The sequence below is a fragment of the Winogradskyella aurantiaca genome (genome assembly GCF_003362725.1).
GTDB classification, from domain to species: domain Bacteria; phylum Bacteroidota; class Bacteroidia; order Flavobacteriales; family Flavobacteriaceae; genus Winogradskyella_A; species Winogradskyella_A aurantiaca.
The window spans coordinates 1-57671 of sequence record NZ_QKTV01000002.1 but is presented as its reverse complement, the minus strand read 5'-3'; the positions used below and the strand labels follow the sequence as shown (position 1 = coordinate 57671).

The 57671-nt window shown below is 37.7% G+C and carries 55 protein-coding genes and 1 riboswitch (1 of these 56 running past the window's edge); of the genes, 36 read left to right on the top strand and 19 right to left on the bottom strand.

Annotated elements, in window-relative coordinates:
* A protein-coding gene (mtaB, locus tag DN064_RS04450; RefSeq protein ID WP_115461431.1) for a tRNA (N(6)-L-threonylcarbamoyladenosine(37)-C(2))-methylthiotransferase MtaB crosses the window boundary here: on the top strand, positions 1-230 show its 3' portion. The gene continues 1120 nt to the left of window position 1, outside the view; 230 of the gene's 1350 nt are visible here — the last part of the coding sequence; its start codon lies beyond the left edge, outside the window; the stop codon is at positions 228-230.
* A gap of 43 nt (positions 231-273) precedes the next feature.
* Entirely contained in the window at positions 274-804 is a 531-nt protein-coding gene (locus tag DN064_RS04445) for a hypothetical protein (RefSeq protein WP_115461430.1), read from the top strand.
* A gap of 54 nt (positions 805-858) precedes the next feature.
* Here DN064_RS04445 and DN064_RS04440 read toward each other — a convergent pair whose 3' ends face one another.
* On the bottom strand, positions 859-1155 hold the full coding sequence (locus tag DN064_RS04440) for an N-acetyltransferase (protein ID WP_115461429.1): 297 nt from the start codon (positions 1153-1155) through the stop codon (positions 859-861).
* A 156-nt stretch (positions 1156-1311) separates the two neighbouring features.
* On the opposite strand from DN064_RS04440, the gene DN064_RS04435 reads away from it, so the two are divergent.
* Genes DN064_RS04435 through cls form a run of 3 tightly spaced genes read left to right on the top strand, consistent with a single transcriptional unit; the run spans position 1312 to position 4407 of the window.
* Entirely contained in the window at positions 1312-1971 is a 660-nt protein-coding gene (locus DN064_RS04435) for an alpha/beta hydrolase family protein (protein WP_115461428.1), read from the top strand.
* Between the two features lie 48 nt (positions 1972-2019).
* Positions 2020-2952 carry a lytic transglycosylase domain-containing protein gene (locus DN064_RS04430; RefSeq protein ID WP_115461427.1) on the top strand — a complete coding sequence of 311 codons (933 nt, stop codon included), beginning with the start codon at positions 2020-2022 and terminating at the stop codon, positions 2950-2952.
* A 3-nt stretch (positions 2953-2955) separates the two neighbouring features.
* Positions 2956-4407 (top strand): cardiolipin synthase, encoded by a 1452-nt coding sequence (gene cls, locus DN064_RS04425; RefSeq protein ID WP_115461426.1) that lies wholly within the window; start codon positions 2956-2958, stop codon positions 4405-4407.
* Here the strand turns inward: cls and DN064_RS04420 are convergent, their stop codons facing one another.
* Positions 4408-4974 (bottom strand): tetratricopeptide repeat protein, encoded by a 567-nt coding sequence (locus tag DN064_RS04420; RefSeq protein ID WP_115461425.1) that lies wholly within the window; start codon positions 4972-4974, stop codon positions 4408-4410. It lies immediately after the preceding gene.
* Between the two features lie 153 nt (positions 4975-5127).
* Between DN064_RS04420 and rpmH the strand changes: the two genes are divergently transcribed.
* The 3 genes from rpmH to DN064_RS04405 all read left to right on the top strand — a co-directional run bounded on the left by rpmH (position 5128) and on the right by DN064_RS04405 (position 8979).
* The gene (rpmH, locus tag DN064_RS04415; RefSeq protein WP_115461424.1) at positions 5128-5289 is read left to right on the top strand and encodes a 50S ribosomal protein L34; all 162 of its coding nucleotides are present in this window, start codon (positions 5128-5130) and stop codon (positions 5287-5289) included.
* Positions 5290-5390: 101 nt separating this feature from the next.
* Positions 5391-8243, top strand: coding sequence for a carbamoyl-phosphate synthase large subunit (carB, locus tag DN064_RS04410; protein WP_115461423.1), 2853 nt, complete (start codon positions 5391-5393; stop codon positions 8241-8243).
* 112 nt (positions 8244-8355) lie between these two features.
* Positions 8356-8979, top strand: a complete 624-nt coding sequence (locus tag DN064_RS04405) for a T9SS type A sorting domain-containing protein (protein ID WP_115461422.1) — start codon at positions 8356-8358, stop codon at positions 8977-8979.
* A gap of 4 nt (positions 8980-8983) precedes the next feature.
* Here the strand turns inward: DN064_RS04405 and DN064_RS04400 are convergent, their stop codons facing one another.
* The 5 genes from DN064_RS04400 to DN064_RS04380 are packed head-to-tail and all read right to left on the bottom strand — an operon-like array spanning position 8984 to position 13850.
* Positions 8984-9478: an acyl-CoA thioesterase gene (locus DN064_RS04400; protein WP_115461741.1), complete on the bottom strand. Its 495-nt coding sequence runs from the start codon at positions 9476-9478 to the stop codon at positions 8984-8986.
* A 49-nt stretch (positions 9479-9527) separates the two neighbouring features.
* Positions 9528-10850 carry a DNA recombination protein RmuC gene (locus DN064_RS04395; protein ID WP_115461421.1) on the bottom strand — a complete coding sequence of 441 codons (1323 nt, stop codon included), beginning with the start codon at positions 10848-10850 and terminating at the stop codon, positions 9528-9530.
* A 37-nt stretch (positions 10851-10887) separates the two neighbouring features.
* A complete protein-coding gene (locus DN064_RS04390) occupies positions 10888-11682 on the bottom strand; it encodes an ABC transporter ATP-binding protein (RefSeq protein ID WP_115461420.1) in 795 nt (264 codons plus the stop codon).
* A 1-nt stretch (position 11683) separates the two neighbouring features.
* Positions 11684-12715: a FecCD family ABC transporter permease gene (locus tag DN064_RS04385; protein ID WP_115461419.1), complete on the bottom strand. Its 1032-nt coding sequence runs from the start codon at positions 12713-12715 to the stop codon at positions 11684-11686.
* Between the two features lies 1 nt (position 12716).
* On the bottom strand, positions 12717-13850 hold the full coding sequence (locus DN064_RS04380; protein WP_115461740.1) for an ABC transporter substrate-binding protein: 1134 nt from the start codon (positions 13848-13850) through the stop codon (positions 12717-12719).
* A 66-nt stretch (positions 13851-13916) separates the two neighbouring features.
* A riboswitch (cobalamin riboswitch) is annotated at positions 13917-14116 on the top strand.
* A 63-nt stretch (positions 14117-14179) separates the two neighbouring features.
* On the opposite strand from DN064_RS04380, the gene DN064_RS04375 reads away from it, so the two are divergent.
* Positions 14180-16108: a TonB-dependent receptor plug domain-containing protein gene (locus tag DN064_RS04375; RefSeq protein WP_115461418.1), complete on the top strand. Its 1929-nt coding sequence runs from the start codon at positions 14180-14182 to the stop codon at positions 16106-16108.
* A gap of 36 nt (positions 16109-16144) precedes the next feature.
* Here the strand turns inward: DN064_RS04375 and DN064_RS04370 are convergent, their stop codons facing one another.
* Complete coding sequence (locus tag DN064_RS04370) at positions 16145-17665, bottom strand: S41 family peptidase (protein ID WP_115461417.1); 1521 nt, start codon at positions 17663-17665, stop codon at positions 16145-16147.
* 261 nt (positions 17666-17926) lie between these two features.
* On the opposite strand from DN064_RS04370, the gene DN064_RS04365 reads away from it, so the two are divergent.
* From DN064_RS04365 to DN064_RS04350, 4 genes are read left to right on the top strand one after another with little or no spacing between them, the layout of a single operon-like run.
* Positions 17927-18436: an RNA polymerase sigma factor gene (locus DN064_RS04365; protein WP_115461416.1), complete on the top strand. Its 510-nt coding sequence runs from the start codon at positions 17927-17929 to the stop codon at positions 18434-18436.
* Positions 18423-18911, top strand: a complete 489-nt coding sequence (locus DN064_RS04360; protein WP_115461415.1) for a hypothetical protein — start codon at positions 18423-18425, stop codon at positions 18909-18911. Before DN064_RS04365 ends, DN064_RS04360 begins: the two co-directional genes overlap by 14 nt.
* Before the next feature lie 11 nt (positions 18912-18922).
* The gene (locus tag DN064_RS04355; RefSeq protein ID WP_232827381.1) at positions 18923-19531 is read left to right on the top strand and encodes a DUF4252 domain-containing protein; all 609 of its coding nucleotides are present in this window, start codon (positions 18923-18925) and stop codon (positions 19529-19531) included.
* Between the two features lie 14 nt (positions 19532-19545).
* Positions 19546-20097, top strand: coding sequence for a DUF4252 domain-containing protein (locus DN064_RS04350; RefSeq protein WP_115461414.1), 552 nt, complete (start codon positions 19546-19548; stop codon positions 20095-20097).
* A gap of 221 nt (positions 20098-20318) precedes the next feature.
* On the opposite strand, the gene purB is transcribed toward DN064_RS04350, so the two are convergent.
* On the bottom strand, positions 20319-21662 hold the full coding sequence (gene purB / locus DN064_RS04345) for an adenylosuccinate lyase (protein ID WP_115461413.1): 1344 nt from the start codon (positions 21660-21662) through the stop codon (positions 20319-20321).
* Positions 21663-21750: 88 nt separating this feature from the next.
* Between purB and DN064_RS04340 the strand changes: the two genes are divergently transcribed.
* On the top strand, positions 21751-22734 hold the full coding sequence (locus tag DN064_RS04340) for a DUF1028 domain-containing protein (RefSeq protein WP_115461412.1): 984 nt from the start codon (positions 21751-21753) through the stop codon (positions 22732-22734).
* Here DN064_RS04340 and DN064_RS04335 read toward each other — a convergent pair.
* Positions 22721-23287 carry an adenylosuccinate lyase gene (locus DN064_RS04335; protein WP_115461411.1) on the bottom strand — a complete coding sequence of 189 codons (567 nt, stop codon included), beginning with the start codon at positions 23285-23287 and terminating at the stop codon, positions 22721-22723. The genes DN064_RS04340 and DN064_RS04335 overlap by 14 nt on opposite strands.
* Before the next feature lie 35 nt (positions 23288-23322).
* Between DN064_RS04335 and DN064_RS04330 the strand changes: the two genes are divergently transcribed.
* From DN064_RS04330 to DN064_RS04315, 4 genes are all read left to right on the top strand, one after another.
* Positions 23323-23802: a heme-binding domain-containing protein gene (locus DN064_RS04330; RefSeq protein ID WP_115461410.1), complete on the top strand. Its 480-nt coding sequence runs from the start codon at positions 23323-23325 to the stop codon at positions 23800-23802.
* 28 nt (positions 23803-23830) lie between these two features.
* Positions 23831-25066: a glycosyltransferase family 4 protein gene (locus DN064_RS04325; protein ID WP_232827380.1), complete on the top strand. Its 1236-nt coding sequence runs from the start codon at positions 23831-23833 to the stop codon at positions 25064-25066.
* 81 nt (positions 25067-25147) lie between these two features.
* Positions 25148-25588, top strand: a complete 441-nt coding sequence (locus DN064_RS04320) for a hypothetical protein (RefSeq protein ID WP_115461409.1) — start codon at positions 25148-25150, stop codon at positions 25586-25588.
* The gene (locus DN064_RS04315; RefSeq protein ID WP_115461408.1) at positions 25588-25788 is read left to right on the top strand and encodes a helix-turn-helix transcriptional regulator; all 201 of its coding nucleotides are present in this window, start codon (positions 25588-25590) and stop codon (positions 25786-25788) included. Before DN064_RS04320 ends, DN064_RS04315 begins: the two co-directional genes overlap by 1 nt.
* Before the next feature lie 29 nt (positions 25789-25817).
* On the opposite strand, the gene DN064_RS04310 is transcribed toward DN064_RS04315, so the two are convergent.
* Positions 25818-26498: an SIR2 family NAD-dependent protein deacylase gene (locus DN064_RS04310; protein WP_115461407.1), complete on the bottom strand. Its 681-nt coding sequence runs from the start codon at positions 26496-26498 to the stop codon at positions 25818-25820.
* 62 nt (positions 26499-26560) lie between these two features.
* Here DN064_RS04310 and DN064_RS04305 point away from each other — a divergent pair, with 62 nt between their 5' ends.
* The 3 genes from DN064_RS04305 to DN064_RS04295 are packed head-to-tail and all read left to right on the top strand — an operon-like array spanning position 26561 to position 28151.
* Positions 26561-27217: a TrmH family RNA methyltransferase gene (locus DN064_RS04305; RefSeq protein WP_115461406.1), complete on the top strand. Its 657-nt coding sequence runs from the start codon at positions 26561-26563 to the stop codon at positions 27215-27217.
* 38 nt (positions 27218-27255) lie between these two features.
* Positions 27256-27783: an SRPBCC family protein gene (locus DN064_RS04300; RefSeq protein ID WP_115461405.1), complete on the top strand. Its 528-nt coding sequence runs from the start codon at positions 27256-27258 to the stop codon at positions 27781-27783.
* Positions 27783-28151 (top strand): VOC family protein, encoded by a 369-nt coding sequence (locus DN064_RS04295; RefSeq protein WP_115461404.1) that lies wholly within the window; start codon positions 27783-27785, stop codon positions 28149-28151. The genes DN064_RS04300 and DN064_RS04295 overlap by 1 nt, the downstream gene beginning before the upstream one ends.
* A 2-nt stretch (positions 28152-28153) precedes the next feature.
* Here DN064_RS04295 and DN064_RS04290 read toward each other — a convergent pair whose 3' ends face one another.
* From DN064_RS04290 to DN064_RS04280, 3 genes are all read right to left on the bottom strand, one after another.
* Positions 28154-28966 (bottom strand): carboxypeptidase-like regulatory domain-containing protein, encoded by an 813-nt coding sequence (locus tag DN064_RS04290; RefSeq protein WP_115461737.1) that lies wholly within the window; start codon positions 28964-28966, stop codon positions 28154-28156.
* 105 nt (positions 28967-29071) lie between these two features.
* Entirely contained in the window at positions 29072-30778 is a 1707-nt protein-coding gene (locus DN064_RS04285; protein ID WP_115461403.1) for a DEAD/DEAH box helicase, read from the bottom strand.
* 180 nt (positions 30779-30958) lie between these two features.
* Positions 30959-31528, bottom strand: a complete 570-nt coding sequence (locus tag DN064_RS04280) for a non-canonical purine NTP diphosphatase (RefSeq protein ID WP_115461402.1) — start codon at positions 31526-31528, stop codon at positions 30959-30961.
* Between the two features lie 93 nt (positions 31529-31621).
* On the opposite strand from DN064_RS04280, the gene DN064_RS04275 reads away from it, so the two are divergent.
* Complete coding sequence (locus DN064_RS04275) at positions 31622-31996, top strand: hypothetical protein (protein ID WP_115461401.1); 375 nt, start codon at positions 31622-31624, stop codon at positions 31994-31996.
* Here the strand turns inward: DN064_RS04275 and DN064_RS04270 are convergent, their stop codons facing one another.
* Positions 31997-32770: a DUF481 domain-containing protein gene (locus DN064_RS04270; protein ID WP_115461400.1), complete on the bottom strand. Its 774-nt coding sequence runs from the start codon at positions 32768-32770 to the stop codon at positions 31997-31999. It lies immediately after the preceding gene.
* Between the two features lie 138 nt (positions 32771-32908).
* Between DN064_RS04270 and DN064_RS04265 the strand changes: the two genes are divergently transcribed.
* From DN064_RS04265 to DN064_RS04250, 4 genes are all read left to right on the top strand, one after another.
* Entirely contained in the window at positions 32909-33259 is a 351-nt protein-coding gene (locus DN064_RS04265) for a hypothetical protein (RefSeq protein WP_115461399.1), read from the top strand.
* Positions 33256-33765, top strand: coding sequence for a lactoylglutathione lyase family protein (locus tag DN064_RS04260; RefSeq protein WP_115461398.1), 510 nt, complete (start codon positions 33256-33258; stop codon positions 33763-33765). The genes DN064_RS04265 and DN064_RS04260 overlap by 4 nt, the downstream gene beginning before the upstream one ends.
* A gap of 6 nt (positions 33766-33771) precedes the next feature.
* Entirely contained in the window at positions 33772-34476 is a 705-nt protein-coding gene (locus DN064_RS04255; protein WP_157962230.1) for a hypothetical protein, read from the top strand.
* A 139-nt stretch (positions 34477-34615) separates the two neighbouring features.
* On the top strand, positions 34616-34915 hold the full coding sequence (locus DN064_RS04250) for an HPF/RaiA family ribosome-associated protein (RefSeq protein ID WP_115461396.1): 300 nt from the start codon (positions 34616-34618) through the stop codon (positions 34913-34915).
* Positions 34916-34949: 34 nt separating this feature from the next.
* Here DN064_RS04250 and rlmH read toward each other — a convergent pair whose 3' ends face one another.
* Positions 34950-35423 (bottom strand): 23S rRNA (pseudouridine(1915)-N(3))-methyltransferase RlmH, encoded by a 474-nt coding sequence (rlmH, locus tag DN064_RS04245; RefSeq protein ID WP_115461395.1) that lies wholly within the window; start codon positions 35421-35423, stop codon positions 34950-34952.
* Between the two features lie 100 nt (positions 35424-35523).
* On the opposite strand from rlmH, the gene nadC reads away from it, so the two are divergent.
* From nadC to priA, 4 genes are read left to right on the top strand one after another with little or no spacing between them, the layout of a single operon-like run.
* Entirely contained in the window at positions 35524-36381 is an 858-nt protein-coding gene (nadC, locus tag DN064_RS04240) for a carboxylating nicotinate-nucleotide diphosphorylase (RefSeq protein ID WP_115461394.1), read from the top strand.
* 3 nt (positions 36382-36384) lie between these two features.
* On the top strand, positions 36385-37335 hold the full coding sequence (locus tag DN064_RS04235) for a YihY/virulence factor BrkB family protein (RefSeq protein ID WP_115461393.1): 951 nt from the start codon (positions 36385-36387) through the stop codon (positions 37333-37335).
* Complete coding sequence (locus DN064_RS04230) at positions 37328-37747, top strand: DUF2147 domain-containing protein (protein WP_115461392.1); 420 nt, start codon at positions 37328-37330, stop codon at positions 37745-37747. The genes DN064_RS04235 and DN064_RS04230 overlap by 8 nt, the downstream gene beginning before the upstream one ends.
* A complete protein-coding gene (gene priA / locus DN064_RS04225) occupies positions 37747-40194 on the top strand; it encodes a replication restart helicase PriA (protein ID WP_115461391.1) in 2448 nt (815 codons plus the stop codon). Before DN064_RS04230 ends, priA begins: the two co-directional genes overlap by 1 nt.
* A 2-nt stretch (positions 40195-40196) precedes the next feature.
* On the opposite strand, the gene DN064_RS04220 is transcribed toward priA, so the two are convergent.
* The gene (locus tag DN064_RS04220; protein WP_115461390.1) at positions 40197-40892 is read right to left on the bottom strand and encodes a LytR/AlgR family response regulator transcription factor; all 696 of its coding nucleotides are present in this window, start codon (positions 40890-40892) and stop codon (positions 40197-40199) included.
* A 221-nt stretch (positions 40893-41113) separates the two neighbouring features.
* Between DN064_RS04220 and rpsF the strand changes: the two genes are divergently transcribed.
* The 5 genes from rpsF to DN064_RS04195 all read left to right on the top strand — a co-directional run bounded on the left by rpsF (position 41114) and on the right by DN064_RS04195 (position 43617).
* Positions 41114-41452 carry a 30S ribosomal protein S6 gene (gene rpsF, locus DN064_RS04215; protein ID WP_115461389.1) on the top strand — a complete coding sequence of 113 codons (339 nt, stop codon included), beginning with the start codon at positions 41114-41116 and terminating at the stop codon, positions 41450-41452.
* Positions 41452-41751, top strand: a complete 300-nt coding sequence (rpsR, locus tag DN064_RS04210; RefSeq protein ID WP_198659407.1) for a 30S ribosomal protein S18 — start codon at positions 41452-41454, stop codon at positions 41749-41751. Before rpsF ends, rpsR begins: the two co-directional genes overlap by 1 nt.
* Before the next feature lie 12 nt (positions 41752-41763).
* The gene (gene rplI, locus DN064_RS04205; RefSeq protein ID WP_115461387.1) at positions 41764-42216 is read left to right on the top strand and encodes a 50S ribosomal protein L9; all 453 of its coding nucleotides are present in this window, start codon (positions 41764-41766) and stop codon (positions 42214-42216) included.
* A gap of 125 nt (positions 42217-42341) precedes the next feature.
* Positions 42342-43121 carry a DUF2490 domain-containing protein gene (locus tag DN064_RS04200; RefSeq protein WP_115461386.1) on the top strand — a complete coding sequence of 260 codons (780 nt, stop codon included), beginning with the start codon at positions 42342-42344 and terminating at the stop codon, positions 43119-43121.
* A gap of 25 nt (positions 43122-43146) precedes the next feature.
* Positions 43147-43617: a DUF6495 family protein gene (locus tag DN064_RS04195; protein ID WP_115461385.1), complete on the top strand. Its 471-nt coding sequence runs from the start codon at positions 43147-43149 to the stop codon at positions 43615-43617.
* Here the strand turns inward: DN064_RS04195 and DN064_RS04190 are convergent, their stop codons facing one another.
* Positions 43618-44871 carry an ABC transporter permease gene (locus DN064_RS04190; RefSeq protein WP_115461384.1) on the bottom strand — a complete coding sequence of 418 codons (1254 nt, stop codon included), beginning with the start codon at positions 44869-44871 and terminating at the stop codon, positions 43618-43620.
* A 150-nt stretch (positions 44872-45021) separates the two neighbouring features.
* Between DN064_RS04190 and hisS the strand changes: the two genes are divergently transcribed.
* Positions 45022-46392, top strand: coding sequence for a histidine--tRNA ligase (hisS, locus tag DN064_RS04185; protein ID WP_115461736.1), 1371 nt, complete (start codon positions 45022-45024; stop codon positions 46390-46392).
* Position 46393: 1 nt separating this feature from the next.
* On the opposite strand, the gene DN064_RS04180 is transcribed toward hisS, so the two are convergent.
* Positions 46394-57671: HYR domain-containing protein (locus DN064_RS04180; RefSeq protein WP_115461383.1), on the bottom strand; the 11278-nt coding region annotated here is incomplete at its 5' end.

Below are 57671 nucleotides of genomic sequence, written 5' to 3'. Positions count from 1 at the left end.
TAAAAAAACGACGCGCCTTTTACGAGTCACAGATGGGACTTCAAAAAACCGTTCTTTTTGAGGGAGAAAATAAGGAGGGTTATATTCACGGTTTCACAGAAAATTATGTCAAAGTAAAAGCACCATGGAATCCTAACTTGGTCAATACGCTACATCAAGTAGATTTAAAACATATCGATGATGATGGTCTGGTACGATTTGACTTTGCGAGTTCACCGGAGTTAGTGTAATTATTTCAGCTATATTTGGGTTATTCTTAAACCCAAATTTATTATGAAAAAAATTCTATTACTTGGCTGCCTTTCAATAATTTTAATATCATGTTCATCAGATGATTCTGTTCCTTTAAGCGAGACTGATGACTTATTAGGTCTTTGGAAATTAACAGAATGGAATACAGAAACAGCTTTTGACATTAACAATGATGGTATTGCTAATACCAATCTGTTAGAGGAAATAGATTGTCTAGATAATGAGACAATTACCTTTAATTCTTCAAATACTGCTTTTGTGGATACATCCTCGTCCATAGATATTGAAGTTTTTGTAGAAACTGGCACTACAGATAGTTTTGTATTTGATGTGGATTGCGATTTTGAAACGGATTCGTTTGTATTGAATTGGAATAGAACCGAAAATCAGGTTTTTTTAATTGAAGAAGATTTTGAAGATGAACCATTGATTGCTCAAATCGATGGAAATACTTTAACCTTCACCTTGAATGATGCACTAGTTGTTTATGATGATAACTTTGAGGTTGAATTCACAGAGGATTTTACCATTGTTTATACCAAACAGGAATAAATATAAATAAAAAAACCGAAGTATAAACTTCGGTTTTTTTATTTGTATTAGGTCTTAGATGCGGATGCCCACTGGTAACATTCGCTTATACTTTCTGTTGCTTCTGACAAATTTAGCGATCTCTGGACTTGTTGGAACTACGCTGATATTTCGCTCTTTAATATTATTAAAAACCAGTTCTAGAAAATCTTTCTGAAAATCCTCTGAATGTATTTCTTCAGGGATTACCATTTTAGTTAAGAAGATTTTGCGTTCTTGAAGAGAGTATTCGATTACGGCCATACTATCTTCCACCTTCAATTCATATTGACGCAAGAAATCATTGTCAATCAGTTCAACAGCTTCTGTCATATTTCTTTAATTTAAATTCTAGGTTGGTCGAGTAGGAACTATAATTTTCTATAGTTTTGTGGATGCAAAGGTACAAAAAATCCCTTAACTATTGAATTTAAGGGTCTTAAACCCTGTGTATCCCACGTCAGCTCTAAGATTAAAAGAAATTCGAAGATGGCTTCAAATCTAACTCACGTCTACATGATGCCTGGAATGGCTGCTAACCCCAGCATTTTTGAATATATAAAGCTGCCAGAAGAGGACTATCAAATCCATTGGCTAGAATGGATTCTTCCTTTAAGTGAAGAATCATTGTTTTCTTATGCGAAACGTATGTGTTCATATGTAAGCCACGATAATCCGGTTTTAATTGGAGTATCTTTTGGTGGTATGTTAGTGCAGGAAATGGCCAAAGTCCTTCATTGCAAAAAAGTGATTGTTATTTCCAGTGTCAAATCGCATCATGAGTTGCCAGTTCATTTGAAATTTTTAAGAAAAACTAAGACTTATAAAATACTGCCAACCCAATTAGTCACCAATATTGAGGTCCTTCTCAAATACGCTTTTGGTGAGACGGCCAAGAAACGTGTGGAGTTATATGAAAAGTATCTAAGCGTTAGGGATAAGGATTATTTGGACTGGGCCATTAAGCAAATTGTTTGTTGGGCTCAGGAAGCACCAGATGAACAAACTATTTTTATACATGGTGATAGTGATTTGGTATTTCCAAATTCATGTAATGGAAAAACCATTGTTATAAAAGGTGGCACCCATATTATGATTATCAATAAGTATAAGTGGTTTAACGAAAATTTACCTAAACTGATGGCCTAGGATCTTTGCCAGCAGAGAATTAATAAATAACTTTAAACAAAAAAGAAGATGAAAGCTTTAAAATCCCTCCTTTCGGTAATTGGTTTAATGTGTGTGTGCTGTTTGTTTATTTACGCTGTTCAAAAGGCACCTGCAGATACCAATGTGAGTAATGAAAAGCCAATGGTAAATGACTATAATGTTTACGCTCTAACGGTACCAAGTGATTTAAATTTTGCAGGTGAGGCCTTGCCACTTGAAAATCCAGATGTTTTTGAAAAAATGGACAGAGAGCTCTTGGTAAACACCTACTGGCAGTCTAATGGTTTGTTAATGTTTAAACGTTCTGCTAAGTATTTTCCAATTATTGAACCAATTCTCAAAAAGAATGGGGTTCCAGATGATTTTAAGTACTTGGCGGTGATTGAAAGTGGACTTTTGAATGTGGTTTCACCGGCTGGTGCCCGCGGGTTTTGGCAAATTATGAAGACTACGGGACGTGAGAATGGTCTTGAGATCAATGATAATGTTGACGAGCGATACCATTTAGAGAAGGCAACAGAAGTGGCCTGTAAATACCTTTTGGAAGCCAAAGAGCAATTTGGTACATGGACATTAGCAGCTGCATCATACAATGCTGGTAAAAAAGGAATTGCCAGAAGATTGGAAAATCAAGGAGTTAAGGATTATTATGATCTACTATTGGGTGAAGAGACAGGACGCTATCTATATAGAATTGTAGCACTCAAGGAAATTTTATCCCATCCATCGAAGTATGGATTTAACTTTAAGGAGGACCACTTGTATTCTAATGTACCAACCTATGAGGTTAAAGTAGATACCGCAGTAGCTGATTTTGCTGCTTTTGCCATGGACTTTGGGATTAATTATAAGATTTTGAAAATTCACAATCCCTGGTTGCGAGAACCACACTTAAATAACAAGTCCCGAAAAGTATATTACATAGATATTCCTGAAGACGGTCATTATTCTAATCCTTAATTATTGGAATACATAAAGGAGAATATCTGGACTATTCTAGTGACAATTAATTTTGTCCTGGCTGTAGCTTTAATTTTTGTTATTCTCTTTAAACAAATAAACCCAAGTAAAACAGTAAGTTATATTCTGGTCTTACTGATGGTTCCTTTTCTTGGCTTATTTGTTTATGTCCTCTTTGGGCAAGACTACAGGAAATCCAAAATTTTTAACAGAAAGAACATCCTAGATCAAAAGGTGGTTCGTCAAATCCTTGACAAATTAAAGCTCAAGAAATATCAGGAAGAATTTGTTGAGGAGGTTCTCGATGATAAGTCGAAACTTTTCAAACTTATTTATAATAATGAAAAGTCTAAACTCACCATTTTTAATGATGTACAGATTTTAGTTAATGGGGAAGAGAAATTTGCGGAACTATTTAAAGATATCATTGCCGCCCAACACCATATTCATTTAGAATATTATATCATTCGGGATGATAGTATTGGAACAGAACTCATCGAGTTGTTGTGCCAAAAGGCTAGGGCAGGAGTCAAGGTACGTTTGATATATGACGATGTGGGAAGCAAAATATCCCAACGTTCTAAGGCTCTTATGTCAAAAGCAGGAATAAAACATTTTCCTTTCATGCCGGTACTATTTAAGGGTTTTACAAGTAAGATGAATTACCGTGATCACCGTAAAATTGTTGTGATTGATGGCAAAATCGGTTATATAGGTGGTATCAACGTTTCGGATTACTATGTTAATGATGATGAGACGAATCCATATTGGCGTGATACCCATTTACGTCTTGAAGGGGAATCTGTTAAACCACTTCAGATTTTATTTTTTACAACCTGGGATTTTGTAAAGAATGGGGAAATTGAAGTAGTGGAAGACTATTTTCCAGATGTTGAAACACGTAATGTTTCAGGCATACAAATAGTGGACAGCGGACCAGACACTGATTGGCCGAGTATTATGCAGGCTATATTGGCGAGTATTTTTGCAGCCAAGAATTACATTTACATCACGACTCCTTATTTTATTCCAAATAATGAGATTATTACTGCCTTGCAGACAGCCGCTAGGAGTGGAATAGAGGTTAAATTATTGATTCCAAAAAACTCTGATTCCTGGATTTCCGGGTCTGCAACCAATTCTTATTTGCAGCCAATGCTAGAGGCTGGGGTGGAGGTCTATCGGTACTCCAAAGGATTTGTTCACGCTAAAACCATAGTTCTAGATGATCAGGTGTGTTCAATTGGCACAGCCAATATGGATTATAGAAGTTTTGAAATTAATTTTGAGGTCAATGCCTTCATTTACCACAGAGAGACAAGTAAGATTCTAAAGACTCAATTTTTAAATGATCTGAAAGATTCGGAAAAACTACAATTGGATACCTGGATCAAACGTCCCATTGCACATAAACTACTTGAGGCCCTATCAAAACTTTTAGCCCCACTCCTGTAATCAACGTCTACGACCCATTTGTTGTCTGTTGCCGTAATGCTGATTAGGAATTGAAGCTTTTTTCATTTGTTGTTTCATCATTTTTATCTGATCCCCAAGCATGTTACGTTTGTCGAGTTTTTGAGCCTCGGTTAACAATTTCTGAGCCTCCATTTTTCGACGTTTACTAAAAGCAATACCGGCAAGATTTAATTTGGCCATCGCTAAATCATGGTCCATAGATAGACCTAATGAAATCGCTTTTTTAAAATATTTCTCAGCGGCATTCATGTTAGTTTGGGATTCCATGATCCCAAATAAGAAGTTTAAATAGCCTTGCTGCTTCTTAACAAGATTAGCTTCTGGATTTTTAATTTTTACCAACCACTTTTTGGCACCGTCAAAATCCTGTTTACGTAGCCTAAGAAAAGCAAGTAAAATTAATTCGTTTTTGAAATACAGAAATATGAAAATAGACGAAAGTAAAATGAACATTATGCCGTTACCAATATATCCTTCGTAAAATTGATATCCCGCATATGCAATGATGACTGCCGCAAGAACTAATTTTATATTTTTATTGAACATGTACCTGTATTTTAAATGGGCTGCAAAGTTAATAAAACAATTAAAAATAATTTTATAAATGCTTCTTGTTAAAGTAAAAACTTGTTGTATATTTGCACGCAGTTTTGAAAAAAGCTAATCATTTAGATTCAACATATATAAAGACACAAGGCAATGAGTAAAAGAACGTTTCAGCCATCTAAAAGAAAGAGAAGAAACAAACATGGGTTTAGAGAGCGCATGGCAAGTGCTAATGGAAGAAAAGTATTAGCTAGAAGACGTGCTAAAGGAAGAAAGAAATTGTCTGTGTCATCTGAATCAAGACATAAAAGATAATGATTAACAATTGTTAATATTTAAAGGTGTTGCTTAAGTGTAACGCCTTTTTTTGTACCCAACCAATACCTATTTTTACACACCGAAAAAAAACCTAAAAAATGCCTAAAAACAAAGACATTAAATCTATTCTGCTAATTGGGTCAGGACCTATTATTATTGGACAAGCCTGTGAGTTTGACTATTCTGGTTCTCAAGCGTTAAGATCACTGAGAGAGGACGGAATTGAAACGATTCTTATCAATTCGAATCCAGCCACTATCATGACCGATCCAACAATGGCAGATCATGTGTATTTGTTACCACTCAATACCAAGTCAATTGTAAAAATATTAAAAGAACATCCTCAAATTGATGCTGTACTACCAACAATGGGAGGACAAACAGCTTTAAATTTATGTATTGAAGCTGATGAAAAAGGTATTTGGGATGACTTTGGTGTGAAAATTATTGGGGTTGATATTGATGCCATTAATATAACGGAGGATAGAGAGAAGTTTAGAGAGCTAATGACTGAAATAGGAGTGGGTATGGCGCCTCAAGCAACTGCAACATCCTTTCTTAAAGGAAAAGAAATTGCGCAGGAATTTGGTTTTCCATTATGTATTAGAGCTTCCTTTACACTAGGTGGTGCTGGTGCATCAATAGTATATGATGAAAAGGAATTTGACAAGTCACTAACGAGAGGATTGGAGATATCGCCAATTCATGAAGTTATGATTGATAAGGCCATGATGGGCTGGAAGGAGTATGAGCTGGAGTTATTACGAGATAAGAATGATAATGTTGTTATCATCTGTACCATTGAAAATATGGACCCAATGGGTATTCATACAGGCGATTCTATTACTGTGGCACCTGCGATGACTTTGTCTGATAGGACCTTCCAGAAAATGCGTGATATGGCCATTCATATGATGCGTAGTATTGGGGATTTTGCGGGAGGATGTAATGTGCAGTTTGCAGTGAGCCCCGATGATGATGAAGAAATTATAGCTATTGAGATTAATCCAAGGGTGTCAAGATCTTCAGCTTTAGCTAGTAAGGCTACGGGATACCCAATTGCAAAAATTGCAGCTAAGTTGGCTTTAGGCTACACGCTTGATGAATTGAATAATCAAATTACCAAATCAACATCTGCCTTATTTGAACCGACTCTTGACTATGTAATTGTTAAAATTCCAAGATGGAATTTCGACAAGTTTGAAGGATCAGACAGAACCTTAGGGCTTCAAATGAAAGCAGTAGGTGAGGTAATGGCTATTGGACGTTCATTTCAGGAAGCGCTTCACAAAGCAACCCAGTCCTTAGAAATAAAACGAAATGGTTTAGGTGCTGACGGAAAAGGGTATAAGGATTACGATCAAATTATTGATAAGCTGAAACATGCAAGTTGGGATCGAGTATTTGTGCTATATGATGCCATTCAAATAGGAATTCCTTTAAGCCGTATACATGAGATCACTAAAATTGATATGTGGTATCTCAAGCAATATGAAGAGTTATTTCACTTAGAACAAGAGATTTCTACTTACAACATTGATTCCATTGAGAAAGAACTGCTCTTGGAGGCGAAGCAAAAGGGCTATGGAGACCGACAGATTGCTCATATGCTCGGCTGTCTTGAAAGCGAAGTTCACAATAAGCGTCGTGAGTTTAATATTAATCGCGTTTACAAGCTCGTTGACACTTGTGCGGCTGAATTTAGAGCTCAAACACCTTACTACTACTCAACCTTTGAGAGTGAGATGGAGACAGAAGATGGTGTGGTGTCTGTTGATAATGAAAGCGTTGTATCCGACCGAAAAAAAATCATTGTTCTAGGTTCTGGACCAAATCGAATTGGACAAGGTATCGAGTTTGACTACTGCTGTGTTCATGGTGTATTGGCCGCTTCAGAATGCGATTATGAGACTATTATGATTAACTGTAATCCAGAGACGGTTTCAACAGATTTTGATATTGCCGACAAGCTTTATTTTGAACCCGTTTTCTGGGAACATATTTATGATATCATCCAGCATGAAAAGCCAGAGGGGGTTATTGTTCAATTAGGTGGTCAAACCGCATTAAAATTGGCTGAGAAACTGGATAGATACGGTATTAAAATCATGGGGACTAGTTTCCAATCTCTTGATTTAGCTGAGGATCGCGGAAACTTTTCAACCTTATTAAAAGAAAACAATATTCCATATCCAGAATTTGATACAGCTGAAACTGCTGAACAAGCCTTGGAAGTGGCCGATCGTTTGAATTTCCCAATACTGGTACGTCCGTCCTATGTGTTAGGTGGTCAAGGCATGAAGATTGTGATTAATAAACAGGAGTTAGAAGAACATGTTATTGATCTTTTAAAATCTATTCCAGGAAATAAGTTACTTCTGGATCATTACTTAGATGGCGCTATTGAGGCTGAGGCTGACGCCATTTGCGATGGTGAAAACGTTTACATCATAGGTATCATGGAGCATATAGAGCCATGTGGTATTCATTCTGGTGATAGTAATGCCACTTTGCCTCCATTTAACTTAGGTGAGTTTGTTATGCAGCAAATCAAGGATCACACAAAAAAGATTGCCCTTGCATTGAACACCGTTGGTTTAATCAATATTCAATTTGCTATCAAAGATGATATGGTTTATATCATTGAAGCGAATCCTAGAGCTTCAAGAACGGTGCCCTTCATAGCAAAAGCTTATGGTGAGCCTTATGTAAATTATGCTACCAAGATTATGTTAGGGCATAATAAGGTGACTGACTTTAACTTTAAACCTGAATTAAATGGTTATGCCATTAAACAACCTGTATTCTCATTTAATAAGTTTCCTAATGTAAACAAGAAGCTAGGTCCAGAGATGAAAAGTACAGGAGAAAGTATCTTGTTTATAGATAGCTTAAAGGACGATGAATTCTATGATTTGTACTCTAGAAGAAAAATGTATTTGAGCAAGTAATAACTGAATCATTAATGATTAAGCTCTAATCTACTGCTTAACAATCTGTTAAAGCTTTTGGTTAGAGCTAATTTTATTTTGAAATTCCTATCTTTGAAATAATACTTGGCCTATGTTTAAAAAACTACTCTTTATTTTAAGCTTTATTTTGAGCCTGAATATCAGTGCTCAAAACACTTATGTTATCGAATGGACCTTTGGGTCCAATTCCAATGTTGATCCAGCTGATTCCCCAAGAAATGCTGATAGAACCATCGAAGTAGGTGATACCGTACGGTGGGAGTTTGTAGATAACGGATCCCACAATGTTGTTAGCCAAGCTGGGGCTACCGAATCCTTTGATAGCGGAACAGTTCAAGCTGCTGGGTTTACTTTTGAACATACTTTTAATCAGATTGGTACCAACCCTTATATTTGTGAACCACATCCAGGGTCAATGTTTGGTACCATTGAAGTTGTTGCACAGGGTACCTTGAGCCTTACTCAAGCTTTTCAGGACTTGAAGTTTTCAATAAAACCAAATCCTTCATCAAACTTTTTAAACATCAATCTAGAATCTGTCCAATTGAATGACTATCAATTGGAGGTTTATGATGTTTTAGGTAAACGTGTTTATCAACGTTTATTATCGCGGGTACAGTCCTCTGTTGATGTTAGTAATTGGAAATCGGGGGTTTATTTGGTCAAGGTATTTAATGATCAACAAAGTCAAACGAAACGCTTTTTAAAACAATAAAAACCTAATCTTTCAAGTCCAGGTTAACCCTAAATTGTTGTAATTCCGGTAGAAAATTATCAAGATTCTTGTATAAAGCTGCTAGAGCCTCCTCTTTGTGGGTTTCAAAATCTTTGCGTTTAACGGCCCTCAGAAATCGTTTTGCTTCAAGACGTGATCTGATTATAAGGCCAGGTACTTTAACAGTTCCATTTTTATTTCGTGCCACCATTGTAAAATAGGAGGAGTTACAATGCTTTACTTCTCCGGTCATTATGTTTTCGGATTCAACACGAATACCAACCACCATGGATGACGTTCCAATATAATTAATGGAGGCCTTCATAGTTACTAACTCCCCAACCTCAATTGGATTTAGAAAATTGACTTTATCTACTGATGCCGTTACACAGTAACTACCAGAATGTTTAGAAGCACATGCAAATGCAATTTGATCCATTAATCCTAAAATATAGCCACCGTGAATTTTACCACCGAAATTTTTGTACGATGGCAACATTAATTCGGAGATTTCGATTTGAGACTCCTTAACAGATTTGTAACTATTTTTACTCAAGTGATTCTTCAGATCGTTTAAGAATGTTTTCTGGTAAGGACTTTTTGGCTTTTGCGCCCATTTTTTTGAGTTTTTCAACCCGGCTGATTAGGTTGCCTTTGCCTTCTACCAGCTTGTTCATGGCATTTGAGTAGTCGTTCTTGGCGGCATCTATTTTCTTACCAACTCCTGTTAAATCCTGAACCAATCCTTCAAATTTATCATATAATCCACCGGCCTGTCTAGCAATTTCAATGGCATTTTGTTGCTGCTTTTCATTATTCCACATGGTATCGATAGTTCTAAGGGTCGCCAAGAGGGTAGAAGGTGTTACAATAACAATATTCTTCTCAAATGCTTTACTATAAAGCGACGGGTCATTGTTTAAAGCGATGGCAAAAGCAGGTTCAATTGGAATAAACATCAAAACAAAGTCTGGTGATTCAATATCATACAAATCCTGATAATTTTTTGCTGATAATTGATCTACGTGCTTTTTTATGGAGTTGACGTGGGCAGTCAGGTATTGAGATTGTTCTTCTTGAGTTGCATTAACATACCTTTCGTAATCGGTCAGTGATACCTTAGAATCAATGATCATTTTTTTAGAGTCAGGTAAATAAAGCACCACATCTGGCATTACTCTGGAACCATCTTCTCTTTGGAAATTTTGTTGGACAAAATATTCGCGATCCTTTTCTAGTCCTGATTTTTCCAGAACACGCTCTAAAACCAATTCACCCCAATTCCCTTGAGCTTTACTATCTCCTTTTAATGCCCGGGTTAAATTGGTGGCTTCCTTGGTCATTTGTAGATTGAGTTCCTTTAAACCTTTTAGTTGTTCCTTAAAGGAGGAATGCATAGAGATACGTTCTTTTTGATTGTCTTCAACTCGCTTTTCAAAGTCTTTTATCTTTTCCTGAAGGGGTTCCAGAATATTTTTAATGGTATCCTTATTCTCTTTGGCAAACTGCTCAGAGTTTGATTTTAATATACGATCAGCAAGGACTTTAAATTTATTCTCTAATAATTCTTGCTGTTTAACTAGTGATTCCTCACGTTCTTTTTGTTTTTGAAGCAGATTTTCAATCTCAGTTGATTTTTTAGATACTTCAGCATTTAAAAATTCTTTTTCTTTTCTAATAAGCTCCCTGTCTTCTGATATATGGGCATTTTGTTCTTTGAGGCTTTCTATATTTTGATTGAGAATGGACTCACGCTCTCTAAGTCCAATCTGTTCAGATTTACTTTTTAATGATCCATACTTTAGACCTAAAAACAGACCTAGACCAGTTGAAATGAGTATGGATATGAAAAGGATTAACGTGTCGCCCATGAAGAGAATTGCTTTATCTCAAATATAACAGATTCTCTTATTTATTAATCTTAAAACGCCCCGATTCTTTATCAAAAGAGATTAGATCCTTGGGAAATAGGCTGTCAAATACTCCATCTTCAATGAGAACGCAGGGTTCGTTGCAATGGACTTGGTCCTCAGTCATAACAATCATTGTGTTGCATAATTGAATTGCCAGATCAATTTCATGCGACGAAAACAAAATTGTTTTACCCGTCTCTTTGGTGAGGTCCTGAAGAAGCTTAAGTATATATGCTTTGTGGTACATATCTAAATGAGTGGTGGGTTCATCCAAGATGATCAACTTAGTATCCTGAGCAAGTGCCCGGGCAATCATAGCCTTTTGAAGTTGCCCATCACTCAATTCAAAGCATCTATAGTCTTTTAAATCTGTTATACCAATGAGATCTAGAGCTTTATTAATTTGGAAGGTGTCTTCCTTAGTCAAAGAGCCTATCCAATTTGTATAAGGATGCCGACCTAGTGCTACTAATTCAAAAACACTTAAGTTTTTGGTCTGTAAGGGCTCTGTTAAAACCAAGCTTAATTCCTGAGAAAGTTCTTTTAATGATATATTGTTTATGGAACTGTTGTTAATGAAAACCTGTCCAGATAACGCAGTTTGCATTTTAGTGATTGTTCTCAAAAGGGTAGATTTTCCTATACCGTTCGCTCCAACAAGTCCAACAAGCTCCCCAGATGTTATTTCGATGTTTAAATCTCGAGCAATAGTATTTGTGCCATTTTTAGTGTGATAACCGATATTAAGGTTTTGAGTTTTTAAGATGGTATGTTGTTTACTCGATTTCAAATTAGAACATCATTTTTCGTTGTTTTACTAATATCCATATCACAACAGGGGCCCCAACTAAGGCTGTTATGGCATTAATCGGTAGCGTAAGTTCTGAAGACGGTACTTGAGCAACTAAATCGCATAACAACATAACTATAGCCCCCATCAATATTACTGCCGGTAAGAGAATCTTGTGATTTGAAGTCTTAAAAAGTTGTCTAGTTAAATGTGGAATGGCAAGTCCTACAAAGGCGATAGGGCCGGCAAAGGCCGTGATACCACCAGCAAGAAGACTCGTTGCCAAAATGATAATAAGTCGACTTTGCTTTAAACTAATTCCAAGACTTCTAGCATAACGATCTCCTAAGAGAAGAGTGTTTAGGTTCTTTATAGATATAATACTTAACATGAGCCCAGTCAGGTAGATGACCAGAAAAATTAGAATTTCATTCCATGATAGATTACTCAAATTGCCAAATCCCCAAAATATGTATTGTTGTAATTGTTCTGCAGAACTAAAGTAGGACAGTACACTGACTAGAGCTGCTGTTATACTTCCAAACATTAACCCAATTATTAAAATAGCCATTGTATCACGTACCCGACTTGAAATGGCCAAAACAGCAAGAAGGACTAAAAAGCTTCCCAGACTTGCAGCAATAATAATCCCCCATTTAGATACAAGAACCGTCGCTAATGATATACTAAAAAGCCCTGAGCCCAGTACTATTATTGCTACCCCTAGACTAGCACCTGAACTAATACCTAATACAAAGGGGCCTGCAAGTGGGTTTCTAAATAAGGTTTGCATAAGTAAACCAGAAATTCCTAAGCCGGAACCTACCAGAATTGCTGTTATAGCTTTGGGTAGGCGATAATCCATTACAATAACATTCCAAACCTCAACTTCTGAGGAACCTGTGAAGGTTGAAATTGTTTGACTTAGAGGAATGTATACAGATCCAAAACTTATATTGACGAGAAAGCAAACCACAGTTAAAATACTGAGAATCATAAACGGCAGTTTAAAAACTGTATTTGTCTGCTCCATATTATAATGGTTTAAAAAATGTAGTTTGATAGTCCTCTAATAAATTTGGATGGCAAATTTTAATTATGTCCTTTAATACCAAATCTGGCCGCGCAGAACCTAGTTCATAGTATAAAACACCTCCGGTGTCCCCTTTTGTTAAGGACATACTATAAATAGACTTGGTCTCAAAGGCCTTAAACTTGGTGTATAATTCATTGTTCGATTTTAACTGATCGTAGCTGGTAAAATAGGAGGGATTAATCCAAATATCAGCATTCTGAGCTGTGACAAATACAGTTTCAAAACTTAAGGCAAGACTGCCATTTCCAGTGCTATCTTTCCACAAATAATTAACATTTGCGTCTTTCAAGAACTGTCCTTCAGGGCTAGTGCCCTGTGGTAAGTACCAAATATCCTTGTGCATGGCCCCACTTAAAACTGTTGGAATAGAAGTGGCATTTTTAGCAATGTCTTTTGCCTCTAGATAGTCCGATTCAATTTTTGAAAATAATTGACTAGCCTTAGCTTCTTTATCAAATAGCACACCAAAGAACTTAAGCCACTCTGCCTTAGCTAAGGGTGAGTCTTCTGCCCAATCACCATTGTAAATTATGGGGATTCCTCCATTGGAAATGGTCTCAAAGGCTTTATTGACCCCATCAATTCCAAAACCGATAAGAACATCGGGGTCAAGGGTGAGAATTACTTCTGTATTTAGAGCTTCGTTTTGCCCTAGTTCTTTTATTAATCCTTGATCAATGTGATTTCTTATTAATGGTGAGGAAATATAATCACAGCCAGGGAATCCTACCAGACTATTGCTTTCTCCCAATAATTCTAATCCCGGTATATGGGTGGTCGACGTAACAACAACAGTTTTTATGGGAATTGTGATAATTCCATCGTATAGAGCCTTATCTAATTTTTCTGTGGCTGTGGTATTCTTAATTAAAGCATAGGTAAATGACCTAGACGCATTGGGCCAAGGAGTCGTAATGGTTAACTCTGAGTAATCATTGAAATGAGTAACCTTGAAACCTTTGGCGTAATTAAGTACTAATTCTGAAGATGCTACCGGTTTTGTGTAAGAAACTTTGTCAGACTTGCAAGAGACAAAAAAGAGTACGAGGATTAAAACAATGAGACGTTTCAAGAAATAGGATGTTTTTTCAAAAATAATATTAATTAGGTTTTTGGCTTTACAGGCAGTCAATTTGTTTATTTTTGTGCCGACTTTGGTTTACGGATGATCATAATCATCTTGTAATTAAAAGGGAATCTGGTGAAACTCCAGAACTGTTCCCGCAACTGTAAGCTAGAAAGCTTGTTGAAAACTTCGATGTCACTGTCTTTTTAAATGGATGGGAAGACCTTCAACAAGACGCAAGTCAGGAGACCTGCCTAAGTCGACAATGAAGTCAAACTTTCGGGATAAAAGTTTACATACAATATCTGTGTGTTCTCTCGAACAAATAATTTAAAATGAACAAAACCTTACAGTTTTGTGGTGCGCTTTTGCTAGGTGCATTCACTATGGGTAATTCTCAAACCCAAACAGATTCTGTTAAAGTTGAGACGTTAGATGAAATTGTCCTTACGGACTCCAGATTTGAATTAAAACGTGAAAACTCTGGAAAAGTCATTACTAAAATTACCTCTAAAGAGTTAGATCAGCTCCAAGGGCAAAGTATTGCACAAATCATTAACAGAACCGCAGGGATAGAAATTAATGGTGTACGCAGTAATGCTGGTCAAAATCTTGCCTACTATGTTCGTGGTGGACGAAATCGCCAGGTCCTAATTATGATTGATGGAATTCAGGTGACGGATCCTTCTCAGATAGCAAATGACTACGATCTTAGATTACTTAATGCAGATCAGGTGGAATCAATTGAAATTCTTAAAGGGGCATCCAGTACTCTATATGGATCAGGTGCAGCTACTGCTGTTATTAACATAAAACTTAAGGAATCTAATAGAGAGGGTTTCAACATTAACTTACGAAGTACACTAGGTAGTAATCAGTCAGCAGAAGAAAGTAGCTACGATATCAGAGATTTTAGAAATTCAGTGTCTTTAAATGGAAGGTCCAATAACTTCAGTTATTTGGCAAGTTTTGGTCAACAATACACGGATGGTTTATCGGCTATTGAGGGAGGAACCGAAAAAGACCCCTTCAGCGCTTATAATGGATTATTAAAACTGGGGTATGAATTTAATCAATTTAAAATTAAGGCTTATAGTAGCTTTGACAATGCCGATGTAGCCTTTGACGATAGTTTTGCTTATGCAGATGCCGATTTTGTATCACGGTCTGAACAATACAGATTCGGTATTTCGCCTGAGTTTAATTATACCAATGGATCGTTAATTATTAATGCCGCATTAAACAATATTGATAGGGCATTTGAATCCTCCTTTCCATCAATGTCAAATGGTCGAAGTCTAATTATAGATGCTTTTAATAGGTATAATTTTAATGACAAGTTTTACACGGTATTAGGGGTGAATTACCAAAAGAATGAAATGGAAAGTTTCAATATTCCATTTGGATCTGATGATTTTGTTCAAGCTATTAGTCCTGACATTGCTAACTTTAACATTGTAGACCCTTATGCAAATGCTGTTTATGTATCCGATTTTGGATTAAATGTCAATACTGGTTTAAGAGTTAATAATCACAGCGAATATGGGACTAATGTTGTTTACAACATTAATCCGTCTTACAGATATAATTTTAGTTCAGGTTATGTAAAAGGTATTGCTAGTTATAGTACGGCGTACATAACACCCTCTTTATTTCAATTGTTTGATCCTAGTTTCGGAAATACTGAGCTTCAACCAGAAGAGAATCAAACTTTTGAGTTGGGAGCGGAAGTTTCTTTAAATAAGGTAGGAGTAATTAGCTTGGTGTATTTCAATAGAATTGAAGAGAACTTTATTGACTTTGTGAATACTGGGGACTTTGTATTCCAGTATCAGAACGTCGCGGATAAGTTTACTGCCAGTGGATTGGAGTTGGTGGCGCAGCTTCAAATAATAGAGGAATTAGGATTCAATGGCAATTTCACCTATACGAAGGTGGAAGAAGAATTGAACTTAAGAATTCCTGAAATAATGGCTAATGCCAGATTAGACTTCTCGCCGTTCACCAATACTGTATTGAGTCTAAACTATCAGTTTAATGGTGAACGAACAGATTCGTTCTTTAACAATGACACATTTGAAAATGAGATTGTTAACCTGAGTTCGTTTGGCTTATTAGATTTTTATGTATCTCAAAAAATATTAAAGGGTAAAATGACGGTTTTCGCCAATGTCACTAATATCTTTAATGAGAAGTATCAAGAGATATTCGGTTTTACAACACGAGGTCGAAATGTAAACATTGGTTTTAACTTGATGCTCTAGGGTTGATGGTAATCTAAATAAAACCACCTAATTCATTTAAAATCCGGATCCAAGAAGCTCAGCAGCACTTTTAAGTTTGTTGGGCCTGGAATCTAATAGAATATTATATCCCTCACTGTCTGGAACAGTTTTTAAGTCTTCGCGGCTTGATTCTATATTCAATCGTCCGTTTCCTGTAATATCTTGAATGGCTCTTGCAAATAGAGGTTCTTCAGGGTTGCCTAAAACACCCATATTCGCATAGTTTTCAGATTGTTCAAATCCGGCGGTAGGTGGTAAGCCATTGTAATAACTCGAAAAGCCAGATGCATTTTCAGCTTCGTATATAAGTGGTTGCATCGCATAAGTATGGCTGGGATTCGCACCATCTCTCAAAAAGTTAGGACTATCATAGAGTGTAATCGAGGCCTGTGGTTTTCCCTGCGTTGAGGTACCTATTTGAATCACATCAATGTAAGGGCGTAAACCATTAATAACAAGCTCGCTTGCGGAAGCTGTAGATGCTGTAGTGAGAACATAGACACGATTTAGATTTAGGCTATTAATGCCTTGTTGAAAAGTCACGTCTCCATCTTGATTTCTTATAAGCATCTCATCAACAAACGGATTGTCTAAGGATCCGGGTGCTTGCGATTCTAAAATGGCTTCAGCCTCACTGTTCCAATTCTCTTTAAAGAAAAGATTCCCTGTGAATTGACCAGTAATCATACAAGATAACCATACCGCTGCGTTCACATTGCCGCCACCATTATACCTTAAGTCAAGTACTAGATCATTAATACCCTGGCTTCCAAAGAAGTCCATCAAGGCATTTAATTGTGTAAGACTTAAATTAGAACTTCTAAAGGCGTTGTACATTAAATAACCAATCTTTTTGTCCCCAACTTCGGTGATGTTGGCTCTGTAAATTGGATTTGCATTGAAATTAATCTTGGCCAGTAAAATATCATCATCTGTTGAAATAACACTATCGTCACTATTATCTTGGGGTGTTCCATTATCATTATACTCAGCCAGATTTATATTAAAGACTAAATTTTCACCTAATAACAGTTCTCTAAAATTTGAAGCTGTCAACTGTTCACCATCAACACCATTAAAAATCATACCGCGCTGAACACCTTGAGATTCAGCAGGTGTGCCTTGAAGAACATAGCGCACATAACCAAATACACGCTCACTTTCACCTGGATAAAAACGAAGGCCGAAAACCATACCAGTTGTTCTACTTTGACCTTGTAACGTTTGTTCTAACTCGATGTAATTAGGAACTATCAAACTAAATCTATCAACATTATTTCTGTCGTAAATCAGGCTTTCAAAAAGATCTTCCGGTGCAGAAAATTGATTAATAAACTCAGAATACTCTGCTCTGGTATTAAATCGTGAATTGGCCAGGTCGGGTACTTGGTCCTTATAAACATAAAAACCATTAAGGCCTGTCCATACAAAGTCGTTGATTTCGCTGACCTCAGCAAAGTTGTCATCTATATCCTCAAAACAGGAAGAAAGACTGGTCAACAGGAACGCTCCCAGTAAAAATTTAGAAATTCTCATCATTGCTTTTTTTATCTCACGCCTACAATTTTGACGCGTGCGAAGCAAGATACTGACAATATTTAAAAATAAAAAGTGAGGTAATCAGATGATGGTCCTCATGTGGTAAATTAATTTATTTTATAACCATCACAATATCAGGCATATACAATCTTTAAGCGAAATAAATGAGAATTATTATTTTTTCGTGTAACAAATATTATTGAAGCTCGTCGTAAGCATGTAGACCGATAACAAGGTCTTATCAATCAATCAAACCAAATGACACAGTCAGATTTTGTCAACATAGTAATGCCTTTTAAGGATAAGGTATTTAGATTAGCCAAACGCCTCTTGGTTTCTGAACAGGAAGCTGAGGACGCTACTCAGGAAATACTTTTAAAACTATGGAGACACAAAGAAAATATTGAGAACTATAAGAATGTTGAAGCATTCTCTATGACAATGACCAAAAACTTTTGCCTGGATCGTTTAAAATCAAAACAGGCTCAAAATTTGAAAATTGTTCATAGCAATTATCAAGATCACAATGTTGGTCTGCAAAAAGAAGTTGAGGTTAGAGATAGCCTAAGCTGGGTTGAAAAAATAATGGAGACCCTACCTGAACAACAAAAAATGATAGTTCAGTTACGAGATATCGAACAATACGACTTTGAAGAGATAGCAAAAATGCTCGATATGAAAGAAACTGCTATTAGAGTGGCACTTTCAAGAGCTAGAAAAACAATAAGAGAAAAACTCACTAATACACATCGTTATGGTATTAAATAGAATAGAAGAGTTACTAGAGAAGTACGACAATGCAGAAACAACTCTGCAAGAAGAGCAAGAATTACGCGATTACTTTTTAAGCAATCAAGTAGCACCGCATCTAGAGCATTACAAACCAATGTTCCAGTACTTCTCAATAAGTCAAAAAGAAGAGTTTACCAAAGACGTTCCATTAAAAACTACAAAGAGATATTTCTACCAATGGATTTCAGTCGCAGCTGTAAGCATTCTAATGCTGGGTATTTTCCTTCCCAGAACCTTACTAGGTCCGTCTGCTGAAGAAGAAAGACAGGCAATGGAAACCTATGAGCAAACCATGGAAGCATTGAGCTTAGTGTCTGCCGGGATGAATAAGGGAAAACAAGAGTTAACCTCTTTAGCAATGGTTTCAGACAATCTAAATGATGGTATGTCTAAAGCTGGAAGACTTGGAGAGTTCTCAAAAGCGACAAACAAAATTTTTAAAAACAACTAATTTTTGAAACAATGAAAACAATAAGTCAGAATAATAAATCAACAACAATGATTAAAAAAGTAACAATAGCCCTTGCCTTAATTATGGCACCGGTTGTAACCTTCGCACAAAGTATTTTTGATAAATATGAGGATCACCCTGATGTAGCCTCTGTAGTAGTCAATCAAAAAATGTTTAGTATGCTAGCAAGTATTGATGTAGATCTTGACGATCCAGAAGCGCAAAAGACAATGGATATGGTAAAGAAAATTTCAGGTCTTAAAGTGTTTACAACAGATAACGCTGAGGTTTCTGCAGACATGAATGCCACTGTTAACAAGTATTTGAAGTCTTCACAATTAGAAGAATTAATGCGAATTAAGGATGGTGACCAAACTGTGAAATTCTATGTAAAAGAAGGTAAAGATGAAAACCATGTGAAAGAATTATTAATGTTTGTAAACGGGCTTAAAGAAATGACCAAGGGTCAGGATATTACTATTAATGGTGAGAAAAGAGAATTTGAATCTGTTCTTTTAACTATTACTGGTGACATCGATTTAAGAGAGATTTCTAAATTGACCAATAGCATGGATTTACCTGGTGGAGATCAGTTAAAGAAAGTCGAAGATAAAAACTAAGAAAACCTTTTACCATGGGTACCTATCAATCAATCAAAAGAATAGCATTGGTATTAATCTTGATTACAACTTTCACGAGTTGTAATCAAGGTTTAACATTGCAAACGTATTATGTAGATAACGAGTTAAAACCAGGATTTACTTCTCTTGACATTCCAACTAGTTTTCTGGAATTGGACGAGGATGATCTGACGGCAGAACAACTTGAAGCTTACGAGTCCATTGATAAACTCAATATGCTAGCCTTTGTAGTGGATGAGAATAATGCTGAGCAGTTTACGACGGAAGTGGAACATGTAAAAACCATTTTAAAAGATCCTAAGTATGAAGAACTAATGCGAGGGGGTAGCACTAAAGATGGTAAATTCATGGTGAAATTCCTGGGTGATCCTGATAGTTTGGACGAACTCATTTTATTTGGTCATCGCCCTGATCAAGGATTTGCAATAGTAAGAGTTTTAGGAGACGATATGAATGCTAATCAGATTGTGAAGTTGGTTAATTCAATTCAAATGTCTGATTTAGACAGTGATGAGATATCCCAGTTTATGGATTTCTTACAATAAGTAAAAACTAAATCATCAATCAATATAAAGCCACTAGATTAGTGGCTTTTTTCATTATAACTTTTAAAAAGTTTCCAAATTACAGCAATAAAAAGGGCTGCTAGATAGGAGTACAAAAATAATTTGACTATAAAGAAGTCTAAGATATCAAATATATATCCTAGAAGGAATACAGCGTAGAGCAGTATTGTTGAAATTATTAAAGCTCGATTACTCAAAACTTATATCCCTGTGTAGTTATTTGGACTTATGGCCTTAAGTTCAGTTTTAATACTATCAGACACATCTAAACTATCAATAAAAGCAGAAATTGAGGCCTTATTAATCGTGTCATTGGTTCGGGTTAATCCTTTTAGTGCCTCGTAGGGATTTGGATAATTTTCTCGTCTTAAGATGGTTTGAATGGCTTCAGCAGCAACAGCCCAATTATTTTCAAGATCTTCTTGTAGCTTGCTTTCGTTTAACAATAGTTTGCTTAAGCCTTTAAGTGTTGATTTAAAGCCAATTATGGTATGTGCAAATGGTACCCCAACATTTCTTAAAACCGTACTATCGGTAAGGTCACGCTGTAATCTGGAAATTGGCAGTTTGGACGACAAGTATTCAAATAATGCATTGGCAATTCCAAGGTTACCTTCACTATTTTCAAAATCAATAGGATTGACCTTATGTGGCATGGCCGAACTACCAACTTCACCTTTTTTAATCTTTTGTTTAAAATAGTCCATGGAAACATAGGTCCAGATGTCTCTATCCAGATCAATAAGAATTGTGTTTATACGCTTAAGGGCATCAAATTGTGCTGCCATATGGTCATAGTGTTCAATTTGAGTGGTTGGGAAGGAATGGTTTAACCCTAAATTGCCTTCAACGAAGTTAGTGCCAAAAACCTTCCAATCTATGTTTGGATATGCTACAAAATGAGCATTATAATTGCCTGTAGCACCACCAAACTTAGCGGCATTAGGAATGGTTTTTAAAACTTCAAATTGTTCTTTTATTCGGGTAATAAATACCTGAATCTCCTTGCCAAGTCTTGTTGGTGAAGCTGGCTGACCATGCGTTCTTGCGAGCATCGGGATGTTTCCCCATTCTTCTGCTAAGGCTTCAAGACTGGATAGTAAGCTATTTAATTGCGGGATATAAACCTCTGCAATAGCCTCTTTAATGCTTAAGGGAACAGCAGTATTGTTGATGTCCTGAGATGTTAATCCAAAATGAATAAACTCTTTATAACCCGACAATCCTAGAGTGTCAAATTTTTCTTTTATAAAGTATTCAACTGCTTTAACATCATGGTTGGTTACCTTTTCAATGTCTTTTATAGCCGAGGCATCTATAGCAGAAAAATTGCGATAGATTGCTCTTAATTGCTCAAATAAATCTGAACTGACGCCACTTAATTGTGGAAGCGGAATTTCGCAAAGCGCAATAAAATACTCTACTTCAACTAAAACACGATATTTAATTAATGCTTCTTCTGAAAAGTAATTTTCAAGGTCCGTTACTTTGGATCGGTACCTCCCATCAACAGGGGAGATGGCTTTGAGCGAATTGAGCGTCATTATCTAAAAATTAAGAAGTGGCAAAGATAGTTTTTTTAGCTCAAAATACTGGTTCGAAATTGTGTATCTTCGATAAAAAGACCTGGTTATGAAACAATTTATTCTTTCATTATTTCTTATTATTTCACTGCCATTGATGGCCCAATTACACATCAATAATGAGCCTATGGTCAATACCTATTCCATAGTAGCCAGAGACTCAGTGACAGGTGATATAGGGGTGGCAGTTCAATCACATTGGTTTAATGTTGGTGGCTTGGTTATATACGCTAAACCTGGTGTTGGGGTTGTAGCTACCCAATCGCTTGTTAAACAAAGCTATGGTCCACAAGGTTTGGATTTAATGTCAATGGATATATCTCCTGAAAAGGCATTAGCACAACTAATTAAAGAGGATCCTGCAGCCATGTACCGCCAGGTAGCCTTTTTAGATGAACAAGGGCGTACCGCCAGTCATACAGGATCATTATGTATTGGTGAAGCGGGTCATAAACAAGGTCCAAACTATGCTGTACAGGCCAATATGATGTTGAATAATACGGTATGGGAGGCTATGGCTAATGCTTTTGAAAACACAACAGGAACTTTAGCAGATCGAATAATAGCTAGCCTAAAAGCTGCGCAGAACGTTGGTGGTGATATTCGCGGGAAACAATCTGCTGCTATTCTAATTGTAAAGGGTACCAATGTCACTGGTAATAGTTGGGAGGACACTTTAATGGATTTAAGAGTAGAAGATCATCCAGACCCCGTTAATGAATTAGAACGACTTATTCAGATCCATAAGGCTTATGACTTTATGAATAAAGGAGATTTAGCAATGGAGGAAGGTGATACTCCAAAGGCGGAATCTTTGTATTTGGCTGCTCAACAGATGTTTCCTGAGAATTTGGAAATGCAATATTGGTATGCTATTAATTTGCTTAATAATGGTGATTTTGAAAAGGCGAAAACCATGTTAGTCTCAATCTTTAAAAAAGATAAAAATTGGCAGACATTGCTTCCACGTCTAAAGAAAAGCGATCTTTTAGCAATTTCAGACGAACAGATGGAAACGCTTATGAAGCTTTAAGCTTACTAAGAATATGTCTTGCTCTCGCCCTAAACGCTGCACTTTGTACAGAAAAGTCTTTTTTTAGTAAAGACACCAATTCTGGGTGAATCCAATCGTAATCAGTCCCAAATAAGTACAGAGCGTTCATGGAATAGGCTTTTACAGCAACTTTTTCATTTTGGATCATCCAATCAAAACAGGCTTCAATAATTCGTTCTTTAAGTTGAGGTGTTAAGACTTTTATAAGTAATTGATTGTTGTGTTTGTAATAATCCAATGCAATACGTTCACAAATTTTGGCCATTGGCCGTTTAGAAGAGTCGAATTTTACATAAGTCAAATGCTTGGTAAAAAAATCAAGGTGCGGTGCTATGTTCTTAATATTGGAACTGCACAAAAACTCGAGTACCCATGCCGCCTTATAAGATGTCTTTATTTTTGAATCAAAGGCAACCTCCAAAAGCACCGGGACGGCTTCGGGGTGATTTATAAAGTAATTGGAATAATGAGTCCGCTTTTCTTTTGAGTGATTCACATGATCCAATTCCGAAATTAATTCTGCTTTTGTCAATTCCTTTAGTAAATTTAATTTCTAAATTAATCAAAATGCTTAAACGAATTATAAAGGTTGCAGGCCTGGTAATACTGGTTGTATTTATTCTTGCTCAGTTTTTTGGTCCCGAGAAGAACCAAGGGGACGTGGCCAGTGTTGAGCCCTTTTTTGCTGAAACGGCACCTCCTGAGGAGGTTAAACTAATTTTAAAAACAGCCTGTTTTGATTGCCACAGTGATGTGACACGCTATCCCTGGTACAGCAATATTACACCGGTTAACTACTGGATGAATGACCATGTAGAGCATGGGAAAGGCGATTTTAATGTATCTAGATGGATTGACTATTCTGCAAAGCGAAAAGATCATAAATTGGAAGAAATGGCAGAAGAGGTAAAGGGGCGTCATATGCCCTTGCCAAGTTACACCTTGATTCACAAAGATGCCATCTTAACTGAAGCCCAAATTCACAGTGTTTTGGACTGGGTAGAGCAAGCCAGAATGCCCTATGTTTTTAAGGCAAAGCCAGAGTAATATTTAAGTAAATTAATGTATTTCCAAGTTGAGATCTCTTAAACTTTTAATCATTGGTTTAGTGTGGCCTGAACCGACAAGTTCTGCGGCAGGTTGGCGTATGTTGCAACTCATTGATTTGTTCAAGGATTTGGACTATGATATTACGTTTGTAAGCACAGCACAACAAACTGACCGTTCATTTGATCTTAGTTCTATTGGTGTATCTACCCATGCCATAGAATTAAATAATTCCTCATTTGATGAATTCATCAATCATTTAAAACCCGATGTGGTAATGTTCGACCGCTTTGTTAGCGAAGAACAATTTGGTTGGCGAGTTGCAGAACAATTACCGAATACCATTAGAATATTGGATGGAGAAGATTTCCATGGCCTCAGAAGGGCGAGAGAGATGGCTTATAAAAAGGATGAGGAGCTAAGCAATGGGCATCTTCAAAACCAAGTCACCAAACGCGAACTAGTGTCCATGTACCGCTGTGATCTTACTTTGGTGATTTCGGAAGCCGAGAAAGAAATCGTTTGTCAGCAGTTGGGTTTTCCAGAAAGTCAATTGCTATATCTCCCCTTTGTTTTTAAACATAAGGAACTAAAAGCGTTAGATGAATTTCCCTCATTTGAGCAACGAAAGCATTTTTTAATGGTTGGTAATTATTTGCATGCTCCAAACGCGAATGCTATTCAATTTTTAAAAGGTTACATCTGGCCCCTTATAAGAAAGTCACTTCCTAAAGCTGAACTCCATGTTTATGGTGCTTATCAATCACACAAAGTGCAACAACTGCATAACGAGAAGCAAGGATTTTATGTGATGGGGCCTGCTGAAGATATTGGATCTACCATGTCTAATTATAGGGTCTGCCTGGCACCTTTGCGCTTTGGTGCGGGATTAAAAGGAAAGTTGTTTGATGCCATGAAAACAGGTACTCCTGCTGTTATGACTGGAGTAGCAGCTGAGGGTATTTTTGCGAAAATGGAAACTAATGGATTCATTGTAGATGATTACGAAGAATTTGCCAATAGAGCCATCGAACTTTATTCTGAGGTTGAACAATGGAACCACTTTCAACAAAATGGTACTCAAGTATTACAAGGTCGATTCTTAAAATCAACTTTCTTGGAGGCACTTGAAAATGTCCTCAAGACTATCTCAAATGACCTTAATCTTCACAGACAAAAGCATTTTACTGGTCAATTATTTCTTCAAGAGACTGTTAAGGCTAGTAAGTATTTAAGCAAATGGATTGAAGCTAAGAATAAATAATTTTATTTTTTATTGTAACAATTGTAAAGTATATTTGTCATATAGTAAATCATACTTTACTTAATATAAAATTATTTTGTCATGGGATTAAAGAATATTCAAGAATGCGAACGCAATAAAATCGAACGCTGGGCCGCGTTTCAATTGGAACACAAATGGAAGCGATTTGGAATTTTATTAAGTGTACTTTGTCTAGTGTTATTAATGTTGCTGAAGCTTATGGATTTAAACACTCTAGAGTCCAGCTTTGTTTTAAAGCGGGTGTTGCTAATAGGATTATTAGTAATCTCATTGTCAAAAGATAAGGAAGAGGATGAAATGATCGTCTCCTTAAGAGCTAAATCCTTTACTCTGGCATTTGTTCTAGCCGTGGTGTATTCCCTTGTTCAACCCTTGGTAAATGTGTTAGTTTTTTATCTAATTAAAGGAGATATGACAGATAGCTTCAGCTATTTTCAGGTGTTGTCTTTTATGCTCATGTTGCAGATTATGTTTTTTGAGGTTTTAAAACGCAACCGATAATGGAAAATACCATAAAAGTAGAGCGTGCTATTCTCAACCTCACTCAGGATGAGTTAGCCAAAAAAATTGGCGTTTCCAGGCAGACCATCAATTCTATTGAGGCTAATAGATATGTGCCATCCACTGTATTGGCATTGAAGTTGTCAGAATTATTCCAGAAACCGGTAAATGACTTTTTTAAACTAAGTTCAGATGATTAACCTCGCCTTATTATTAGTAGGATTATTAATCAGATGGATTTGAGTAAATTCTTAAAATCTTCAATACCCTCAGAAGCAACTTTTGGAATGACCGTTAAATTGCCCTGACTTTCAAGATGGGGTCTTGGATCGATGTAAAATATGGGAATGCCTGAAGGTACGTAGTGCATTAAACTGGCAGCGGGGTACACTTGTAAGCTGGTGCCAATAATCAGTAAAATTTCTGCAGTGTTGCATATGTCTATAGCGGGGTCTATCATGGGTACGGCTTCACCAAACCAGACAATGTGAGGCCGTAATTGATGGCCTCTTTCACAAAGATCCCCTAAAAAAAGGTCTTCAGTCCAATCTTTAACATCCTGAGGATTTCCGGTACTCCTAACTTTGGTTAGCTCTCCATGAAGATGCAAAATATTAGTACTTCCCGCCCGTTCATGTAAATTATCGACATTTTGTGTAATGATACTTACGTCATAGCTGTCCTCTAATTGAGCAATGGCTAGATGTGCAGCATTAGGCTCCGTTTCTTTTAACTGACGTCGTCTTTGGTTATAAAAATCAAGAACCAACTCTGGATTTTCTCTAAATCCTACTGGTGAGGCTACTTTGGTGACATCATGCCCTTCCCATAAACCGTTTTCGTCTCTAAAGGTCTTTAAACCACTTTCGGCGCTCATACCTGCACCGGTAAGCACTACCAACTGCTTCATATTCTTCTTATTATTCTTTTGTCAAAAATATTCAATTACTACTAGTTTCTTACATTTGATTAATGACGCATATACCACTCTTAGAATTTCTAGAATCGTATCTCACAGAGAATCGCAGAAACCGATTTACTAAAGTTTTATCACAGCGGACTAGGCACTTTACTGTGGCTGTTGAAGACGTGTATCAACTTCACAATACTAGTGCTGTTATAAGATCTTGTGATGTTTTTGGTATTCAGGATGTGCATATCATCGAAGAAGTCAACGTCAAGAAGATTGATCGAGAAATTGCCATGGGTGCTCAAAAATGGGTGGATGTGCATCGGTATAAAACCACTAAAGCTTGCATTAAGAACTTAAAAGCCCAAGGGTACCAAATTGTTGCAACTAGTCCTCATGCCGAGGATACTAACTTAAGTGATTTTGATGTTACAAAAGCCTCTTGTTTCTTTTTTGGTCGTGAGACCGAAGGCTTGTCCGATGCCGTATTAGACAGTGCAGATATACAAATTAAGATTCCTATGGTTGGCTTTACAGAAAGCCTCAATATATCGGTATCTGCCGCCATAATCTTACAGCAGTTGACATCAAAACTGAGGCAATCAGATGTTTACTGGCAATTAAGTCCAGAAGAACAATTGGCCAAGCGCATGGATTGGACCACAAAGACTTTGAAGGATCATGAAGCGTTAATAAGGCGGTTCGAGGCGGGTCAATAAATTTTGTAACTTACAGTCACTAACTAAATTATAGAGCCATGACCGTTTTTCTTTATGTGCTACTAGGAATAGTAGTGCTCATTATTTTCTTGATTGCCATTGCCCCCAAAACATATCATGTACATAGAAGTATTAATATTGATCGTCCAGTAGAAGACGTGTTTCAGTATTTAAAGTTCTTAAAAAACCATGATGATTGGTCTCCCTGGAAGAAGAAAGATCCCAATATGACGCAGACCTATACGGGTACCGACGGTGAAGTTGGTTTTGTGGCGCACTGGGAAGGGAATAAAGATGTTGGAGTAGGAGAGCAAGAAATTAAGAAGATTATTGAAAATGAGCGTATCGATTCGCAATTACGGTTCTTTAAACCCTGGGAATCTGAGTCTGATGCCTATATTAATGTTGAGCAAGAAAACAAGGCCACTACTCGAGTAACATGGGGGTTTTCAGGTGTTAATAAAATACCATTTAATGTATTTTTCTTGTTTTTTAGTATGGATAAGACTGTAGGTAAAGACTTTGAAGAAGGCCTATCTAACTTAAAAGTAATTCTCGAGAAATAATGGCAACGGTAGGATGGTTTGAGATCCCAGTAAACGATATGGCTCGCGCTAAATCCTTTTATGAGACTGTTTTCTCTATTCAAATAAAAGAAGTTGACCTAGGTGGATTAAAAATGGGATGGTTTCCTGACAATAACGGTGCTTATGGTGCTACCGGAACCTTGATCAAGCAGGAATCCTATATCCCAAGTCAGGAAGGTACCTTGGTGTATTTTATGTCAGATGATGTACAGATTGAACTAGATCGCATAGAAGCCGAAGGAGGCCAAATCTACCAGACTAAAACTCAAATATCAGAGGAACATGGGTACATGGGTGTTTTTATTGATTCTGAAGGGAATCGAGTCGCCTTGCATTCGAACAAATAGGCTTAGGCCTTATTCTTTGCTGTTTTATTCCTAGGGTTATTCCTGTTAAGAATACGGTATTCTTCGTAGCATTCGCTAATGGCATCAAGCACTTGTAGATCGTTAGCAGAATTAATGAAGTCTAAAGAGTAATTGCACTGGTTGACAATTTCATCAAGATCAAATTTATCAACCTGAAGCAGTACCATGAGCATTTCTCTATCATAACGTTTGGCAAGTTGATTCCTAATGGCGTCGTCTTCCTTCATTTTCTGAAGTTTTTTCATAGCCTTAGGTTTCTTTCCAAACATTTTATAGAGAAAATCAGCAGGATTAAAGATGGAGCTTAGGACCTTATTGACCCCACTTTTTTGACCACCAGCTTCATACCCCTGGTTGGGTAAACCTGAAATTCTGTATCTATTATTTGAGGTCTCTGGTACGTTTCTTATGTCTACTTCAAGATAGCCCGTAAGCCGTAATTGATTCACAACCACTTCTTCTAACGCCAAGGCCAACTCGGTCATTTCAATTTCTGTATTTCCAAACTTGATCCAGTCATTAGTAACGCGCACCTTAATGGATTTATAGCCTAGATAGGAAAGGTGTAGTGTGTCGTTGACTTTTGCTCTAATGTCAAACTGCCCATCATCGTCAGTGGTGGTTCCAATCACCTGATTTAAGTTGACGATATTGACATCAACCAACGGGCCATTGGTGGTTGTACTCATAATTCGTCCGTAAACACGGGTAGGTTCCTGAGTGCTTGTAGAATCAATCTGGGCAAAACCACACAATGAAATGAATAAAAAGAAGAAAAATATATAGTTTTTCATTTCCATACAATTCCTTGTAAAGGTACTAAACTATCTCTAGTAATAGCGTGTACAATATAGTAATTGGCGTATTATTAACAAGTCAAATACTGTTAATTAGGCAAATTACCTCCTTCTAGAACGTCGTGGACGCTGACTGAGTGATTTAGAGCGGTTACTCTTTCTATCTCTCGGATTTACCTTTGTTCCTCTGCTGGATTTTCTTCTTTTTTTTCTGCTTTCGGGATTTTCGCTGATTTCAACATTAACAAACCTTCCGTTGTATTTAAAGTCCTGAAAGAACTCTAGGACTTTAGTGGCGAATTTTTCATCCGTATTAAAAAATGAGAAACTGTCTTTGACATCAACTTTAAATACATCGTCTTTTCCAAGTTCTAGTATAGCTTTTAAAAAGTCTTTTAAAGACATCCAATCATAACCATCCTTCTTACCCACATTGATAAAGAACCTAACGGACTTTTCGTTTCCAGTGCTTTCTGGCCCTGAGGAAACGTTGTTGAGGTCCTTAGCGTTCTTGTAGTAGTTGCTGAATCGAGTGAACTCTACAGAAAATATCTTTTTAATGAGTTCCTCCTTAGAGGTATCTTCGTATAAGGCGTTTAGATCATTTAAATAATTGTCAATATCATGATTGATTTCTGTATCGTGAATTTTGTTAGCTAAAGACATTAATTGTACTCTACAAATCTCATCTCCGTCGGGGAAACGTTTTTTGGTAAATGACTTTTGTATTATTCGTTCTATAGCTTTAATTTTTCGCTGTTCGCTTTTGGTAATAATTACCATTGAGATACCAGTTTTTCCAGCACGCCCGGTTCTTCCAGAACGGTGGGTATAGGTTTCAATTTCGTCAGGAAGTTGGTAATTGATAACGTGTGTTATATCATCCACATCAATCCCTCTTGCAGCTACATCCGTTGCAACAAGCATTTGGATCTGCTTATTTCTAAAGGATTTCATTACCATGTCACGCTGATTTTGACTAAGGTCACCATGAAGCGCACCAGCGTTATACCCGTCCTCAATCAGCTTTTCAGCAATCTTCTGCGTATCTCTTTTAGTTCTACAAAAAATCACAGAAAATATATCTGGATTAGCATCGGCCAAACGCTTTAGAGCCAGGTAACGATCACGACTTCCAACCAAATAGTATTCATGACTCACCTGTTCGCTACCAACATTTTTGTGCCCTACTGTAATTTCGTTGGGTTGGTACATAAATTTTTTGGCAATGGTAGCCACCTCTTTTGGCATCGTGGCTGAAAATAACCAGGTGCTTTTATCCTGCGGAGTATAGGATAGGATGTCATTGATATCTTCATAAAAACCCATGTTTAACATTTCATCCGCCTCATCAAGGACTGCATATTCAATTTTTGAAATGTCTACCATTTTTCGGTTGATCATGTCTTTCATTCTCCCTGGTGTGGCCACAATGATTTGCGCCCCCTTTTTCACCTTACTAGCCTGATCGGTTATGCTAGCTCCACCATAAATGGCGGTGACATTCAAACCTTTCAAGTACTTCCCATACAAACCAAGTTCATTTGTGATTTGAAGGCATAACTCACGCGTAGGCGAGAGGATAAGTCCTTGAGTGGTACGACTATTTACATCAATATTTTGTAGCATAGGGAAACCAAAAGCGGCCGTTTTTCCCGTCCCTGTCTGTGCAAGGGCTACAAGGTCTTCACTGGAATTTAAAAGTAAAGGGATGGCCTTTTCCTGAACCTCACTGGGTTGGGTAAAGCCTAAATCGTTTATGGCATTAATAAATGGAATATCAAGGCCTAAAGCTTCAAATGCATTCATCTTGTTTTAGTATATCGATCTAGTTTGAAAAGTGCCCGAAGAAGCGTATCGACATAACTAACTAAAACTTCCTGAAGCACGGCCTCACCCTGAGGCATATAACTGAAAAACCGTCTGATTTTCAGGCTGCAAAGGTAGTCATTCCTTTTAATATGTAGTGGTGTTTTTAGATTTTCTGTTTTAGCTCAGAAATGCAATCAGTAGTTTTATTGCTTTCCCACGATGGCCAATCTCATTTTTAAGATCCAGATCCATTTCGGCAAAGGTCTGTTGGTAGCCTTCTGGCTTAAATATGGGATCATACCCAAATCCCTTATTTCCTGATTTTGATGTGGTGATGTCGCCTTTACAAATTCCTGTAAAAGTGTGTTGTTCGCCATTTAATATTAAAGCAATCACCGTTTTAAATTGCGCTGATCTATCATCTTTAGATTCAAGATTGTTGAGTAATTTATTCATGTTATCCTCCGCATTGCGTTGCGGACCTGCGTATCGCGCTGAAAACACCCCAGGTTCGCCATTAAGTGCCTTCACTTCAAGCCCAGTGTCATCGGCAAAACAATCATAGCCGTAATGCGTTTTTAGGTAGTCTGCCTTTTGGATGGCATTGCCTTCAATGGTATCCTGATTCTCAGGAATATCCTCATGACAACCAATATCCTTTAGACTTAATAATTCAATACGCTCTGGTAAGATGCTCTGAACTTCTTTTAGTTTGTTCAGGTTGTTTGTGGCAAAGACGAGTTTCATAATTCGAAAATACATCATTAGGTACAATTTTTAGATCAGAAGTATGTTCTTATATCAGACCTATAATCAATATTAATTCATTTATTGTTTACCGTGAAGCCCTTTTTATCATTTATTCCGGAAATCTATTTTCTCACCATCATCCTTTTGGCTGGCTACACTCCACCATTTTCCTATAATCCTACATTATTCGTGTTGGCTTTATTGGTGGCTGCCCAATTAGTGCTTAGAAACCGAGTTTATGGCATACTTATGGCCTCAGCTTTTTTTCTAACCAACATTTTGTTTTTAGCTGCGGTATTGTCCGAGTTCAACGAGTTTATATCCATAAATAAAAATGCGTATCAACTGATAATAATCGGGTCGATTATTTTTCTTTTGAATCTGTTGATGTCATTGGCTATGTTTTTTAAGTATGTGAGGATGACACGTATTAAGAAATTTGAAAAGACTGAGTCAATACGCTAATTATTTGTTCTTATCTGGGAAGCTTGTTAGTGTAAACCCAAGTGTTAAAAACTGATCATCTTGTTTTTGACCTGCTATAACTATGCGTTCGGAGGTATGGAGGTAATTAATTTTAAAGCTTAGATACTTCCATATGGGAAAGTTTAAACTTAAATCTGCACTCCACCTAAAGTTATTGCGATCCAGGACAGATGGTTGAAAATACATTTCATGTGCAAGGATCATGGCTTTTTTAAAAAAGTAGTATTTCCCATTAATCCAAATAGTGGCACGCCAGGTGTCGATGGTTCTATCACCGTTGTATTGCTCGTAGTTAAACTCAGCACTTTTATAATTGGTAAACTCAAATTCCGATGTTAGAGAAAACTTTAGGAAATTCTGTTTCTTTTTATAAACTTCAAACGAAGCACCACCACCCACAATGTATCTAACGTCAATCTGTCTTCTAAAATTAGAACTAACAAATCCTAAGGCTAACGGGTAAATCTTTCTTTTCGGGTTGAAATAAAGGAAATTAAGCGACAGTATATCCTCATCCGCTTTTTCTTTTCCGAATTCCTGATAGATATATGAATTCTGAGTTTTAAAAACGGTTTTACCCCAAAGTTCCGTACTAAAGTCGGCACGTGCTCTAAATATGAGTGTTTGAACATTACCACCCTGCCAAAGACCGGTCAAAGATAGACTGGCTTTAGTCTTTAAAGAGTCGCTCTCGTTTAACTGAGCGGAGGCTAGAAATGGGAAACAAAGAAGAATATAACAAAGGGCCTTCATAAGCTCTTAGTTTAAACCAGCAATTTTTTCAATCGCGAAAATAAATAATTATACCCTATTAAAACGATGTTATAACTTAATAAATTAGGTGTGGTTGTTAGCATTTAATTGTAATTTAAGCGTTTAAAAATCAATGTAATGAAGAAGATTTTAAACATTATATGTGTTGTTTTAATGATTCAAACTGGTTTGTATGCCCAACAGATAATTGAGTTAGGCTCGAGGCAAAGTATGGGCATTACCGGCAAGGGGCCAGGTCAAGATGGGGCTATTAATCCTTATACGGATGATCTAAGTATGGGTATTATCAAAAACTTAGGAGATAACCCGTTTTTTGTTCGCATAGAAGAGAATGGCAAAATACTCGCTGAGGTTGAAGTTCCCGTTAAAGAAAAGAAGGGGTTTTTTTTGAAGCCTGGATTTGAAATGTATTTTGATTCTAACAAACCAACAAAAGCTAAAGTGACATTTAAAAAGTACAAGAAATGAAAGAGCAAAACTACCCGAGATCGTTTTCTCATATAGGGATTACCGTTCCAGATATCAATAAAGCCGTTAAATTTTATAATGAGGTTATGGGCTGGTATCTTATTATGGCACCTTCAACCGTTAAAAAAGAACGTGAGACAGCCATTGGACAAATGTGCATCGATGTGTTTGGCGAAGACTGGGAACAGTTTGATATTGCGCATATGGCCACCTCAGATGGTATAGGTATTGAGTTATTTAGCTTTCCGCATGGAGTAAAAGAGGCGCCAGAGTTTAACCCTTTTAATACGGGGCTTTTTCATTTTTGTGTTCAGGATCCTGATATAGAAGGCCTGACTAAAAAAATCGTAGATCACGGGGGTAAACAGCGTATGCCTATAAGAACCTATTATCCGGGTGAAAAGCCCTATCAGATGGTATACGTAGAGGATCCCTTTGGAATTGTATTTGAGATATACACCCACAGTTATGAGCTGACTTATTCATCTGGGGCCTATCAAGAATAAAATGTTTTGATAGAACCCTTTTTCAGAAAGTACTACTTTAGTCAAATGATGCGATTACCACTACTTTTTCTTGGATTGGCCATGTGCCTGTTGCAGTTTTGTCATGCACAATTGCAGTATGAGTTTGACACAGTACTTCGCTATGAATCAGAACAACAAGGTACGGAAGCATCCTCCGGAACACGTATTATACTAGCCAATTCGGGAGATAATTCCATTATTGCTAGGGTAGATACCTCAGAACAGAAAAGCAATCGCATAGAGTTTAGAGATAACAACTTATTGACGGCTTCAGCAACTGTTTCTAAGTTTATTTATTCCAGTGGGGTGGATGTTGTGGTGAAGTGTGAAGATGTTAAAAAGTGGGATCCCTATTTTATGGAGCGTCCCATGGATTATAATCACTTTGTGACTGACACGGTAATAAAAGCTAAGCGTGTTAAGAAAATAACTATTCTTAATACCAACGAGGTCGATCAGTCCTTTGCCAAGAAAATCTATGTCTTTGATTATAATTATCCAGATCATATGCCACCATTTTTAGATCCCGACACTTATGAATATTGGTTTGAGACTCGATTTACCGATAGTGGGTTAGTTTTGTCTAAGACAGTATTAGACAAGAATGCTGCGATTATAAGTCGGTTTACGCTAGCGGAAGTAAAACAAGTCAAGCGTAAATTGGTGATACCTAAGAAGTGTCAAATCTAAAAAGAATTGATTAACACAATCTATCTTTTTGACCGGTCAAATGATGATATTTCAAGAAATTTTATGATTATTATCACCTTGTTAAAAGGCAGGTTTCCGTATCTTAGATAAATAGAAAAACAATAAATGACGTGATCTTATGACAGTGAATTTTCAATATGTAAATACCGACGTTAGTGCAACACTTTCAGCATTTACTGAAGAAAAGCTTCAGAAATTAGCTGAGAAATTTGAATTCTTAATATCTGCTCAGGTGTACATCAAACATGATGATAAAGACCATGAAGCAGGAAAAATTTGTAATATAGAATTGAGTCTTCCGGGACCAAGACTCTATGCGACCTCTAATGAGCATTCGTATGAGCTGGCAGTATCGGAAACTATTAGCGATTTGAATCGTCAGTTGAAAAAGCGCAAAGAAGTATTTAAGACCTATTAAACTTCCGGCGCAAAATTTTTAGAGGGTTTGCTATTTATCTATGGTGATAGGGTTCATTCCTTAAAATAGTAAACCCTCTATATATTTGTTCGATTGCGAACAAGCGCACCATCTGGTGTGAGAATGTCATTTTTGACAGACTGAGTTGTCCTTTCGCTGCCTGATACATTTCTTCTGAAAAACCATAGGGCCCTCCAATCACAAACACCAGGCGTTTGATGCCTGAGTTCATATGTTTTTGCAAGTATTTAGAAAATAGCACTGAACTGTAGTCTTTTCCATTTTCATCGAGTAGAACTATCACATCTGTATTCTGAATTTTCTTAAGTATGAGCTCACCTTCTCGCTTTTTTTGTTCGGTCTCGGAGAGGTTCTTGGCGTTTTTAATATCTGGAATAACATCCAGTTCAAATTTTACGTAGTGTTTTAAACGCCTGGAATAGTCTTCAATTAAAGATTGAAGCTGTTTATTATCGGTTTTTCCTATGGCTAGAAGTGAAATAGTCATTCAAAATAAATGAAATCAAAGCTACCAATAATTCGGGAGTTTTAAGGTTATAGGTGGTTTGAATTCGGTTTCCAATTCCTATTTTTACATAAAATTCCACATGATTTCCGAAGCACAATTTCAAAACGAGCTCTATCTCATTATTACCAATGCCATACGAGAAGATATTGGTGATGGCGACCATAGTTCCCTGGCCTGTATCCCAAAGGATGCCAAGGGTAAGGCGAAGCTGTTAGTTAAAGATGAAGGCATTATAGCGGGTGTTGATTTTGCAAAGAAGGTATTTCACTATGTGGATTCTGATATGACAATTGAGACGTTGATTCCAGATGGAAGTAAGGTATCACATGGGGATATTGTCTTTTATGTGGAGGGTGCATCACAGTCCATTCTTAAGTCTGAGCGGTTAGTATTAAACGCTATGCAGCGTATGAGCGCCATTGCAACCAAAACCCAATCGTTTGTCAAATTGTTGGAAGGTACCAACACCAAGATTTTAGATACCAGAAAAACCACCCCTGGAATTAGAGCCCTCGAAAAATGGGCTGTTAAAATTGGTGGTGGTGAAAATCATAGGTTTGCGCTTTATGATATGATCATGTTAAAAGACAACCATATTGATTTTTCGGGAGGAATCACTGAGGCCATAGAAAAAACTAAAAACTATCTGAGATCCCATGACTTGGATCTCAAAATTATTGTAGAGGCAAGGAACCTAGATGAAATAGATGAAATCCTGAAGTCTGATGGCGTCTATCGTATTCTTATTGATAACTTTAATTTTGACGAAACGAGAGAAGCGGTTAAACGCATTGGTAATAAATGTCTCACAGAATCTTCAGGTGGAATCACAGAATCAACTATAAGATCATATGCTGAATGTGGCGTAAATTATATCTCATCTGGGGCGTTGACACATTCTGTTTATAATATGGATTTAAGTTTAAAAGCAGTTTAGCCTATGTCCAAACGTGTAGAAGAGGTTCTGGATAAAATCCCCATTTTAAAATATATAGTACGGTTTTTAAAATCAATTAAACTACCGGGATTAGAAGGGCTATCAATCTATGATCTGCTTGAATTATACACTGTTGGGATAGTAGAAGGAACGCTTACTACGAGAGCCAGTGCCATTGCGTTTAATTTTTTCACGGCTATATTTCCGTTTTTACTCTTTGTAATCATTATTATCCCAAACATCACGATTCCTGGTTTTCAAGAAGATTTTTTGTCTTTCTTAGATTCTATTTTACCCCCACAAACCTCAGAGTTTTTTAACCAGAATATTTTTGAGAATATCAATAAAAATAGGGGGGCAGGACTGGTGTCCTCAGTCTTTGTATTATCACTTTTTTTGATGGCCAATGGTGTGAATTCTGTTTTTACGAGCTTTGAAACATCATACCACGATGTATTGACCCGTAATCTTTTTAGGCAATACTTATATGCACTTGGCGTATCACTTATTTTAGTCTTGCTATTGATACTTACCGTTGCGGTGAGTGGCTATGTTCAAATTTACATACTGGCTCCTATTTATGATGCAGCATTTGATGAAGACATAAATCAGTCAGGTTTAGGTTGGATTCAGGCCTTAAAATATCTGTTTTATGTGATCATGGTTTATATAGCTACAGCGACCTTGTACTATTTTGGAACCCGTGAGGGTAAGCATACCAGGTTTTTTTCAGTTGGAGCACTCCTTACAACTATCTTAATAATCATCACTTCTTACTTCTTTGGAGTATATATTGAATCCTTTTCAAAATACAACGAACTCTATGGTTCTATTGGGGCTTTATTGATTCTTCTATTATATTTATGGCTCAATTCCAATATCCTGTTACTGGGATACGAATTAAACGTCACGCTAAGAGTATTACATCAACAACACCAAAATTCAAATGAATAAATTACTAGTTATCATAGCAGCCCTTATAACCGTTCAATTATCAAATGCTCAGGATATATTAGGAAAGTGGCGTACCATTGATGATGAAACCGGTGAGCCGAAATCCATTGTTAATCTTTATGAAAAAGATGGGAAGCTTTACGGGGATATTATAGAGATTCTGAACCCTGATAAAGTGAACTCTGTTTGTTCTAAATGCGAAGGAGAGCTCAAAGACAAACCCATTATGGGTATGACCATAATAAATAGTATGGTTAAAGATGACGATATCTATGAAAATGGGACTATTGTTAATCCTTCAACAGGTAAAACTTATAAGTGCCGATTAAAACTTGAAGAAGCTAATAAGCTTCAGGTAAGAGGTTATGTGGCATTCTTCTACAAAACTCAATATTGGGAGCGCGTTAAATAATGGCCTTATTTGCGGATGTTATCCTTCCACTTCCATTAAGACGTCTGTTCACTTACAGAGTAGAGGACGATCAAATTGGTAGTATTGAAAAGGGACAGCGAGTGGCCGTCCCCTTTGGTAAATCCAAACTCTATACCGCAATAGTTTATGCATTACACGAGGTTGAACCTCAAGCCTACGAGGCAAAGCCTGTTTATACCATTCTGGATAAGACGGCATCGGTTACTGAAGACCAAATTAAATTCTGGAATTGGTTGTCCTCATACTACATGTGTTCGCTTGGTGAAGTTATGCGTGCAGCTATGCCAAGTGGATTATTACTAAGTAGTGAATCGATTATTGTAAAGCCCGAATACTTAGACCTTTCGGATCGTGATTTAACTGATAATGAATTTTTACTGTTAGAGGCTTTGACCTACCAGTCTCAATTATCTATTAATGAGATTTCTGATATTTTAAATAGAAAACATGTGCTTCCCATTATTCACTCAATGGTTAATAAGGGATTAATTGAACTACATGAGCAGTTGCAGGAGCGATATAAGCCAAAAATGGTACGCTATGTGCAACTACATCCAACCTACAGATTCGAAGAACACTTACAAGAACTTCTAGACATTCTTAATCGAGCTCCCAAACAACGCGCTGTGGTCTTATCATTATTTCAGCTAAATGGGGCAAAAGAACTTGTCAAGGTTAAATCCTTGCTTGAAGTTTCAAATAGCAGCTCCACCATAGTAAAATCATTAATTGACAAACAGATTGTTGAAGAGTTCTTTCTTGAATCCTCCAGGATAAAGGAAGGGGAGATGGCTCATGGTGAATCGCCACAACTCAATGCAGAACAACAACAAGCCTTTGAATCTGTGGAAGAGGGGTTTGAAGATGGTAAAATAGTTCTGTTACATGGTGTTACCTCTTCTGGTAAAACCGAGTTGTATATCAAGGCTATAGAGCAAACTCTGCAGCAACAAAAGCAGGCTTTATATTTAGTTCCGGAAATTGCACTCACCACGCAATTGGTCAAACGATTGGAACAGCGTTTTGGGGATCAGGTCCTGGTCTTCCACTCCAAATACTCTTCTAATGAACGCCTTGAAGTATGGCAGAAACTATTAGAAGAAGGAAAAGGCAAAGTAGTAATAGGGGCCAGATCCTCTGTATTTTTGCCTTATGAGAATCTTGATTTGGTTATCATTGATGAGGAGCATGAGGTGTCTTACAAGCAATTTGATCCAGCTCCTAGATATCATGCCAGAGATGCGGCCATAGTTTTGGGCAGGCAGTTTAATTCTAAGGTTTTATTGGGATCAGCCACACCTAGTATGGAAAGCTATTTTAACGCAACCAATGGTAAATATCATTTGGTAGAAATGACCAAGCGTTTTAATAATGTATTAATGCCGGATATTGAATTGGTAGACCTGGCAGATAAATACAAGCGTAAACGAATGACAGGGCATTTTTCCGATCGCCTTATTGAGGAAATGACCGAAACGCTGGATCAGAACTTTCAAATTATCTTATTTCAAAATCGTAGGGGATTTTCGCCAATCTTAGAATGCCTTACTTGCGGTCATTCACCGCAATGTCCTAATTGCGATGTTAGTTTAACCTATCATCAATACAAAAATCAACTTCGTTGTCATTACTGTGGTTTTAATAAGCCCAAAATGTCCAATTGTGAGGCCTGTGGTAATGCAAGCCTTGATACTAAAGGGTTTGGTACTCAACAAGTGGAGGCCGAGGTAAAGGAGTTATTCCCTAAGGCAAAGGTGGCTAGAATGGATCTGGATACCACAAGGGGAAAATACAGCTTCGAAAAACTCATAGAGCGCTTTGAAGATAAAGAGATAGACATATTAGTTGGCACTCAGATGGTCACCAAAGGACTGGATTTTAGAGATGTGAAACTCGTAGGGGTTCTCAATGCTGATAACCTTCTCAATTTTCCTGATTTTAGAGCACATGAACGCTGTTATCAGTTATTATCTCAGGTTTCTGGCCGGTCGGGTAGAACAGATGAGCGTGGTAAAGTGATTATCCAAACTTATAACCCCTACCATAACATTCTGCAACAGGTCTCTGTTAACGATTATAGTTCTATGTTCAAGGAGCAGATGAACGATCGCCATCAGTTTCATTACCCACCAATTTATAGAACTATAAAAATCAGTTTAAGGCACCGGAATGCAGACTTAGTTAATATGGCTTCAGAGTGGTTTGCCAAATCGTTGCGAAACGCCTTAAAGGCCGGGGTACTTGGTCCTGAGTTTCCTCCTATTTCCAGAATTAGAAACCAGTATCATAAGAATATCATGGTGAAAATTGCTCCAGACAGGTCTCTATTAAAAACGAAAGAAGCCATTCTGAAAATTGAGAATAGCTTCTTAAGTATAAAAGATTTTAGGGCTGTGCGCGTAGTTATAAACGTTGACAGTTATTAAGACTACATGTTGTTTAGGGCATCAACAAGTTGTGTCTTTTTGTTTCTACTTAAAGGTATTTCGTAAGCACCAACTTCAACATTCTTACTATTAAATCTATCTATCTTATCTAAGTTGACAATGTATGATTTGTGGATTCTTAAGAACTTTCCTTCTGGTAGTTCTTTTTCAAAAGCCTTCATTGTAGATAAAACAACAAGGCTATTTTCTTCTGTTACCACTTTTACATAATCGCCAAGAGCTTCAATCCATTTGATATCTCTTATGTATACCTTACGTTTTTTAAGGTTACTTTTTACGAAGATATGCTCACCATCAGCTTCGTTAAAATCAAGCTTTAATTTATGTTGCTCAATTGCTTTTTCAACAGCAGTATTAAAACGTTCTCTGGTAATGGGCTTTTGAAGGTAGTCTGTAGCATCGTAATTAAATGCTTTAAAAGCATATTCGGTTTTACCCGTTACGAAAATAATTTGAGGCTTGTTGTTGAGGACATCCAAAAGCTCAAAACCATTTAATACTGGCATCTCAATATCAAGGAAGATTAAATCTACCTTGTGTGTATTGAGACCGTTCTTGGTTTCCAACGCACTGCTATACTCGGCAATTAAATTGAGGGACGAATGATTTTCAATTAACTTGACGATTGAGAGGCGTTGAATTGCAGAGTCATCAACTACTACACAGTTTAAAGTCATAACATTTATTTTATTAGGTTAAGATATTCGACAATACTACGAAAAATTCGGATAAAAACCAAAAAACTCCGACAAAGTGTAATTATTTCTATCCAATTTTAGAAAATTCACACAACGAAAACAGTTGTTTTACAGGCTTAATTTCAATCGTAATTTATTGGAAGACTTACAAATAATATGTACTTTTGCACCCGCTTTTAATAATTTAATAAAAAAGTATTATGAATCATTATGAAACTGTTTTCATCTTGAATCCCGTTTTATCTGAAGAACAGATAAAGGAAACAGTAAAGAAATATGAGGACTTTCTCGTTTCTCGTGGAGCCAAGATGATCGCCAAGGAAGATTGGGGACTGAAAAAGTTAGCCTATCCAATCCAGAACAAAAAAAGTGGTTTTTACCACTTATTTGAATACACTGTACCAGGTGAAGTAATTTCTCCACTTGAGTTAGAATTCAGAAGAGATGAGCGTTTTATGCGTTACTTAACTGTAAAACTAGACAAGCATGCTATTGCTTGGGCTGAAAAGAGAAGAGAAAGAAATAAACAAAAAGCGTAATCATGTCATCTATAGAACAACAAGCTAAAGGTAAAAAGGATGGGGAAATCAGATATTTAACCCCATTAAACATAGAGACTGCTAAGCAGAAGAAATACTGCCGATTCAAGAAATCTGGTATTAAGTATATTGACTACAAAGACCCAGAATTCTTAATTAAGTTCGTCAATGAGCAGGGAAAATTACTTCCGAGAAGATTAACTGGAACATCTTTAAAGTATCAAAGAAAAGTGTCTGTTGCAGTTAAAAGAGCGAGACATTTGGCTTTAATGCCTTACGTTGGAGATTTACTAAAATAAAACATCATAACTATGGAACTTATATTAAAACAAGACGTAGAGAACCTTGGGTTTAAAGACGATATTGTAACAGTTAAGAACGGTTATGGTAGAAATTATTTAATTCCACAAGGACAGGCAGTTTTAGCAACACCATCTGCAAAGAAGGTATTAGCTGAGAACTTAAGACAAAGAGCATTTAAAGAACAAAAGTTGATTGACGATGCTAAAACTACAGCTGAAGCATTATCCGCTTTAGAAATCAAGATAGCTTCTAAGGTGGGCTCTGGTGATAAACTTTTTGGTTCTGTCAATAACATTGACTTAGCTGACGCCCTTAATAAGGCCGGACATGAATTGGATAAGAAATTCATTAAGGTTGTGGGTGGAAATGTGAAGCGTTTAGGAAAGTACAACGCCAGCATTAGATTGCACAGAGAAGTAACAGTAGATTTACCATTTGAGGTTATACCAGAAAAGGCATAATTCTACGTAAATTATATCTAATCAATAAAACCGCCTAAAGGCGGTTTTTTATTTCTAAAAGCTGAGTTTTATCAGATAGTAGTAATGTACCTTGCAGTACTTTTGAGGCTTTAAATAAAATACCTATGAATGCGTTGCGAACTATTGTTCTTGTAATGGCCTTAATCCTAACGTATGGCACATCTCATTCTCAAGAGTTACCTGAGAAGGTGATTAATGAGAATGTCCAGTTTTGGATTTCAACCAATAATGTATTTAGAATTTCTGAACGCTGGGCTATTCTTAACGATATTCATGTTAGACGTACCGATTTTGTGGCCAAGCCCAATTTTTATTTTATCCGTTTTGGTGGGCAGTATTACATTAAGCCTAATATTAGATTAGCGGGAGGATATGCTCATTTATGGCTAACCCCTTCTGGTAGTTGGGATGCCTATCAAAATGAAAATAGGATTTATCAGCAGTTTAGTATTTCGCAAAAGTTTCCAAAACTCAATGCCTTTTTCCGTTTAAGAACGGAGCAGCGTTTTTTCAATAATGTGGTCAACGGCCAATCTCTAAATGATGACTTTCTTATTCATAGGGTTCGTTTTTTAATTAGTGGTGGTATCCCTTTTAAAGAAGGTAGCAGAACAGAATTAATGATAGCCAATGAAATCCATTTGAACTTTGGTAAAAATGTCGTTTACAATACCTTTAATCAAAACCGATTAACACTAGGGATTCGTCATAAACTGAACGATCAATGGAAGTTTGATTGTGGTTATATGCTGGTATATCAACAATTGGCTGTCGGAAATGTGTACAATCTAAATCATACTATTCGACTATTTTTCTATGGGAATTTTGATTTCAGAAAAAATAAAGCCACTAAGATCGATGAAATCCGACATGGGGAAGAATAACTAAAAACATTCAGTTTACTAAAAAATGAAATTTGCAAGACTAACAAAAGAACAGTTTGAAGAGTTGCATGAGGAGTTTATTAATTTCCTAGCCACTCAGTCCATTACAGCCGACGAGTGGAAGGATATTAAGTCCAATAAGCCAGAAGTAGCAGAGCAGGAGTTAGATGTCTTTAGTGATTTAGTTTGGCATGGTGTGCTTGAAAAAGTTAATTACCTGGAGCATATTTCAAAAGATCAGATTCACTTGTTCCATTGTCAAGAAACCCAGATAGCATTAATAGCGGTCGTTGTAAAGAACGATGAAATTGACCTCACCACTCCCGAAGGATATCACTGGCTTAGACAAAACTTGATGGCTAAGGAAGTTGAGTTTTTCGATGCTACCAAAAACTATGAGGAAGAACGTGCTCTAGATATATTCAGACTTATTAGAAAAGGAGCTGTTATCACCAAAGGGGAACTCTTTCAATATTTTGATGAGTTAATCCACTAATTATTCATAGCGTAAGGACTCAATAGGGTCAAGTTTAGCTGCTTTTGTAGACGGGTACACACCCGAAATAACTGCAACAATAAAGGCAATGGTACTCGCCCATAACATGGCTACCCATGGAATGGAAAAGGTGAGGTCAAAACCTGCAGCGATTCCCCATCCAATCAATATGCCAAGTAGAATTCCCAGCGCAGCACCAAACTGCCCCACTAAAACAGTTTCAATAAAAAACTGCATGGCAATGGTTTTACGCTTGGCACCCAAGGCTTTTCTTACCCCAATTTCACGAGTCCGTTCTGTTACCGAAACTAACATTATGTTCATTAGTGCTATGGTTGAACCAAAAATGGTTATGATACTAATTATCCAAGCTGCCACGTATAGATAGCTAGTGATACTTCCAACGCGCTGAAGTAAATCGTCACTTCTAACAATGCCAAAATTGTTATCCTCTATAGGGCTAAGGGCTCTTATATTTCTAAACATTATAACAGCTTCATCTTGAGCTCCGGCCATCATTTCACTTTTGTCTACGCGTACACTAATTCTATAATTAACACGCGGACTAGTAAAGATGGCTCTCGCTTTTTGATATGGGATGATGGCAATTAAATCCTGATTATTGCCAAAGGTTGATCCTTTAGACTCTAGTACTCCCACAACTGTAAACTTAGAGCCCCGAATGCTAATGGACTTGTTTAATGGATTTTCATCCGGAAACAAAGCCTTGGCCAAATCACTACCTATCACTGTTACGCTATTGCTATTGGAAGAATCAAATACATTCAAACCACGTCCAGACTCCAGGTCTAACCCGGAATTTCCAATATAATGCTCATTAGCACCAATTACTGCTACTTCCGGATCGGTTTTTTTATTCTCATACTTCACCTCGGCGGCATTAGTTCCATAAAATGATAAAGAAGTACGAGCAGAAGGGAAGTTATAGGTGTCAATAAATTCTTTAGCGTCTCTGTAGCTAATAACTGGATTGATCTTTGTTCGGCCACGATTTCTACTATTACCAGTCTGAACTCTCACAGTCAACTCATATCGTTGAATGTTAAACGTATTGGCCCCCATGGACGAAAAGTCACTTGAAATAGTATTTTCTAGTGCATTAATACCACTTAAAATACCGACCAGAGCCATTATTCCAATGGCGATAATAACGACAGTTAAAATGGTTCTCAGAAGTTGGCTCTTAACTGAACCAAGGGCGATTTTAATATTCTCCCTGAATAGTGGAAACATGTAATTATATGGCTTAAGATCTTAGTTGTACTATAAGACTATCAAAGTGCCATAAAGTTACTATAAAATTGAAATTCCTTCTTTTTACGACCTAATTTTATAATATTTTTGTGAGGTCTTAACCTCAGGTAAAGCTGAATACAATTGAATATGGCACAAAAGCCGAGTATCCCAAAAGGGACGAGAGATTTTAATTCTGAACAAGTTGCAAAACGCAATTACATTATAACTACCATTAGAGAAGAGTTTCAGCTGTTTGGCTTTAACCCAATTGAAACTCCTAGTTTTGAAAATTCCCAAACCTTAATGGGCAAATATGGAGATGAAGGGGACAGGCTTATATTTAAAATATTAAATTCAGGGGATTACCTTTCCAAAGTTGATTCGTCGATTCTAAATGATAAGAACAGTTCCGAACTTACATCAAAAATTTCTGAAAAAGCTTTGAGGTATGATTTAACTGTTCCATTTGCCAGGTATGTGGTTCAACATCAGAATGATATTGATCTACCTTTTAAGCGTTATCAAATACAACCAGTTTGGCGTGCAGATCGTCCTCAAAAAGGACGATTTAGAGAGTTTTTTCAATGTGACGCTGATGTTGTTGGATCCAAATCATTATGGCAGGAGGTAGAGTTTATTCAGTTATACGATGGTGTATTCAATAAGCTGAAATTACGAGGTGTTACTATTAAAATCAACAATCGCAAGGTATTATCCGGAATTTCCGAAGTGATTGGAGCCGAAGATCAATTAATAGATTTTACAGTAGCTCTTGATAAATTAGATAAAATCGGAGAGGATAAAGTGAAAGAAGAAATGCTTGCTAAAGGTATTTCTGAGCATGCTATTGAAAAGCTACAACCTTTATTTGACCTGTCTGGATCCTTTGAAGATCAGATAACCGGGTTGAGGGGTCTTTTAAAATCATCTCAAATTGGTCTTGAAGGGGTTGAGGAATTAGAGTTTATTAATAGCGCTATTGCAAACCTCAATTTACAAGCTGCTAAGTTAGAATTAGACGTGACCTTGGCGCGAGGATTAAATTATTATACTGGCGCTATCTTTGAAGTTTCTGCACCTGATGGTGTAAAAATGGGCTCCATTGGTGGAGGTGGTAGATATGATGATCTTACCGGTATTTTTGGTTTAAAAGACATAAGTGGAGTAGGTATAAGTTTTGGTTTGGACCGAATTTATCTGGTATTGGAAGAACTGGAATTATTTCCATCTTCTGTAGTGGCATCAACAAAAATTCTTTTTATAAATTTTGGTAACCAAGAGGCACAGTTTAGCTTACAAGTCATTAATAGACTGCGCAAAGCTGGAATCTCGGCAGAGTTATATCCTGATACAGCTAAACTTAAAAAACAGTTTAATTATGCGGATAAGCGTCAAATACCATTTGTGGGGATTGTTGGTGATTCTGAAATGGCGAGCCAAAAAGTTACTGTAAAAAATATGCGAACTGGCAATCAAGCAACAATATCTATAGATGAGATTGTTTCGCTAGTTCAATAGCCTATCTTCTTAATCCGTCTACAATAAATTTCTTAGTCTGTACGCCACGTTCACTCCGCACGTGAAGAACATATGCGGCCGCTTGAATATTGTAGAATGGGAGCTCATAATAAGTCTGAGGTCTTTCTATGTTGAATGTTTTTACACTCTGTCCAAGCATGTTGAATACTTCAATACTTTGAATTTCAAGACCTTGAGGATTCATGATAACAATCTTGTTTCGTTGACTTGCATAGTAGATGTTGAAGTCCTGATCCTTAGTAGGTTCATTAGTAGAAAGTGAGTTTTGATCCTGAAAAACCACTTCAAATCGACCTACATAATCTCCTGACTCAAGGGTTAGTTCAAATTCTGACTGGTTAATTTGAGTATAAGATTCCTCAACCGCATCGTATATAAATACATCAATCTCATCACTAAAGTTTTCAAGCTCGGTTAATTCAATTTTTACCGTACCAGATGTTTCTAAGTAAATTCCTATTGGGAATCGCTTCATTTCGTCAAAAGCACCAACACCCTGAATAATATAGTTTTTATCTCCAATTATGTAGGCCATGAAATTTGGATAATCATCAATAAACTCGGCATCATATCCATAATTAAATTCTTCAGATGCAGCATTGTCAGGTGTAAATCCTAATAACGAGGGTATAATGGCCCCTTCTGGTGTTGTAAAGTTTAATCGTACGCGCTGAATAATATCTGTTTCTTCGTCTTCTTGTCGTGAAGTAATGTCATCATATTGGTCATTAACGTCGTTTTTAGCCTTAGGGCCTTGTCTAAGGAAAATTGAGGAATTCGGTTCCTCTTTAACGAATACACGCTGGTTATTCCTGAATTCAACTTGCTTGGTTTGTTGTGTGCCAGTTGGTGATCCAACCATAAACCCTTGCCCAACTGGGATATAGCGTTCTGGTCTCAAGTTAATAGCATCACCTAGACCCGCTATTTCACTCGGAGGAGTAGCAGCTTGAGTTCCACCGGTTAAGTTATAACTCGCATAGCCACCAAGATATTCGGCTAAATAGTGTGAATTATTAGTTGTTGACATGCGCCAGAAGTAAAGCGTTCCTTCAATACTCTCCGTGGAGCCAGGATTAGCAGACGAACCAGAAATATTATCCTTGATAAACTCATTAGCATCTAATGCAGAAGGGTAAGGGTTACCTACTAAAGTTCTGTTTTGCCCAGTTGTTCTTGTAGTAAGGGGTACCCCAATAGTACCATTATTAGGTTCTCCTCTAAAGGCGTAATTCTGTTCATCTTCTGTTGTTCCACTTCCTTTTAATGTAAAACCAAGTCCTTTACTGAAAAATCCGGTTTCTCTTTGTTGTACATATCCCCAAATGTTATTAGCATCCTGATCAACAAAATCATAGATCCAGTAAGAACTTAACACCATATTGGTTGGGCTGTAACTTGCGCCTCCCCACCATGGATTCCATGATATTGGTAAGATGTTATTAGGGTCCGTTCCGTTGAATAGAATATCACCCACAGTAAAGCCAGTACCATTAAGATCTGAACTAACTGGGCTTCCCCAAAAATTATAATTGAAGCTACTTTTTGAGCCCTGTTGATCACGTTCTAGATATCCGTTTCCAGTTCTTATGGCCATACTACCATCTCCCTGTAGTAACTGTGATTCTCCAACAAGATCAAGAACCCCATCACCAATCTCTAAATATTTATCAACATAAATGCTTTGCCCATCGCTTGGATTGGAATTTTCAATGTCTAATCTACCATTAAATACATTTAAGCCAAGAACTGCTATGTTTTTGTTTCCTGACGAAACGGAATTATGGATTTTTACAATATTCCAATCAATTGGTGTACCATCAATCCCAGTACTGTTAGGCAGGATATTGACATTACCATTTAACCATGTATTGGAATTAGCCCAAATTCCATCCGATTGTGATTCATAAGGTATTGGTGCGGTTTCAGGCTGAGTGTCAGACATATTTCTTAGTTTTCCAGGAATAGCACCATTAATATCTAAAACTTCACCATTAGTAATATCACCATCATTACCATTTAGTCGATAGTAACCGTCAAGATGCGTCCATTGCAGATTACCGTTAACGTCCAAGCCAAGTTCTCGACCACGAACATTTGCACCGGCGATTTCAATTTCTTGATTCATCATCTCTCTTACCTGATCTTGCGACAAGGCGGTATTCCAGAATTTGATTTCATCAATATAGCCTTCGTAGTAATGGGTAGGGCGTTGTCCTTCTCTATACATACCACCTACCATATTACTGGCTGAGGTAGCCGATGGAGCCGGACCAGAACCTGAGCTCACATTGATTCCATCAATGTAAAGAGTATAGGTACCATTATTATAAACAACTGCTACATGGAACCATCTGTTTCTGTTAATACCAGTTCTTGAAACCACTTTAGTATTGTTGGCATAGAAAGACAATTCATTTTGCACCAGTCTTAGGTCGTATCCATTGCTCATATCCAACGCATTGCGCTTAGAGACTATGGATTGAATGGTGGCATCAGGATAAATCTTTTCTGGTTTTATCCATATTTCAATAGAGAAGTCTGAGGTCGTATAACCAAAGTTATTTCTGAAATCTATGACATCATCAGTTCCATCAAAACTCAAATTAACACCACAGTTTGGTATGGATAACATATAGGAGGTGCTTTCAGTGACACCACATGGGCCCAAATTGTCGATGCTCCAAGTTAACTCATAGTCTTCCCCACTGGCACCATAGAAGGTGGCATTAGGATCTGTACTATCAGAAAAATAATAGCTATTAGGGTCGGCTCCATTAGTAACAGTCCATTGTCCAACCGTTCCAGAGGCTGAAAGTGCAATATCAATCACATCGCAATCAGATGGACTGGTAATGTCTCCAACATTAATTATTGGCTCAACATAAGGGTGAATTTCTATATCAATACTATCCATGGACTCACTACATAAAGCCGAGCCACCTGAGTTGTCAATAGTATAGATTAAAGTAATGGTTCCAGAGTCTGTTGCTCCAATATTGTAGGTGGCAATTTCTGGGGCATTAACTAGATCTGCAACAGTGAATGAACCACTTGCTGGGTCACCATTGATATCTACGGCAGTCCAGGTACCAGCTGGTACGGTTTGCGCACCAAAGGAGGTTAAAGCCTCAATGGCAATTGAGGATTCTGATCCACATATGATACGTGAGTCATCCTCTATATCCACTAGGGGCTTTGGTTCAATAATGATAGTCCCTGAAACAATTTCGTTACTGGTGCAACCACCAGATGTTTCAATCGTGTAACTATAAGAACCAGGTTCATCAATCTCTCCTGTAATGTTATAGATTACACCATTAAAATCTTCGGTAATTCCATCGGGTCGTGCAATAGGAGAGCCATCCTTGGTCCAGGTGACATCAAGACCTTGAAGATTTCCATCATCATCATAACTTAATCCAGCACCAATACTGTAACTAATTGGGTCAATTTCGGTATTGGTACAAATGTCTTGAGTCTCAGTTTCTAGTGATGATTCTAAATCGATAAATGTTGAGAGTGTGGCAAAAGAAATATCATCTATGGCATAATCATTTCCACCTGGCGATGGGTTTTTATTAACGATAGCGATGTTAACAAACGTATCGGAAGGTCCGGATGTCCACGTACCATAGAATCGACCCCAGTTGTCACATTCTGGACCGCTTCCACATCTCGGTGGTGGTTGGACATCTGTTCCGACTAATTGTCCGTTTACCTCAAATTGAAGTCTTGGTGCATTGCCATTAACAAGACGCATTGTCCAAGCCGAAAAATAATAAGTTGTATTTGGTTGAACTGGTGTGTTGTCTTGGCGCCATGCATATGCAATACCAGTATTTGGACAAGGATATGCTTCAGATCCAGAACCACTTAAACATGCATCTCCATTTATAGCCATAAAATATCGAGGCTTCCCATCATTGTTATTGGTATGGTCTCTTCCATGAAAAAAGCGGTGCGTATCATTTGCATCTTCTGTGATAGAATATCCTAAAAGCCCTCCATCTCTCCATAATTCGCCAGTATTGTCAACAATACCTGTGTTTGGATTAATTCGACCAGGCCTATCTTCAACATAAATTTGATCAGAATACCATGAAAATGAACTTGGATCTGTAATATCAACATCAGAAAAAGTTCCATCAATCACCAGTTCTTCAGCAACGCTCATAAATCCAATAGCTGGACAGCCGTTTGGCGCGATACCCAGAACTTCATAGGTTCCCGCAATATCAACATTAATGGTCTCAGTGGTTTCACCAGTACTCCATTCCCAGGTCCAACCTGTAGTGTCAACCCCATTGGTGTCGGGAGATAATTCAACAGTCCCTTGATTGGCAGCGTCTGTTGGACAGTAATTGGCAATAACAGTCAGCTCCGGACTTGGTAGAACCGTTACCGTTATATCTTCTGTGCTTACACAACCTCTGGAGTTTGAGACTGAGAATGTATACGTGGTAGTTTCGGTTGGGTTTACAAATATTGAAATATTTCCATTTGATGGTGTTCCTGCATTGGCAGGCAAACCGGCCGTACTTGCAGGAGTAGCGGTCCACGAATATAAGTAACCTGGATCTGGTGCAGCTCCCTGAATTTGAAAATTATCAATTAATACATCTGAGGACGATCCACCTTGAAATTCCAACCCAATAATTAGGCTTGAATTTGGGTTTGCAGCACCACTTGGTAACGTTCTGTTTCTTCTTGACCAATTATTATTTCTTAGATTATGATTACCACCAAAGTAAACTCTGTTGCCTCCATCTTTTATATAGTACAATCTTAAACGTTTGTAGTTTCTTGAAGCAGCTTCTCTACGAGCATCGTAACGCACTCTAAGGAATCCATAATTATTGAGGTTAGATCCTGTTAATTCGAATTCAAAATGTCTTCTTCTACCTGGATTGACAACACTAGGAATGGAAGTGTTGGCATTTAATCCTGTACCACCTACATTATTTTGGGTAAAGGCTTGTGGTGGTGTTGATCTACCTGGACCAACTCTTTGGAACGGATAATCTGGACTACTAACCTCACAGTTAATACCAGCTGGTTCCTGACCATCCAATTCGGCAAAGCTATTTCCAGAATTGAAATTATAATTAGCCAGAACAGTAGTGCCCGATGTGGCGTCAGCAACAACTGCATTTAGTTCCGTACTTTCAGCTGAACAAAAGGTGTCTGTTGAAGAGGATGTAAGTTCTATAATTTCAGGAGTTCCATCTATTGTGATCTGGCTGGTTGTATTTGAACAACCTGAAGGAAGTGTGTAAGTAAAGGTTACGGACCCTTCCGAAACACCTGTAACTAAACCAGAATTGGTAACACTTGCAACAGATGGGTTACTACTAGTCCATATACCTCCTGTGTCTGGTAATAATTGATAGGTATCATCCTCACAGAGTGTGGCAGGGAATGTAAGTGTTGGAATGTCAATTACCGAAACATCACCGGTGGTATTGGAACATCCAGTGGTACCGTCTGTATAAGTAAATGTGACCGTACCGATGGCAACTCCCGTTACAACACCATTATTATCAATCGTTGCAATGGAGGTGTCACTACTGGTCCAGGTTCCCCCAGAGGACGGATTAAGATTGATATTACCACCAATACATACTTCATCACCACCACTTAAATCCGGAGGTAAATTGTATGATACTGTTACGGTGTTACTGGTAACTTCATAATTACAGAACCCGGCAAAAAGTATCACATATACTTCATCCCCAAATTGCAGATCAGCAGGCGTAAATGTAGGGCCTGTGGCCCCAGCAACTGGTGAACCTGCCTGATACCATTGGTATGTTGGATTTAGTCCTTCATTTGTAGGTGTGGCAGTGAAGACCACACTTTCATCAATACAAATTGGGAAACTTGGGTTGGCAGATATGCTAACTGTTGCATTGGTGCCTGGATCGATTATGGTTACCGTAGCATCACATGAACTGCTGTTGCCAGCATCGTCCTCTACAGTTAATGTAATTGTATTAACACCAATATCTGCACAGGTAAATAGTGTTTGCGACGCTGTTAAATCAAGACTGGTATCACAATTATCAGTGGATCCACCGTCAATATCGGCTCCAGTTAAAGTGGCGTTTCCAGAATCGTCCAGTGTAAGAGTAATATCCTGACATACTGCTTCTGGCAGTTGCCCATCGGTAATTTCGATATCAAAATTACATGTGGATTGATTAGATCCATCATCGGCTGTGACGTTAACTGTTGTTGTTCCAATTGGAAAATCATAATTAGTGCTAATTGCCGAACCACCAATATCGAAACTTAATGTTGTTGTTGTACAATTGTCCGTGAATGAAACAACAGTGTTTAGGTCAACACTAGTTGTACAGGCATCCAGGTCCGTATTGATCTGCACTACTGAGGATGGGCAGTTTAATATAGGAACTTCATTATCTTCAACAGTAATGGTCTGTTGACAGGTATTAGAATTACCAGAGGTGTCGGTTACCGTCCAGGTGACAATGGTATCTCCTAAAGGGAAAATTGCTGGTGCATCATTCACTAAAGTAAGGTCACCAGTGGTGGTGCAGTTATCAGCTATGGTTGGGTTAACGAGACCAACATTGGCAACCGCTATCCCACAAGTTCCAGAATCGGTATCCACCGCAATATCGGAAGCACAGGTAATACTTGGCAATTCAGTATCATTTACCGTTACTGTAAAAGAACACTGTGCTGTATTTCCACCACCGTCCACGATGGTATATGTTACAGTGGTCACACCAACATTGAATGTGTGGGTTGGTGCATATGGATTTGTTGTTACTGTGGATCCGGAATCAACGGTAGCACCTGTAAACGTCCAATTTATAGTGGATCCTGTACAATCATCAGAGGCAAAAATATCGTAACTCACATCTGCAGTACATACCCCAGTATCATTGTCAACTTCGATATCTGCAGGACAGCTTATTTGAGGGTCTGTAGCATCAACAACTTCTACTGTAAACGATTCGGTGGTTGTATTTCCAGCGGCATCCGTTACTTCAAAGGATAATATGGTAATTCCAATAGGGAATGCATTGGTGACATCTGGTGCGAATCCTGTTCCATCAGTCTGCGTAATGGCAGTTATTGAGCCATCACAGTTGTCAGAGGCCGTTACCGCATAATTAATATTATTATCACAACTGTTGACAATAATATCGTTTGGAACAACTATCTCGGGGAATTCGTCATCCTGAACGGTCACTGTTTGAGTACAAGTATTGGTATTGCCAGAAGCATCTTCCACGGTCCAGGTGACCACAGTGGTTCCTACAGGGAATGATGACGGCGCGTCATTGGTTACAATCAAATCAGTGGATAATGAACAATTGTCCGATACAGTAGGGGTTCCTAGTGAAACCGTTGTGCTACAATCACCAGTGCCGTCACTTGATGATCCAATGGTGATATCGGCTGGACAAGTAATGGTTGGTACACTGGTGTCTACTAGAGTTATGGTTTGCAAACAAGTGGAACTATTTCCATTTGGATCGGTAGCCGTCCAGGTACGTTCTATTACAGAAGCATTTCCAGTACCTGGAATAACAGTGTCAGAATGTGAAACAGTAAGGTTGTTGCTATCGGTTTCACAAATATCTGTGGCCACTGCACTTCCTAGTGCTGCAACAGTGGTATCCTCGTCACACTCTAATGTGACGTCTGACGGGCATACGATTGCAGGCCCGGTAGTATCGCGTACTTCGATTATTTGATTACAAAAGGTGACATTGCCATCAGCATCTGTAATGGTAAAACTTCTCGTAATTGTGTAGTTATTTCCGGTACCATTTGCAACAGCATCGGTATGAGTTATAGTTGGATTGGAATCACAGTTATCTGTCGCGGTGGGCTCGCCTAATGCTGCGATATCAGTTGGATCGCCACACTCCAAGGTGACATTAGGTAAACAATCTACAATTGGTGGGGTGGAATCTTCAACAGTGATAATTTGGTCACAAGTGGATATGTTGTTATTCTCATCTTCCGCAGTCCAAGTTCTTGTTATGACATAGCTATTATCATTAACATCTGCATCTGTTATAACATCAATAAAAGAAATGGTTGGATCGGTACAATTATCTGTTGCGGTTGCAACACCAGTGGCAGCTGAACTTACGTCGCCATCACATTCCACCGTAATATCAGCCGGGCAAGTAATGACTGGAGCTGTTGTGTCTTCAATAGTAATTATTTGATCTAATTCTGTAAAATTCCCATAAATATCTTCAGCTCTCCAGGTTCTAGTAATAACAGAATTGTTGCCTGTGCCTGCCGTAACAACATCAGTTGATGTAATAATGGGGTCAGCATCGCAATTATCAGTCGCGGTAGCAACACCTGTTCCAGAGACTGTTGCAGAACTATCGTCATCACAACTAATAGTGACATTCGCAGGAATAGTAAGGGTAGGTGCTTCATTATCGGTAACAGTCACTTCAAAACTACAGATAGTAGTATAACCTGTATTATCAATGGCGGTATACTCAATAATCGTTGTACCCACCGGGAAGGTTGTCGTGGCTATTCCTCCTGTAATATTAGAGGGTGCCGGACCTTGGGTTTGCGTTACCGTTAGATTAGCGGGGTTACTTAGTGTCGAGCAATCTGAGAATTCAGGGATCGTATAATCAACAACCGCTTCACAAGTACCGGCGTCTACATTAACTGCTATGTCTGCAGGGCATAAATCAATAACCGGAGCACTGGTATCTTCAACTTCAATAATCTGGGTACAGGTATTGGTATTACCCGATTCATCTTCAACGGTCCAGGTCAAGGTATTGTTTCCAACCACAAAGGTGATGTCGGCGAAATTATTGGTAACAATTAAGTCTCCATTAGCCGTACAGTTGTCAGATACCGTTGGACGATTGTTTGAGTTGTCAATAAAACTACTATCAGGAATGATACAATCTGCATTTAGAGAAAGTACAAGCGGTGGTCTACAGCTAATACTTGGAGCAGTATTATCTATTATCGTTACCTCCTTTACGCACTGTGATTCATTTCCAGCATCATCAGTCACGGTGAGGGTTACATTTTGTGTTCCAATATCATCACAATCAAAGGCATATATTGGTTCACCTGCCGTATAAACTTCAAACTCAGCTATCGAAAGATATTCGTTTACAAGTTGTGTTACTCGGACTCTATCCCCAGTTCCACTCACAGTAATATCTATACTCCCCGTAAATGACTGATTTATTGTTTGAGTTCCAACAATATTATTTCCGTCGTACAGATCTACTCTAAAATGGCGAAGTCTATTATTACAACATCCATCTGTTCTTTCCCAAATCTTCATGGCTACAACATCATAATCCTCTTCTAAATCTACTTCCCACCAAGTGTTCAATCTATCGTTAGTATGTGTAATTGTTCCACTACTCCAGTTACCTGCATTATTTCCGTCAACTGCTCTTGATGAAACTCCACCAAAACCGGTAGTTTTTTGTTGTGTTGGTTTACCTAATGCAATATTATTACCATTTGAACTACCTGCACCAGGCCCTGAGAAACCAAGTGTCACATTTCCACAATTATCGGATGATCCATCATCCACATCTGCCGTAGTTAATTGGGCATAGCCATTGTTGTCTAGGGCTAAAGTGATTGGATCAGACTCACAAACTGCTATTGGATCTTCATCATCTTCTACAGTAATAGTAAAGGAGCAAACAGATGAGGTATTTCCTGACGCATCCGTTGCCGTATATTCAATGATGGTATCTCCAACCGGAAATGCATCTCCCGAATTAAGACCTGAAGCGTCAGTTCTGGCGATGGTTACCGCACAGTTGTCCGAAGCTGTTGGAGAGGTCCATGTGGCTATGGCTGTACAATTATTCCCTCCGTCACTTGACGTTTGGATGGTTTGGTCCGACGGACAGTCGTTAATAACTGGATCAATACTGTCCTCTACAGTCACAGTAGCAGTGCCCGTAGCTGTGTTTCCGTTGCCATCGTCTACTGTTAAGGTAACTATGTTAGCTCCTGTGTTATCACAATCAAAAGCATCTGGGGATACACTTACCAAATTTATTGTACCACAAGAGTCTGAAGATCCGTTGTCAATATCATTTACTGTTATTGTAGCATTGCCAGAAGCATCTAACTGAACAGTAATATCCTGTGTGACCACAGTGGGTAGGCCTGTATCAACAACATCAACAGTTCTTGTTACTTCTGTAGCATTATTGCCATTAGCATCGCTAACGTTATAGGTAACGGTGTAGGTACCCACGACATTGGTGTCTACCGTAGAGGCATCAATTATAATGCTTCCAGATAAATCACCATCACAGTTGTCAGAAGCGGACGCACCCAACTCAACATAAGGACTACATGCTTCTATAGTCTGAGGGTTATCACCTATTATAGAAATTACGGGAAGAACAGAATCAAAAATGGTGATTACCTGAGTTCTAGTTGCAGCAACATTACCAGAACTATCCGTAATGTTCCAGGTTCTTGTTATGGTGCCGTTATAAGTGGTGCCACTTAGTGCTGAATCCACACCTGCTACAGTACCACCTGCATCACAGTTATCTGTCCAGTTTAAACTTGTCATGGCTGGTACATCGCCAACACAATTGACGGTAATATCAGCTGGAGCAGCATCAAGGACGGGAATTTCTGTATCGTTAATAGTTATGTCAAATGATACGGAATAGGTATTCGTTGCGTCATCTGTAGCGGTATACGTTACGGTTGTGGTACCCACAGGGAAGGTATCTCCAGGATTATGGGAACTTACAACTCCGGAAATAGTACAATTATCAGATGCTGTTGGTGCAGGCCAGCTAACCACAGCAGAACAAACACCAGAATCTGATCCGAGACTTATGTCTGTTGGAACATTGGTGAATGAAGGGTTGGTAGTATCATCAACAGTAATGGTTTGTGTAACATTAATGGAATTACCAGCCAGGTCAGTAACGCTATAAGTACGTGTAATGACTTCAGGGTTAGAGTTGCCATCCGATACATCGCTAACATGAGCAACGGTGATAGCACCAGAACAGTTATCAGCTTCATCAGAAACAACATCAGTATCTACAGCAGGGATATCCGAGGCACACTGAACATTAACAGCGGCAGGATTAGAGGCTGAAGGGTTGGTAGTATCATCAACAGTAATGGTTTGTGTAACATTAATGGAATTACCAGCCAGGTCAGTAACGCTATAAGTACGTGTAATGACTTCAGGGTTAGAGTTGCCATCCGATACATCGCTA

Excerpts from the sequence above, each read along its gene's own strand:
- DN064_RS04445 (WP_115461430.1), top strand. The coding sequence starts at position 274 with ATGAAAAAAATTCTATTACTTGGCTGCCTTTCAATAATTTTAATATCA.
- DN064_RS04440 (WP_115461429.1), bottom strand. The coding sequence starts at position 1,155 with ATGACAGAAGCTGTTGAACTGATTGACAATGATTTCTTGCGTCAATAT.
- DN064_RS04435 (WP_115461428.1), top strand. The coding sequence starts at position 1,312 with ATGGCTTCAAATCTAACTCACGTCTACATGATGCCTGGAATGGCTGCT.
- DN064_RS04430 (WP_115461427.1), top strand. The coding sequence starts at position 2,020 with ATGAAAGCTTTAAAATCCCTCCTTTCGGTAATTGGTTTAATGTGTGTG.
- DN064_RS04420 (WP_115461425.1), bottom strand. The coding sequence starts at position 4,974 with ATGTTCAATAAAAATATAAAATTAGTTCTTGCGGCAGTCATCATTGCA.
- rpmH (WP_115461424.1), top strand. The coding sequence starts at position 5,128 with ATGAGTAAAAGAACGTTTCAGCCATCTAAAAGAAAGAGAAGAAACAAA.
- carB (WP_115461423.1), top strand. The coding sequence starts at position 5,391 with ATGCCTAAAAACAAAGACATTAAATCTATTCTGCTAATTGGGTCAGGA.
- DN064_RS04405 (WP_115461422.1), top strand. The coding sequence starts at position 8,356 with ATGTTTAAAAAACTACTCTTTATTTTAAGCTTTATTTTGAGCCTGAAT.
- DN064_RS04400 (WP_115461741.1), bottom strand. The coding sequence starts at position 9,478 with ATGTTGCCATCGTACAAAAATTTCGGTGGTAAAATTCACGGTGGCTAT.
- DN064_RS04395 (WP_115461421.1), bottom strand. The coding sequence starts at position 10,850 with ATGGGCGACACGTTAATCCTTTTCATATCCATACTCATTTCAACTGGT.
- DN064_RS04385 (WP_115461419.1), bottom strand. The coding sequence starts at position 12,715 with ATGGAGCAGACAAATACAGTTTTTAAACTGCCGTTTATGATTCTCAGT.
- DN064_RS04375 (WP_115461418.1), top strand. The coding sequence starts at position 14,180 with ATGAACAAAACCTTACAGTTTTGTGGTGCGCTTTTGCTAGGTGCATTC.
- DN064_RS04370 (WP_115461417.1), bottom strand. The coding sequence starts at position 17,665 with ATGAGAATTTCTAAATTTTTACTGGGAGCGTTCCTGTTGACCAGTCTT.
- DN064_RS04365 (WP_115461416.1), top strand. The coding sequence starts at position 17,927 with ATGACACAGTCAGATTTTGTCAACATAGTAATGCCTTTTAAGGATAAG.
- DN064_RS04360 (WP_115461415.1), top strand. The coding sequence starts at position 18,423 with ATGGTATTAAATAGAATAGAAGAGTTACTAGAGAAGTACGACAATGCA.
- DN064_RS04355 (WP_232827381.1), top strand. The coding sequence starts at position 18,923 with ATGAAAACAATAAGTCAGAATAATAAATCAACAACAATGATTAAAAAA.
- DN064_RS04350 (WP_115461414.1), top strand. The coding sequence starts at position 19,546 with ATGGGTACCTATCAATCAATCAAAAGAATAGCATTGGTATTAATCTTG.
- purB (WP_115461413.1), bottom strand. The coding sequence starts at position 21,662 with ATGACGCTCAATTCGCTCAAAGCCATCTCCCCTGTTGATGGGAGGTAC.
- DN064_RS04340 (WP_115461412.1), top strand. The coding sequence starts at position 21,751 with ATGAAACAATTTATTCTTTCATTATTTCTTATTATTTCACTGCCATTG.
- DN064_RS04330 (WP_115461410.1), top strand. The coding sequence starts at position 23,323 with ATGCTTAAACGAATTATAAAGGTTGCAGGCCTGGTAATACTGGTTGTA.
- DN064_RS04320 (WP_115461409.1), top strand. The coding sequence starts at position 25,148 with ATGGGATTAAAGAATATTCAAGAATGCGAACGCAATAAAATCGAACGC.
- DN064_RS04315 (WP_115461408.1), top strand. The coding sequence starts at position 25,588 with ATGGAAAATACCATAAAAGTAGAGCGTGCTATTCTCAACCTCACTCAG.
- DN064_RS04310 (WP_115461407.1), bottom strand. The coding sequence starts at position 26,498 with ATGAAGCAGTTGGTAGTGCTTACCGGTGCAGGTATGAGCGCCGAAAGT.
- DN064_RS04305 (WP_115461406.1), top strand. The coding sequence starts at position 26,561 with ATGACGCATATACCACTCTTAGAATTTCTAGAATCGTATCTCACAGAG.
- DN064_RS04300 (WP_115461405.1), top strand. The coding sequence starts at position 27,256 with ATGACCGTTTTTCTTTATGTGCTACTAGGAATAGTAGTGCTCATTATT.
- DN064_RS04295 (WP_115461404.1), top strand. The coding sequence starts at position 27,783 with ATGGCAACGGTAGGATGGTTTGAGATCCCAGTAAACGATATGGCTCGC.
- DN064_RS04290 (WP_115461737.1), bottom strand. The coding sequence starts at position 28,966 with ATGAAAAACTATATATTTTTCTTCTTTTTATTCATTTCATTGTGTGGT.
- DN064_RS04285 (WP_115461403.1), bottom strand. The coding sequence starts at position 30,778 with ATGAATGCATTTGAAGCTTTAGGCCTTGATATTCCATTTATTAATGCC.
- DN064_RS04280 (WP_115461402.1), bottom strand. The coding sequence starts at position 31,528 with ATGAAACTCGTCTTTGCCACAAACAACCTGAACAAACTAAAAGAAGTT.
- DN064_RS04270 (WP_115461400.1), bottom strand. The coding sequence starts at position 32,770 with ATGAAGGCCCTTTGTTATATTCTTCTTTGTTTCCCATTTCTAGCCTCC.
- DN064_RS04265 (WP_115461399.1), top strand. The coding sequence starts at position 32,909 with ATGAAGAAGATTTTAAACATTATATGTGTTGTTTTAATGATTCAAACT.
- DN064_RS04260 (WP_115461398.1), top strand. The coding sequence starts at position 33,256 with ATGAAAGAGCAAAACTACCCGAGATCGTTTTCTCATATAGGGATTACC.
- DN064_RS04250 (WP_115461396.1), top strand. The coding sequence starts at position 34,616 with ATGACAGTGAATTTTCAATATGTAAATACCGACGTTAGTGCAACACTT.
- rlmH (WP_115461395.1), bottom strand. The coding sequence starts at position 35,423 with ATGACTATTTCACTTCTAGCCATAGGAAAAACCGATAATAAACAGCTT.
- nadC (WP_115461394.1), top strand. The coding sequence starts at position 35,524 with ATGATTTCCGAAGCACAATTTCAAAACGAGCTCTATCTCATTATTACC.
- DN064_RS04235 (WP_115461393.1), top strand. The coding sequence starts at position 36,385 with ATGTCCAAACGTGTAGAAGAGGTTCTGGATAAAATCCCCATTTTAAAA.
- DN064_RS04230 (WP_115461392.1), top strand. The coding sequence starts at position 37,328 with ATGAATAAATTACTAGTTATCATAGCAGCCCTTATAACCGTTCAATTA.
- priA (WP_115461391.1), top strand. The coding sequence starts at position 37,747 with ATGGCCTTATTTGCGGATGTTATCCTTCCACTTCCATTAAGACGTCTG.
- DN064_RS04220 (WP_115461390.1), bottom strand. The coding sequence starts at position 40,892 with ATGACTTTAAACTGTGTAGTAGTTGATGACTCTGCAATTCAACGCCTC.
- rpsF (WP_115461389.1), top strand. The coding sequence starts at position 41,114 with ATGAATCATTATGAAACTGTTTTCATCTTGAATCCCGTTTTATCTGAA.
- rplI (WP_115461387.1), top strand. The coding sequence starts at position 41,764 with ATGGAACTTATATTAAAACAAGACGTAGAGAACCTTGGGTTTAAAGAC.
- DN064_RS04200 (WP_115461386.1), top strand. The coding sequence starts at position 42,342 with ATGAATGCGTTGCGAACTATTGTTCTTGTAATGGCCTTAATCCTAACG.
- DN064_RS04195 (WP_115461385.1), top strand. The coding sequence starts at position 43,147 with ATGAAATTTGCAAGACTAACAAAAGAACAGTTTGAAGAGTTGCATGAG.
- DN064_RS04190 (WP_115461384.1), bottom strand. The coding sequence starts at position 44,871 with ATGTTTCCACTATTCAGGGAGAATATTAAAATCGCCCTTGGTTCAGTT.
- hisS (WP_115461736.1), top strand. The coding sequence starts at position 45,022 with ATGGCACAAAAGCCGAGTATCCCAAAAGGGACGAGAGATTTTAATTCT.